Annotated in this window: 56 protein-coding genes; 27 read left to right on the plus strand and 29 right to left on the minus strand. The window is 70.5% G+C overall.

The genetic code is table 11. The features are described 5' to 3' along the window. The first annotated feature begins 256 nt into the window (after positions 1–256). Positions 257–532, plus strand: a complete 276-nt coding sequence (locus PKE44_RS00405) for a hypothetical protein (RefSeq protein WP_324547636.1) — start codon at positions 257–259, stop codon at positions 530–532. A gap of 41 nt (positions 533–573) precedes the next feature. Here PKE44_RS00405 and phoU read toward each other — a convergent pair whose 3' ends face one another. Next, positions 574–1263: a phosphate signaling complex protein PhoU gene (gene phoU / locus PKE44_RS00400; protein WP_324547637.1), complete on the minus strand. Its 690-nt coding sequence runs from the start codon at positions 1261–1263 to the stop codon at positions 574–576. Between the two features lie 194 nt (positions 1264–1457). Between phoU and PKE44_RS00395 the strand changes: the two genes are divergently transcribed. After that, entirely contained in the window at positions 1458–2780 is a 1323-nt protein-coding gene (locus tag PKE44_RS00395) for a DUF3422 domain-containing protein (protein ID WP_324547638.1), read from the plus strand. A gap of 29 nt (positions 2781–2809) precedes the next feature. On the opposite strand, the gene PKE44_RS00390 is transcribed toward PKE44_RS00395, so the two are convergent. The 4 genes from PKE44_RS00390 to PKE44_RS00375 all read right to left on the minus strand — a co-directional run bounded on the left by PKE44_RS00390 (position 2810) and on the right by PKE44_RS00375 (position 6260). Then, positions 2810–3049: a thioredoxin family protein gene (locus PKE44_RS00390; protein WP_324547639.1), complete on the minus strand. Its 240-nt coding sequence runs from the start codon at positions 3047–3049 to the stop codon at positions 2810–2812. Between the two features lie 35 nt (positions 3050–3084). Continuing rightward, positions 3085–4116 (minus strand): permease, encoded by a 1032-nt coding sequence (locus tag PKE44_RS00385; protein ID WP_324547675.1) that lies wholly within the window; start codon positions 4114–4116, stop codon positions 3085–3087. 129 nt (positions 4117–4245) lie between these two features. Next, on the minus strand, positions 4246–5088 hold the full coding sequence (gene fghA / locus PKE44_RS00380) for an S-formylglutathione hydrolase (protein ID WP_324547640.1): 843 nt from the start codon (positions 5086–5088) through the stop codon (positions 4246–4248). 62 nt (positions 5089–5150) lie between these two features. Further along, positions 5151–6260, minus strand: coding sequence for an S-(hydroxymethyl)glutathione dehydrogenase/class III alcohol dehydrogenase (locus PKE44_RS00375; RefSeq protein ID WP_324547641.1), 1110 nt, complete (start codon positions 6258–6260; stop codon positions 5151–5153). Positions 6261–6478: 218 nt separating this feature from the next. On the opposite strand from PKE44_RS00375, the gene PKE44_RS00370 reads away from it, so the two are divergent. From PKE44_RS00370 to PKE44_RS00350, 5 genes are all read left to right on the plus strand, one after another. Beyond that, positions 6479–8194, plus strand: a complete 1716-nt coding sequence (locus PKE44_RS00370) for a SulP family inorganic anion transporter (protein WP_324547642.1) — start codon at positions 6479–6481, stop codon at positions 8192–8194. A 37-nt stretch (positions 8195–8231) separates the two neighbouring features. Then, positions 8232–9089 (plus strand): transglutaminase family protein, encoded by an 858-nt coding sequence (locus PKE44_RS00365; protein WP_324547643.1) that lies wholly within the window; start codon positions 8232–8234, stop codon positions 9087–9089. A 56-nt stretch (positions 9090–9145) separates the two neighbouring features. Next, positions 9146–9721, plus strand: coding sequence for a hypothetical protein (locus PKE44_RS00360; RefSeq protein ID WP_324547644.1), 576 nt, complete (start codon positions 9146–9148; stop codon positions 9719–9721). A gap of 149 nt (positions 9722–9870) precedes the next feature. Beyond that, entirely contained in the window at positions 9871–14394 is a 4524-nt protein-coding gene (locus tag PKE44_RS00355) for a hypothetical protein (protein ID WP_324547645.1), read from the plus strand. A gap of 19 nt (positions 14395–14413) precedes the next feature. Further along, a complete protein-coding gene (locus tag PKE44_RS00350; protein WP_324547646.1) occupies positions 14414–15067 on the plus strand; it encodes a M50 family metallopeptidase in 654 nt (217 codons plus the stop codon). Positions 15068–15148: 81 nt separating this feature from the next. On the opposite strand, the gene PKE44_RS00345 is transcribed toward PKE44_RS00350, so the two are convergent. The 4 genes from PKE44_RS00345 to prsT (PKE44_RS00330) form a co-directional block, all read right to left on the minus strand. Next, positions 15149–15463, minus strand: coding sequence for a phasin family protein (locus PKE44_RS00345; RefSeq protein WP_324547647.1), 315 nt, complete (start codon positions 15461–15463; stop codon positions 15149–15151). A gap of 131 nt (positions 15464–15594) precedes the next feature. Further along, entirely contained in the window at positions 15595–18393 is a 2799-nt protein-coding gene (gene prsT / locus PKE44_RS00340; protein ID WP_324547648.1) for an XrtA/PEP-CTERM system TPR-repeat protein PrsT, read from the minus strand. A 75-nt stretch (positions 18394–18468) separates the two neighbouring features. After that, positions 18469–21258 (minus strand): XrtA/PEP-CTERM system TPR-repeat protein PrsT, encoded by a 2790-nt coding sequence (gene prsT, locus PKE44_RS00335; RefSeq protein WP_324547649.1) that lies wholly within the window; start codon positions 21256–21258, stop codon positions 18469–18471. Between the two features lie 92 nt (positions 21259–21350). Beyond that, a complete protein-coding gene (gene prsT, locus PKE44_RS00330) occupies positions 21351–24149 on the minus strand; it encodes an XrtA/PEP-CTERM system TPR-repeat protein PrsT (protein WP_324547650.1) in 2799 nt (932 codons plus the stop codon). A gap of 122 nt (positions 24150–24271) precedes the next feature. On the opposite strand from prsT (PKE44_RS00330), the gene PKE44_RS00325 reads away from it, so the two are divergent. Then, on the plus strand, positions 24272–24994 hold the full coding sequence (locus PKE44_RS00325; RefSeq protein ID WP_324547651.1) for a DNA-3-methyladenine glycosylase 2 family protein: 723 nt from the start codon (positions 24272–24274) through the stop codon (positions 24992–24994). A gap of 187 nt (positions 24995–25181) precedes the next feature. On the opposite strand, the gene PKE44_RS00320 is transcribed toward PKE44_RS00325, so the two are convergent. Continuing rightward, complete coding sequence (locus PKE44_RS00320) at positions 25182–25568, minus strand: hypothetical protein (RefSeq protein WP_324547652.1); 387 nt, start codon at positions 25566–25568, stop codon at positions 25182–25184. Between the two features lie 243 nt (positions 25569–25811). Here PKE44_RS00320 and PKE44_RS00315 point away from each other — a divergent pair, with 243 nt between their 5' ends. Together PKE44_RS00315 and PKE44_RS00310 are read left to right on the plus strand one after the other, a co-directional pair. Beyond that, positions 25812–26231 (plus strand): helix-turn-helix transcriptional regulator, encoded by a 420-nt coding sequence (locus PKE44_RS00315; RefSeq protein WP_324547653.1) that lies wholly within the window; start codon positions 25812–25814, stop codon positions 26229–26231. Between the two features lie 96 nt (positions 26232–26327). Next, positions 26328–27113, plus strand: coding sequence for a tRNA threonylcarbamoyladenosine dehydratase (locus PKE44_RS00310; RefSeq protein WP_324547654.1), 786 nt, complete (start codon positions 26328–26330; stop codon positions 27111–27113). Between the two features lie 35 nt (positions 27114–27148). Here PKE44_RS00310 and PKE44_RS00305 read toward each other — a convergent pair whose 3' ends face one another. Then, on the minus strand, positions 27149–27961 hold the full coding sequence (locus tag PKE44_RS00305; RefSeq protein WP_324547655.1) for an EAL domain-containing protein: 813 nt from the start codon (positions 27959–27961) through the stop codon (positions 27149–27151). 266 nt (positions 27962–28227) lie between these two features. Here PKE44_RS00305 and PKE44_RS00300 point away from each other — a divergent pair, with 266 nt between their 5' ends. Further along, a complete protein-coding gene (locus tag PKE44_RS00300) occupies positions 28228–28461 on the plus strand; it encodes a WGR domain-containing protein (RefSeq protein WP_324547656.1) in 234 nt (77 codons plus the stop codon). Between the two features lie 11 nt (positions 28462–28472). On the opposite strand, the gene PKE44_RS00295 is transcribed toward PKE44_RS00300, so the two are convergent. Beyond that, on the minus strand, positions 28473–28991 hold the full coding sequence (locus PKE44_RS00295; protein ID WP_324547657.1) for a nucleoside 2-deoxyribosyltransferase: 519 nt from the start codon (positions 28989–28991) through the stop codon (positions 28473–28475). Between the two features lie 332 nt (positions 28992–29323). Here PKE44_RS00295 and PKE44_RS00290 point away from each other — a divergent pair, with 332 nt between their 5' ends. After that, positions 29324–30430: a calcium:proton antiporter gene (locus tag PKE44_RS00290; RefSeq protein WP_324547676.1), complete on the plus strand. Its 1107-nt coding sequence runs from the start codon at positions 29324–29326 to the stop codon at positions 30428–30430. Positions 30431–30445: 15 nt separating this feature from the next. Here PKE44_RS00290 and PKE44_RS00285 read toward each other — a convergent pair whose 3' ends face one another. Next, entirely contained in the window at positions 30446–31225 is a 780-nt protein-coding gene (locus tag PKE44_RS00285) for a haloacid dehalogenase type II (protein WP_324547658.1), read from the minus strand. 295 nt (positions 31226–31520) lie between these two features. Here PKE44_RS00285 and PKE44_RS00280 point away from each other — a divergent pair, with 295 nt between their 5' ends. Continuing rightward, a complete protein-coding gene (locus PKE44_RS00280; protein WP_324547659.1) occupies positions 31521–31706 on the plus strand; it encodes a hypothetical protein in 186 nt (61 codons plus the stop codon). A gap of 111 nt (positions 31707–31817) precedes the next feature. On the opposite strand, the gene PKE44_RS00275 is transcribed toward PKE44_RS00280, so the two are convergent. Genes PKE44_RS00275 through PKE44_RS00265 form a run of 3 tightly spaced genes read right to left on the minus strand, consistent with a single transcriptional unit; the run spans position 31818 to position 34432 of the window. Beyond that, positions 31818–33281: a nickel-dependent hydrogenase large subunit gene (locus PKE44_RS00275; protein WP_324547660.1), complete on the minus strand. Its 1464-nt coding sequence runs from the start codon at positions 33279–33281 to the stop codon at positions 31818–31820. Continuing rightward, on the minus strand, positions 33278–34282 hold the full coding sequence (locus tag PKE44_RS00270) for a HupU protein (RefSeq protein ID WP_324547661.1): 1005 nt from the start codon (positions 34280–34282) through the stop codon (positions 33278–33280). Before PKE44_RS00270 ends, PKE44_RS00275 begins: the two co-directional genes overlap by 4 nt. 18 nt (positions 34283–34300) lie before the next feature. Next, positions 34301–34432 (minus strand): hypothetical protein, encoded by a 132-nt coding sequence (locus tag PKE44_RS00265; protein ID WP_324547662.1) that lies wholly within the window; start codon positions 34430–34432, stop codon positions 34301–34303. 66 nt (positions 34433–34498) lie between these two features. Here PKE44_RS00265 and PKE44_RS00260 point away from each other — a divergent pair, with 66 nt between their 5' ends. From PKE44_RS00260 to cybH (PKE44_RS00245), 4 genes are all read left to right on the plus strand, one after another. After that, on the plus strand, positions 34499–35596 hold the full coding sequence (locus tag PKE44_RS00260) for a hydrogenase small subunit (RefSeq protein ID WP_324547663.1): 1098 nt from the start codon (positions 34499–34501) through the stop codon (positions 35594–35596). 2 nt (positions 35597–35598) lie between these two features. After that, positions 35599–37395, plus strand: coding sequence for a nickel-dependent hydrogenase large subunit (locus PKE44_RS00255; protein ID WP_324547664.1), 1797 nt, complete (start codon positions 35599–35601; stop codon positions 37393–37395). Positions 37396–37449: 54 nt separating this feature from the next. Next, positions 37450–38037 (plus strand): HupE/UreJ family protein, encoded by a 588-nt coding sequence (locus tag PKE44_RS00250; RefSeq protein WP_324547665.1) that lies wholly within the window; start codon positions 37450–37452, stop codon positions 38035–38037. Between the two features lie 64 nt (positions 38038–38101). After that, the gene (gene cybH, locus PKE44_RS00245; protein ID WP_324547666.1) at positions 38102–38800 is read left to right on the plus strand and encodes a Ni/Fe-hydrogenase, b-type cytochrome subunit; all 699 of its coding nucleotides are present in this window, start codon (positions 38102–38104) and stop codon (positions 38798–38800) included. A 205-nt stretch (positions 38801–39005) separates the two neighbouring features. Here the strand turns inward: cybH (PKE44_RS00245) and PKE44_RS00240 are convergent, their stop codons facing one another. Continuing rightward, positions 39006–39260 (minus strand): hypothetical protein, encoded by a 255-nt coding sequence (locus PKE44_RS00240; protein ID WP_324547667.1) that lies wholly within the window; start codon positions 39258–39260, stop codon positions 39006–39008. Between the two features lie 284 nt (positions 39261–39544). Between PKE44_RS00240 and PKE44_RS00235 the strand changes: the two genes are divergently transcribed. The 6 genes from PKE44_RS00235 to hybE (PKE44_RS00210) are packed head-to-tail and all read left to right on the plus strand — an operon-like array spanning position 39545 to position 42513. Beyond that, a complete protein-coding gene (locus PKE44_RS00235) occupies positions 39545–40189 on the plus strand; it encodes a HyaD/HybD family hydrogenase maturation endopeptidase (protein WP_324547668.1) in 645 nt (214 codons plus the stop codon). Between the two features lie 2 nt (positions 40190–40191). After that, on the plus strand, positions 40192–40506 hold the full coding sequence (locus PKE44_RS00230; protein ID WP_324547669.1) for a HypC/HybG/HupF family hydrogenase formation chaperone: 315 nt from the start codon (positions 40192–40194) through the stop codon (positions 40504–40506). After that, positions 40503–40940, plus strand: coding sequence for a hydrogenase (locus tag PKE44_RS00225; protein ID WP_324547670.1), 438 nt, complete (start codon positions 40503–40505; stop codon positions 40938–40940). The genes PKE44_RS00230 and PKE44_RS00225 overlap by 4 nt, the downstream gene beginning before the upstream one ends. A gap of 15 nt (positions 40941–40955) precedes the next feature. Continuing rightward, complete coding sequence (locus tag PKE44_RS00220; protein WP_324547671.1) at positions 40956–41807, plus strand: hydrogenase expression/formation protein; 852 nt, start codon at positions 40956–40958, stop codon at positions 41805–41807. Beyond that, a complete protein-coding gene (locus tag PKE44_RS00215) occupies positions 41804–42043 on the plus strand; it encodes a rubredoxin (protein WP_324547672.1) in 240 nt (79 codons plus the stop codon). The genes PKE44_RS00220 and PKE44_RS00215 overlap by 4 nt, the downstream gene beginning before the upstream one ends. Beyond that, a complete protein-coding gene (hybE, locus tag PKE44_RS00210) occupies positions 42040–42513 on the plus strand; it encodes a [NiFe]-hydrogenase assembly chaperone HybE (RefSeq protein ID WP_324547673.1) in 474 nt (157 codons plus the stop codon). The genes PKE44_RS00215 and hybE (PKE44_RS00210) overlap by 4 nt, the downstream gene beginning before the upstream one ends. 48 nt (positions 42514–42561) lie before the next feature. Here hybE (PKE44_RS00210) and PKE44_RS19435 read toward each other — a convergent pair whose 3' ends face one another. From PKE44_RS19435 to PKE44_RS00175, 7 genes are read right to left on the minus strand one after another with little or no spacing between them, the layout of a single operon-like run. After that, positions 42562–42879, minus strand: coding sequence for a hypothetical protein (locus PKE44_RS19435; RefSeq protein ID WP_324547674.1), 318 nt, complete (start codon positions 42877–42879; stop codon positions 42562–42564). Beyond that, positions 42872–43345, minus strand: a complete 474-nt coding sequence (hybE, locus tag PKE44_RS00200; RefSeq protein WP_324547673.1) for a [NiFe]-hydrogenase assembly chaperone HybE — start codon at positions 43343–43345, stop codon at positions 42872–42874. The genes PKE44_RS19435 and hybE (PKE44_RS00200) overlap by 8 nt, the downstream gene beginning before the upstream one ends. Continuing rightward, positions 43342–43581: a rubredoxin gene (locus PKE44_RS00195; RefSeq protein ID WP_324547672.1), complete on the minus strand. Its 240-nt coding sequence runs from the start codon at positions 43579–43581 to the stop codon at positions 43342–43344. Before PKE44_RS00195 ends, hybE (PKE44_RS00200) begins: the two co-directional genes overlap by 4 nt. Then, positions 43578–44429 carry a hydrogenase expression/formation protein gene (locus PKE44_RS00190; protein WP_324547671.1) on the minus strand — a complete coding sequence of 284 codons (852 nt, stop codon included), beginning with the start codon at positions 44427–44429 and terminating at the stop codon, positions 43578–43580. Before PKE44_RS00190 ends, PKE44_RS00195 begins: the two co-directional genes overlap by 4 nt. Positions 44430–44444: 15 nt before the next feature. After that, positions 44445–44882 carry a hydrogenase gene (locus tag PKE44_RS00185; RefSeq protein WP_324547670.1) on the minus strand — a complete coding sequence of 146 codons (438 nt, stop codon included), beginning with the start codon at positions 44880–44882 and terminating at the stop codon, positions 44445–44447. Next, positions 44879–45193, minus strand: a complete 315-nt coding sequence (locus PKE44_RS00180) for a HypC/HybG/HupF family hydrogenase formation chaperone (RefSeq protein WP_324547669.1) — start codon at positions 45191–45193, stop codon at positions 44879–44881. The genes PKE44_RS00185 and PKE44_RS00180 overlap by 4 nt, the downstream gene beginning before the upstream one ends. Before the next feature lie 2 nt (positions 45194–45195). Further along, the gene (locus PKE44_RS00175) at positions 45196–45840 is read right to left on the minus strand and encodes a HyaD/HybD family hydrogenase maturation endopeptidase (protein WP_324547668.1); all 645 of its coding nucleotides are present in this window, start codon (positions 45838–45840) and stop codon (positions 45196–45198) included. Positions 45841–46124: 284 nt separating this feature from the next. Here PKE44_RS00175 and PKE44_RS00170 point away from each other — a divergent pair, with 284 nt between their 5' ends. After that, positions 46125–46379 carry a hypothetical protein gene (locus PKE44_RS00170; protein ID WP_324547667.1) on the plus strand — a complete coding sequence of 85 codons (255 nt, stop codon included), beginning with the start codon at positions 46125–46127 and terminating at the stop codon, positions 46377–46379. Between the two features lie 205 nt (positions 46380–46584). Here PKE44_RS00170 and cybH (PKE44_RS00165) read toward each other — a convergent pair whose 3' ends face one another. From cybH (PKE44_RS00165) to PKE44_RS00150, 4 genes are all read right to left on the minus strand, one after another. Beyond that, positions 46585–47283 carry a Ni/Fe-hydrogenase, b-type cytochrome subunit gene (cybH, locus tag PKE44_RS00165; protein WP_324547666.1) on the minus strand — a complete coding sequence of 233 codons (699 nt, stop codon included), beginning with the start codon at positions 47281–47283 and terminating at the stop codon, positions 46585–46587. A gap of 64 nt (positions 47284–47347) precedes the next feature. Next, on the minus strand, positions 47348–47935 hold the full coding sequence (locus tag PKE44_RS00160) for a HupE/UreJ family protein (RefSeq protein ID WP_324547665.1): 588 nt from the start codon (positions 47933–47935) through the stop codon (positions 47348–47350). Positions 47936–47989: 54 nt separating this feature from the next. Further along, a complete protein-coding gene (locus tag PKE44_RS00155) occupies positions 47990–49786 on the minus strand; it encodes a nickel-dependent hydrogenase large subunit (RefSeq protein ID WP_324547664.1) in 1797 nt (598 codons plus the stop codon). Positions 49787–49788: 2 nt separating this feature from the next. Beyond that, on the minus strand, positions 49789–50886 hold the full coding sequence (locus PKE44_RS00150) for a hydrogenase small subunit (protein WP_324547663.1): 1098 nt from the start codon (positions 50884–50886) through the stop codon (positions 49789–49791). Positions 50887–50952: 66 nt separating this feature from the next. Here PKE44_RS00150 and PKE44_RS00145 point away from each other — a divergent pair, with 66 nt between their 5' ends. From PKE44_RS00145 to PKE44_RS00135, 3 genes are read left to right on the plus strand one after another with little or no spacing between them, the layout of a single operon-like run. Beyond that, the gene (locus tag PKE44_RS00145; protein ID WP_324547662.1) at positions 50953–51084 is read left to right on the plus strand and encodes a hypothetical protein; all 132 of its coding nucleotides are present in this window, start codon (positions 50953–50955) and stop codon (positions 51082–51084) included. An 18-nt stretch (positions 51085–51102) separates the two neighbouring features. After that, positions 51103–52107 (plus strand): HupU protein, encoded by a 1005-nt coding sequence (locus PKE44_RS00140; protein ID WP_324547661.1) that lies wholly within the window; start codon positions 51103–51105, stop codon positions 52105–52107. Beyond that, positions 52104–53567 (plus strand): nickel-dependent hydrogenase large subunit, encoded by a 1464-nt coding sequence (locus PKE44_RS00135; RefSeq protein WP_324547660.1) that lies wholly within the window; start codon positions 52104–52106, stop codon positions 53565–53567. Before PKE44_RS00140 ends, PKE44_RS00135 begins: the two co-directional genes overlap by 4 nt. 111 nt (positions 53568–53678) lie before the next feature. On the opposite strand, the gene PKE44_RS00130 is transcribed toward PKE44_RS00135, so the two are convergent. After that, positions 53679–53864 carry a hypothetical protein gene (locus PKE44_RS00130; RefSeq protein ID WP_324547659.1) on the minus strand — a complete coding sequence of 62 codons (186 nt, stop codon included), beginning with the start codon at positions 53862–53864 and terminating at the stop codon, positions 53679–53681. Positions 53865–54010: the final 146 nt, after the last annotated feature.

Genomic DNA, 54010 nt, shown 5'->3' on the forward strand with positions numbered 1-54010 from the left:
TGCGCGGCGCGTTCACGCTGCGCAAGCCGCTCTGAGGCCGGCCTTGCCGCAGCGGGGAGCGAAGGTTTCCGGCAGCGGCTGCATGGCCTGACGCTCCTGCGGCGCGCGCAGGGCCGGGCGTGCGCTGCGATCGCAGCAGGATGATCTGCAGCGCGCCGCCTGATGCGACCGGGCTTAAGCCGGCTTCAAGCCGTCGGGGACGCGGCGGGCGTAGCATGGCTGCATCCTTTCCCTGCGCCCGTCCGAGGTCGTCCCGATGTCATTGCGCCCGCGTGCCTCGCTGCTGCCGCGCCTCGCCGTGCCGCTGTTCGCCGGCCTGCTGTCCGTGTCCTTCGTCGCGAGTGCCGCGCCGCCTCCGCCGGCCGAGCCGGCGAAGCTGCACGCGGCGATGGAGGCGCTGAAGCTCGCGCAGCGCGATCTGGAGGCGGCGCCGTCCGATCACGGCGGGCATCGCAACAAGGCGCTGCAGCTGATCGAGCGCGCGCTCGAACAGTGCGAGCGCAGCGCCGAATCGCTGCGTCAGGCGCACTGAGCGCCGATTTCCGGGCCTGCGGGCCGGCGGCGTTCGTGCGCTCAGCCGGTCGCGGCCGCTTCGCCGGCCGTGCCGCGCACGCAGGCGGCGATGCGCAGGCCGATGTCGCGGGCATGATCGCCGATGCGCTCCATGGCCTTCAGCGCGCTGGCGAGCTGCATGCCGGCGCCGATGCCGCGCGGATGCTCGGCCATCCACGCGACCAGCGTCGCCAGCCGCGCGTGATATTCGGCATCCAGCCGCCGGTCGTCCTCGACCAGTCGCGCCGCAGCCGTGGCATCGACCGCATCGAGGGCCGAACGCGCCTGCGCGAGCATGTCGCCGACCTGTGCCAGCAGCGGGCGCACCGCCGCATCGAGCAGGCTGCGCGGGCAGGGCGTGCCGGCGAGCGCGACGGTGGCGGCAGCGAGCTTGCCGGTCTCGTCGCCGATGCGCTCCAGATGGCGCGCGGCATCGGCGAGCGCCAGCACCAGGCGCAGGTCCGAGGCCACCGGCGCGCGCAGCGCCAGCAGCAGCAGCAGCGCGCGTTCGATCTCGGCATCGAGCTCGTCGATGCAGCGCTCGCCGTGCGGCCAGCGGGCGGCGATGCCGGCATCGAGCGCGAGCAGTGCGGCGGCGGCGGCCTCGAACTGCGTCGCGGCCAGGCTGCCCATGCGCGTCAGCAGGTCGCGCAGGCTGGCCAGGCGCTCGTCGTAACTGCGCACGAGGTGGGGTTCGGTCGTGAAGCTCATGGTGGCAATCCGCAAGGCAGGGACTGGAACGGCCGGGTCGGCCGCCGCATTATTGCGCTGCAACATGACAAGCCCGTGACCAGCGCAGGACGCCGGGGTGGCAGGTGTATTTTCATCTGACGCAATGCTTTTCACGATGGCATGTGCCCCGTAGACTCGCCGCTCCCGCTTCCAGACCCTTCCGGAGTCCCACCATGTCCAGCGTCCCCGGCGCGGCACCACCGCCGGCGTTCCTGTTCGGCGGCCTGCGCGAACACGCCACCCGCCGCGTGCTCGACCACGAAATCCATGCCCGGCCGTCCGAGGAACTGCGCGCCCCGGCGCGCGCCTCGCATCTGGCCGTGCTGTCCGGCCCGGACGGCGCGGCGGCCGATCGCGCCCACGTCGCCGAGCTGTGCTGGCGCTACGGCGTCGAGCCGCCGGCCTCGAACGAGGTGTTCCACGCCATCGACCTCGGGCCGCTGCGCCTGCGCTGGGAGCGGCACACCGAGTTCTCGTCCTACACCTTCCTGCGCGCCGAGCCGGATCAGGACGACCCGTTCGCGGCGCCGCCGATCGCCTCGGTGCCCTCGGACTGGCTCGCCGGCCTGCCCGGCGAGGTGCTGGTCGCCACGCACGTGATCCTCGAATCCGGCGGCAGCGCCGGGCGCGATCTCGCCAACATGCAGGCGGTGTTCGGCACGACCAACATCGCCGGCAGCCGCGTGCTCGGCGGCGCGGCCGTGGCCTGGAGCGACTTCCGCATCCATCCGGACGGCTTCGACCGGCTGCTGGTCGCCGATCACGGCCTGTCGCCGCGTCAGGCCGGGCGGCTGGTGCAGCGCCTGCTGGAGATCGAGACCTACCGGATGCTGGCGATGCTCGGCTTCCCGAATGCCCGGCGCAGTTCGCAGGAGCTCAACGGCGTCGAACGCCGGCTGGCCGAGATCACCGGACGCATGACCGGCAACGAGGCCCCGGACGCCGAGGCGAAGCTGCTGACCGAGCTCTCCGACCTCGCCGCCGAGGTCGAGCGCGGGGCGGCGACTTCGACCTACCGCTTCGCGGCCAGCCGTGCCTACCGCACGCTGGTCGAGCGGCGCATCGAGGAACTGCGCGAGGAGCGCATCGAGGGTCTGCAGACGCTGGAGGAGTTCATGGAGCGGCGGCTGGCGCCGGCGATGCGCACGGTCGAGGCCGTGCGCGAGCGCCAGAGCCAGCTGTCCGAGCGCGTCGCGCGGGCGACCGGGCTGCTGCGCACGCGCGTCGACGTGACGCTGCAGCAGCAGAACCAGGCGCTGCTCGCGTCGATGAACCGCCGCGCCGACCTGCAGCTGCGGCTGCAGGAGACGGTCGAGGGCTTGTCGGTGGTCGTGCTCAGCTACTACCTGGTCAGCCTGCTCGGCTATCTGGTCAAGGCGCTGTCGAAGGCCGGACTGCCGCTGAGCCCGGAGATCGTCTCCGGGGCCGCGGTGCCGGTCGCGCTGGCGGCGCTGACCTGGAAGATCGGCCGCATGCGCAAGGCGCTCGCGCACTGATGCCCCCTCCGGCCCTTCGTCGCGGATCCTCAGCCGAGCAGGCGCTTCAGCTCGGCGACACCGGCGAGGTGGCCGGCGAGCTTCACGACGCCGTCGACGGCGAGGGCCGGGGTCTGCATCACGCCGAAACCGGCGATGCGCGCCGGATCGGTGATCTTCTCCAGCTCCCAGTCGAGGCCCAGCTCGTCGGCGGCCTGCGTCGCGTATTCGGCGAGCTTGCGGCATTTCTGGCAGCCGCTGCCGAGGATCTGGATCTTGCGTCGGTTCATGGCAGGCCTCCGCAGCCGGTCGGTGACCGGCCTCGTCACAGCACGAGATTGAACACGTAGCCGACCAGCAGGATGCCGGTTGCGACCACACCGGTGAACACCGCGATCAGTCGCGGTTTCAGCACCTTGCGCAGGATCACCAGCTCGGGCAGCGACAGCGCGACGACCGACATCATGAACGCCAGTGCCGTGCCGAGGGCCGCGCCCTTGGCGAGCAGCGCCTCGACCACCGGCACGATGCCGGCGGCATTCGAGTACATCGGCACGCCGAGCGCGACGGCGAGCGGCACGCTCCACCACGCCTCGCGGCCCATCAGCGCCGCCATGAAGTCGGTCGGCACGTAGCCGTGGATGCCGGCGCCGACCGCGATGCCGGCGAGGAGGTAAGGCCAGACCCGCCCGACGATGTCGCGCACGGCGGCGCTGCCGGCGCCGAGATGTGCATTCCAGCCGACCGGGCCGGAAAGACCGGCCGCGGCGGTCGTGGCCGGGCAAGTGCGCACCCAGTCCTCGACGCTGCCCTCCATGCCGATGCGACCGATGATCCAGCCTGCCCCGAGCGCGACCGTCAGGCCGAGCGCCAGATACAGCGCCGCGATCCGCCAGCCGAACAGCGCGAACAGCAGGCCGAGCGCGATCTCGTTGACCATCGGTGCGGCGATCAGGAACGACAGGGTCACGCCGAGCGGCACGCCGGCCCCGAGGAAGCCGATGAACAGCGGCACGGCCGAGCACGAGCAGAACGGCGTGACCACGCCGAGTGCGGCGGCGAGGGCATTGCCGAGGCCGCCGCGTCGCCCGGCGAGCAGCGCCCGCGTGCGCTCGGGCGAGCAGTACGAGCGCACGATGCCCATCACGAACACGACGGCGCACAGCAGCAGCAGGACCTTCGGCACTTCGTACAGGAAGAAGCCGATGGCCGCCCCGGCCCGGCTGTCGGGCGCAAACGGCAGCCAGGCAGCCAGGGCCGCGGCGAGTGCCGGCAGCCGCTCGTACACGAACAGCCCCAGCACGGCGCCGGCCACGGCGATCAGGCTCGGGCCGCTGGCGCGCAGTCGCGCCTGCATCGACGACGGAACGGACGGAACGGTCTGCATCGCGGCGCTCCTGCATTTGTTTCGATATCCATAGAACAATGCAGGCAAGCGCGCGATGACCGGTGTCAATCGCTCCGGAGGTTGTCGTGCAGCCCGGCTTCAGCCCTGCAGATGCCCGGCGTGCCAGGCGAGGTGCTCGCCGATGAAGCTGGCGATGAAGTGGTAGCTGTGGTCGTAGCCGGGACGCAGGCGCAGATCGAGCGGGATGCCGCGCGCCGCGCAGGCGGCGGCGAGGTCGTCCGGGTGCAGCTGCTCGCCGAGGAACTCATCGGCCGTGCCCTGCTCGATGCGCATCGGCAGCGGCGCGGCGCCGTCCTCGATCAGGCTGGTCGCATCCCAGGGCCGCCACATGCGCCGGTCGGCACCGAGATAGGCCGTGAACGCCTTCTCGCCCCAGGGGCTCGCCGACGGATGGCAGATCGGTGCGAAGGCCGAGACGCTGCTGTAGCGCCCCGGATGGCGCAGGGCCAGCACCAGCGCGCCGTGCCCGCCCATCGAGTGGCCGCAGATCGCCCGCCGGCCCGGCTGCAGCGGGAACAAGGTCTCGGCGAGCAGCGGCAGTTCGAAGGCGACGTAGTCGTGCATGTGGTAGTGCGTGGCCCACGGTGCGCGGATCGCCTCGACGTAGAAGCCGGCGGCCTGGCCGAGGTCGTAGCCGGGATCATCCGGCACCTCGTCGCCGCGCGGGCTGGTGTCCGGAATCAGCAGCGCCAGGCCGAGTTCGGCGGCGTAGCGCTGTGCGCCGGCCTTGACGCGGAAGTTGTCGTCGGAGCAGGTCAGGCCCGACAGCCAGTACACGGCCGGCACCGGGCCGGCCTCGGCCTGCGGCGGCAGGTAGATCGAAAACGTCATCGGACAGGCGCAGCTTTGCGAGTCATGCCGCCAGCGTTCGAGCCAGCCTTCATGCTCGCGGATGCGTTCGAGGCGTTCGGGGGTCGACATCGGGGCGGGGCCTCGCGGCAGGTAAGGACGGGGAAAGCCGGGCGAAGCGGCGGCCGGTTCATTCAGAACACGATCACCGAGCGGATGCTCTTGCCTTCATGCATCAGCTCGAAGGCATGGTTGATGTCTTCCAGACCCATCGTGTGCGTGACCATCGGGTCGATGCGGATCGTGCCGTTCAGGTACTGATCGACGAAGCCCGGCAGCTGCGAGCGGCCCTTGACGCCGCCGAAGGCCGTGCCCTTCCAGGTGCGGCCGGTCACGAGCTGGAACGGCCGGGTGCGGATCTCGCGGCCGGCACCGGCGACACCGATGATCGTCGACACGCCCCAGCCCATGTGCGTGCATTCCAGGGCCTCGCGCATGACCTCGACGTTGCCGATGCATTCGAAGCTGTAGTCGACGCCGCCGTGCGTCATCTCGACGATGGCCTCGCGCGTGCTGACCGTGAGCGCCTCCGGGTTCACGCAGTCGGTGGCGCCGAGCGCGCGCGCCATGTCGAACTTGGCCGGGTTGGTGTCGATGGCGATGATGCGGCCGGCCTTCGCCATCACCGCGCCCTGGATCACGCTCAGGCCGATGCCGCCGAGCCCGAACACCGCGACCGTGCTGCCGGGCTCGACCTTCGCGGTGTTCAGCACCGCGCCGATGCCGGTGGTGATGCCGCAGCCGAGCAGGCAGACCTTGTCGAGCGGGGCGGCCGGGTTGATCTTCGCGAGCGCGATCTCGGGCACGACCGTGTATTCGCTGAAGGTCGAGCAGCCCATGTAATGGAAGATCGGCTTGCCGTCCTTCGCGAAGCGGCGCGTGCCGTCGGGCATGTAGCCGGTCCAGACCGTCGCGGCGATCGACTGGCAGAGGTTGGTCTTCGTCGAGGCGCAGTACTCGCAGTGACCGCATTCGGGGATGTACAGCGGGATCACGTGATCGCCGGGCTTCAGGCCCTTCACGTCCGGCCCGCACTCCTCGACGATGCAGCCGCCCTCGTGGCCGAGCACGCACGGGAAGACGCCCTCGGGGTCGTCGCCGGACAGCGTGAAGGCATCGGTGTGGCAGACCCCGGTGGCGACCGTGCGCAGCAGCACTTCGCCGGCACGCGGCCCCTCGACTTCGATCTCGGTGACCGAGAGCGGCTTCTGCGCTTCCCAGGCAACGGCGGCACGGGCTTTCATCGGCAGGCTCCTCGTGTGGGGCGATGCCCGCAGGCATCGGGCGGCCGCGGACGGCTCGAACCGCTACAGGCTAGACGGCAGCATCGGGGATGCGCAGGCGACCGCCGGCCCCGGCACGCCGGGGAATGGCCGGTCTCTGCAGGACTGCGGGCGGCGGGCGCCGGTTCCTGTCAGGCTGGATACCCGTCCGCCACCGCCGCCGGAGGCCTTCGCCGATCATGTCCCCTGCCCTGCGCCGCTGGCTGCCCTTCCTCGCCTGGCCGCGTCCGACGCGCGCGACACTCGCTGCCGACCTGCGCGCCGGGCTCGCGGTCGGGCTGGTGCTGATCCCGCAGGCGCTCGCCTACGCGACGCTCGCCGGCATGCCGGCGCAGACCGGGCTGTACGCGGCGCTGCTGCCGGCGGTGGTCGGCTGCCTGTGGGGCTCGTCGCCGCTGCTCGCCGCCGGGCCGGTGGCGCTGACCAGCCTGCTGAGCTTCGGCGCGCTGCAGCCGTTCGCGGCGCCGGGCAGCAGCGGCTGGGTGGCGGCCGCGGTGTGGCTCGCGCTGTACGCGGGCCTGATGCAGTGCGCACTCGGGGCGCTGCGCCTCGGGGTGATCGCGAACCTGGTCTCGGGGCCGACGCTCGCCGGCTTCATCCATGCGGCGGCGCTGATCATCATCGCCACGCAGCTGCCGGCGCTGCTCGGCCTGCCGCCCTGGGGGGCGTCGCTGTCCGGCTGGCCGGCGCAGGTGGCGGCGCGCCTGCAGCAGGCGCCCGGCGCGGTGGCCGTGTCCGCGGCCTTCGGGCTCGGGGCCCTGCTGCTGCTGCTGTGGCTGCGCCGGCACCGGCCGCACTGGCCGGGCGTACTGCTCGTCTGCGGGCTCGGCATCGTGCTCAGCCACTTCAGCGCTTACGCAGGCCATGGCGGGGCCGTGATCGGCAGCGTGCCCGAGGCGCTGCCGCAGCTGTCGCTGCCACCGGCGCTCGATTTCGGGACGCACCGGGCGCTGCTCGCGCCGGCGCTGGTCGTGGCGCTGGTCAGCTTCACCGAGGCGATGTCGAGTGCGCGCACGCTGGCGCGCCGGCGCGGCGAGCGCTGGAACGAGAATCAGGAGCTGATCGGTCAGGGGCTCGCCAAGATCGCGAGCGCCGCCAGCGGGGCGTTTCCGGTCAGCGGCTCGTTCTCGCGCTCGGCCCTCAATGAATACGCCGGCGCCCGCACGGCCTGGTCGACGCTGTTCGCCGCCGCCTGCGTGTTCGCGTTCCTGCTCGCCGGCACCGCCGTGCTCGCGCCGCTGCCGCAGGCGGTGCTGGCGGCCGTCGTCATCGTGCCGGTGACCGGGCTGATCAACGTGGCCGGCCTGCGGCGCATCGGGCGGCTGGCGCGCGACGACGGCCTGGTGGCGCTGATCACCTTCGCGGCGACGCTGTTCGCGGTGCCGCAGCTGCACTGGGGCGTGCTCGCCGGCCTGATCGCCGGCCTCGCGGCCTCGATGCTGCGCCGCAGCCAGCCGCGCATCGTCGAACTCGGCGTGCTGCCCGATGGCCGGCTGCGCGCGCGCGAGCGCTACGGCCTGCCGCGGCCGGCGCCGGACCTGATCGTGCTGCGCCCGGACACGGCGCTGGTCTACGCCAGTGCGGCGGCGGTCGAGCGCGCGGTGCTCGATCACGTCGATGCCGGCGTGCAGCGCGTGCTGCTGGTCGGCACGGCGATCAATGATCTCGATGTCACCGGCCTCGATACCTTGCGCGAGCTGCGCCGCACGCTGGCGGCACGCGGCACGACGCTCTATCTCTGCCGCATGAAGCTGCCGGTCTGGCGGCTGCTGGAGCGCGCCGGCGTGCCGGCGGAGTTCGGCGAAAACCGCTGTTTCCGCACCGAGCGTCAGGCGATCGCGGCGCTGACCGGCGAAAACCCTGCGCCGGCTGCGGCCGATCGCCCGCATCCGTAGTACGGTGCAGGTCCGCATCGCCGCCGGAGAGCCGCCGATGAAGCGCATCCTGATCGCGCACCGCACCGAATACCGCTATCCCGAGCCGGTCCGGCTCGGCCCGCACCGGCTGCTGCTGCGCCCGCGCGAGGGCCACGAGGTGCGCGTCGAACGCTCGCGCCTCGACATCACCCCGGCCGCGCAGCTGCGCTGGTGCCGCGATGCCGATGACAACTCGGTCGCGATCGCGCACTTCCCGCAGCCGGCCGGACGGCTCTGCATCGACAGCGAAGTGGTCATCGAACACCACGACGATGCGCCGCTCGACTTTCTGGTCGAGGACTACGCGCTGCACTACCCGTTCGAGTACGCAGCGGCCGAACGCACCGACCTGCAGCTGGCGAGCACGCCGGTCTATCCGTCCGATCGCGCCGTGGTGGCGGCCTGGGTCACCGGACTCGGCATCGGGGCGGGGACGCTGGAAACCTACGTGCTGCTCGACCGGCTGAACCGCGCCATCTGCGGGCAGCTGGAATACGGCATGCGCGAGGAGCCCGGCGTGCAGTCGCCGGCCGAAACGCTGCGCCTCGGCACCGGCTCCTGCCGCGACTACGCGACGCTGTTCATCGAGGCCTGCCGCGGCCTCGGGCTGGCGAGCCGCTTCGTCAGCGGTTACCTGCACACCTCCGAGACCGCCGCCGGCCATGCCTCGACCCACGCCTGGGCCGAGGTCTACCTGCCGGGGCCGGGCTGGAAGGGCTTCGACCCGACCGGCGGCGTGCTGACCGGCAGCGACCACATCCCGGTTGCGGTCGCCCGCCACCCGGAGGCGATCCCGCCGGTGTCAGGCAGTTTCTACGGACCACCGGATCTGCAGGCGGACATGCAGGTCGACGTGCGCGTGGCGGCGCTCTGAGGCTGTGCCGGCAGCCCCACCGCATCCTGTCCGCAGCCACCGCGAGGGAACCGCCGATGAACACCGCCGCCCGCCTCGCCGAACGCCTGCTGCCGCTGCTCGCCGCCACCCGCCAGCCGCGGGCCGCGAACAGCGAGACCCCCGCGCTGCCGGCCGACGAAGCCTTCCTCGCCGTGCGCGGGCCGGAGCGCTGGCTGGCGCTGAACGGCGCCAGCCGTGCCGCGGCGCAATCCCTCGGCGAGGCGCTCGCCGGCGACGATGCCGCGGCGCTCGAAGCCGCACTCGATGCGCTGGTCGCCAGCACCGGCGACTGGCTGGCGCTGCACGCCGAGCTGATGCAGTCCGAAGCCACCGATGCACAGCTCGCCGAAGGCCGGCGCCTGGCGCTCGCCGTCGTGGCGCGGGCGCTGTCGGATCTGGCGCTCTGGCTCGCCCGCGTGCTCGCCGGCCTCGAACGCCAGCCGCCGGCACCACTGCCGCCGCTGCGCCTGCACGCGCAGGCCGAGGTGCTGCGCTGGGCGGCGTGGGACGGACGGCGGACGCTGACGCAACCGCTGCCGGCGCCCGGCGATGGATCAGCCGGATCGGGCTGGATCCATCAACTGCGACGCTGGCTGTCGTCGCACTTCTAACCGGCGTTTCCGCCTGACCGGCCGTTACAGCCGCATCCGGCTATGCCGACTGTGGCGGGCATCGGGTTACCATCGTGGCATACCCCACGTCCGCGCCGCTGCATCGGTGGTGACCGGCATGACCGCCCGCAGAGACGGAGTCCCCAGCGATGAACATTGTCAATCCGCTACCCGGGCTGTCGTCAGCGTGCAAGCGCTTCCCCACCGGCCGCACGTTGCTGTCGCTGGCGCTCGGGCTGGCCATGCAGCAGGCACCTGCGCAGACGGCACCCTCAACCGTCACTTGGGGAGGTAATGATGGCGAAACTTGGACTACCGGTTTCTGGGATGACATTTCCGGCAGTCCGCAAGCCGGGGACATCGTGCAGCTGCTGGCCCCGGCCGGCAGCAATCTGGGATCGCAGACCGTCACCTACGATGAGACTGGCGCTCCGGCTTATGCCTCGCTGACGATCGATGCCACTGCACCGGACTCGATGACGCTGCAAAGTGACAATGCCAATGCGTTGAATGTTACTGGCAACTTCGCCATCGGCAAGAACGGCAACGGTATCTTCCAGCAGTCCGCCGGCGCCGTGAGCGCCGCGCAGGTCTTGCTTGGCGGCGAGGTGTTCGGTACCGATACCAGCAACGGCAACGGCCAGTACACGATGAGCGGCGGCAGCCTGACGACGAGCACGCTGACGGTCGGCAATCTGGGCAGCGGCAGCTTCACGCAGAGCGGCGGCGACGTTTCGACCTCGCAGCTGACGCTGGGCAGCGCCGGCGGAACGCCCGCCAACAGCTTCGGCCAGTATTTTTTGTCCGGCAGCGGCACGCTCACCACCACGCAGTCGACGATCGGGGACATCGGCCGTGGCGAGTTCACGCAAAGCGGCGGCACGCATACGGTCGCCAGCGATCTGGTGCTTGGCAACGCGCCGGCGCTGACCGGCGGCACGCCGGCCCGCGGGGGCTTCTACACGCTCGGCGGCGGCCAGCTGATCGTCGCCGGCAGCACCATCATCGGCAACGGCAACAACGGCTTTGCCGGCGAACCCGGCGGCAGCGGCAGCTTCACGCAGAGCGGCGGCTCGCAGTTCGTCGGCGGCGAACTGCGGGTCGGTAATACCGGCAGCGATGCCGGCGGCACCGGCAGTTATGTGCTCTCCGGCACCGGCAGCCTGACGGTTGCCGGCACGCTGCGTCTCGGCGCGGCTGGCAACGGTTTCGGCGGCACCGGCAGCTTCACGCAGACGGGCGGCAGCGTGAGCGCCTCGAACCTGAGTATCGGTGAATCCGATACGACCAGCGGCGGCACGAGCAGCTACACGCTGTCCGGCGGCACGCTGGCAATCACCAGCAACGTGCTGGTCGGTGCCGGCGCCGATGGCACGTTCACGCAGTCCGGCGGGGTGTTCACGGTCGGCAATGACCTGAGCATCAATACCGGCAGCTACGCACTGTCGGGCGGCAGCGTGGGTATCGGCACCTCGCTGCATCTGGGCTCGGATCACGCGGCCACGCTGCTGCAGAGCGGCGGTTCGCTCGATGTCGGTGACCAGGCCTTCATCGGCGCCGGTGCCGGCGGCAACGGCAGCTATACGCTCAGTGCCGGCACGCTGAGCGCCGATTACCTTGATGTGGCGATCGTGGCGGGCAGTACCGGCACCCTGACCATCCGCGGCGGCAGCGCGACCGCACGCGTGAACCTCGTCATCGGCAGCGACGCGACGACGACGGCGAGCCTCGTGCAGACCGGCGGCAGCGTGTCCGTGCAGTCGGCGAGCTTCGGCCTGTACGTCAACGGCAGCTACCGCCTGAACGACACCGACGGTCCGGCGTCGCTCGATGTCACGCACGATGCCGTGATCGGCGACACCCTCAGCGGCAGCTTCACGCAGGTGCAGGGTGCCGTGACGGTCGGCCATGACCTGATCCTCGGCAGCGGCACGAGCGCCGGGGCCAACGGCAGCTACGCGATCTCGGGCGGCAGCCTCGATGTTGACGGGCGGGTCATCATCGGCCAGACGACCGGCGTCAGCGGTCAGTACACGCAGTCGGGCGGCACGGTCACGGTCGGCGGGGATTTCGTCGTCGCCAACCTGAGCGGCAGCCACGGGACGGCCACCCTCAGTGCCGGCAGCCTGAGCGTGCATGGCACGGCCACCGACAGCCGCATCGTCGTCGGCGGCCTCGGCAGCGGTTCGTTCACGCTCTCCGGCGGCAGCGTGACTGCCGACGGCCTGTCGGTCGGCAACAATGCCGGCGGCAGCGGCACGTTCACGCAGACCGGCGGCACGCTGACGGTCACGAGCGGCGGCGGCCTCGGACGCTCGGTGATCGGCGCGCTCGGGGACGGCACGTATTCGCAGAGCGGCGGCACGCACGTGACCACCGATCTCGTGCTCGGCAACAACCCGGGCGGCGGCAGCGGCACGTATGCCCTCGGCAACGCCGTGCTGAGCGTCAGCGGCACGACCTGGGTCGGGGCCGTGACCACCGGCGCGTTCACGCAGACCGATGGCTCGCACGCCACCAACCGCCTGCGCATCGGCAGCGACAGCGGCGCGAGCGGCAGTTACACGCTCGGCGGCGGCACGCTGAGCGTCGGCACGCTCGCCGTGGTCGGTGATGCCGGAACCGGCTTGCTGATCCAGACCAACGGCACCGCCACGATCGGTGACGACCTGATGATCGGGCGCGACGGCAGCGGTGTCGGCAGTGTCGCGGTTTCCGGCGGCACGCTGACGGTCGGCGGTGATCTGCTGATCGGCAACTTCGGCCAGGGCAGCTTCTCGCAGACCAGCGGAGCGGTCGCGGTCGCCGGCGAGCTGCTGCTCGGCGGCTGGCAGGACACCACTGCGCTGACCGGCAGCTGGGCCGACGGCAACGGCGTCTACGTGCTCGACGGCGGCACGCTCGACGTGGCGACCGACGCCGTGGTCGGCAACCGCGGCAACGGCCGCTTCGAGCAGACCGGCGGCACGTTCACCGTCGCCAATGCCCTGATCATCGGCAATCGGGACGCCACGCACGGCGAGTACGAACAGTCCGGCGGCACGACGCAGGTCGACGGCGAGCTGATCGTCGGCCGCCCCGCGGGCTCGACCGGCAGCTACACCCTGTCCGCCGGCAGGCTCAACGTCAGCGCGGATGCCTGGATCGGCCGGGCCGGCAGCGGCACCTTCACGCAGACCGGCGGGCTCGCCATCATCGGCGGCGACCTGCTGATCGGTGCCGAAGCCGGCGGCACCGGCCGGTACCGGCTCGACAGCGGCACGCTGGCCGTCGGCGGCAGCATCGTGCTCGGCGGCACGACCACGGCCGATGGCGGCAGCGGCGAACTGACGCTCTCGGGCAGCGCAAACCTGTACGCGCACGGCCTCGACCTGCGTCCGGGCGGCACGCTGGGCGGGCTGGGCGGCGGCATCACGCTCGGCGACTCTGAACAGGGCAACGCCGCCGCCGGCACGATCATGGTCAATCGCGGCGGCACGCTCGCCGGTAACGGCACGATTGCGGGCAGTATCACCGTCAACGATGGCGGCACCCTCAGCCCCGGCAACTCGATCGGCACGCTGAGCGTCGGCGACGTTGCCTTCGCCAGCGGCTCGACGCTGCGCATCGAGGTCGACGGGGCCGGCAACGCCGATCTGCTGCACTCGACCGGCAACATCACGATCAGCGGTGCCACGCTGCGCATCGACTCGGCCGACGGCACGTACTCGGCCGACGCGAACTACACGCTGCTGACCGCCGACGGCCGTATCAACGGCACCTTCACGAATGTCGTGACCTCGCTGCCACTGCTCGCACAGACCGCCACCTATACCGGCAACGCCGTGACGCTGGTCGTGCCGACCCCGGACGAAAACGCCTCGCGCTCGCCGCTCGACCTGATCGGCGGCAGCCCCGTGAGCCTGCTCGGACGCATGACGCTCGCCGATGTCGAGGCCGGCTTCCTGCTCGACCCGCTGGTCACCGGCATCGACGAGGGTCAGGCCGGCATCGGTGCGCGCATCGGGCGCTACCACGCCGACGGCTACCGCCAGACCTACGAGGAAATGCCGCTGCGCTATGCGTGGAAGCTCGACAGCGGCCTGACCGTGCTCGCCGAGCTGCCGGTCGCGAACATCACGACCAGCGGCCGGGGCGTCGATCGCCGTGACCGCAGCTACGGCTTCGGCGGTGGCCTGCGCGTACCGGTCGCCGCCGGCTGGGACCTGAAACCGATGTTCCGTTACGGCACCGTCGTCGACGAGGACTGGGACCACGTCGGCTCGCTGGCCTCGGCCTCGCTGACCAGCCACTTCCGGACGTCCTTCGGCAATGGTTACGAGTTCGGCGCCGACAACCTGATCGGCTACTTCCAGTCGGTCGGCGGTCGTGTCGAAGGACTGAACGCCGGCTACCGCCTGCACGAAGTCGCGCTGCACAACGCCGTGCGCGTCGGCGGGCCGCTGGAGGGCACCTTCCTCGGCAGCGGCGCGCGCTGGACGGCGTGGATCTCGGACACGCGCTTCCTCGGTTCGGAGCTCGCGGCCGACAACTTCCAGCGCATCGGCATCGCCGCGAGCACGCGCGTGCGCGTCGGTGAACGCTTCTCCGAGAACCTGAACCTCGGCCTGCACTACACGCAGTCGGCCGGCGGCGATCACGGTGTCGAGCTGAACTTCGGCTACCGCTTCTGAGACCCGGGAGGCTGTGCCGATGAGCGCACTGCGGTTCTGGCTGCTGCTGCTCGTGGCGGCCGTGCTGTCGGCGCTGCCGCTGATCGGGCTGCCGCTGCGCTGGGCCGGCACCTTCTTCCATGAGCTCAGCCACGGGCTGATGGCCGCGGCGACCGGTGGCGACATCGTGCGCATCGTGCTGCGCACCGACGGCTCCGGACTGTGCGTGTTCACCGGCGGCTGGGGCGTGCCGGTGGCTTTCGCAGGCTACGCAGGGGCGCCGCTGTGGGGGCTCGGCATCTTCGCGCTGGCGAGCGGGGATTCGCAGCGCGACGACGCGCCGATCCTCGCCGGCCTGCTCGGCGGCACGGTCGCGATCACGGCGCTGCTGTATGCGCGCGATGCGGTGACGATCGTGATCTCGGCGCTGCTGGTCGCGCTGTTGCTGCTGCCGCTGCGCCGGCGCTGGCGCAACGGGCGGGCGCTGCAGGCCGGGCTCGAAGTCCTGGGGCTGGCCGTGATGCTCGATGCCGTGCAGGCGCCGCTCGCGCTGTTCGGGCTGTCCGGCCGGCATGACGGTGCCGATCTGGCCGCGCACACCTGGCTGCCGGCGCCGCTGTGGGCCGGGCTCTGGTGCGTACTGGCGGGGGCCTGCCTGTGGCTCGCCTGGCGGCGGGTGCGTGCGCTGCGCTGAGCGATGGCCGGGCCGGCGGACCGGAAAACAAAAACCGCCCGACGGTGCGGGCGGTTTTCAGGAAGGTCGGGGCGCCGGCGATCAGGCGGCCTTGACCAGATCCTTGTACTCGGCGCCGACGCCGGCGAGCAGGTCGGCATAGGCCTTGGCATCGGCCTGCAGCTTGGCACCCAGCTCCTTCGCGACTTCGACCGAGGACTCGCCGTAGGCCTTCAGGCTGGCCAGATCGGTCACGTCGGTGGCGGCCTTCAGGCGCGCCAGGCTCAGGTCGCTGTAGCTCTGCAGCAGGCTGAAGTTGAAGGCGGTCAGCTTTTCGAGGCTGGCGACGTTCAGCTTGCCGGCCTTGACGACGGGGGCGGACAGGGACTCGAGCGACGGAACGGAGAACTGGGTCATGGCTGCATCCTCGTTTGGGTGGCGGGGCGGTCGGGTTCCGGTGAACCCATGGGTGCCATTATATCCATGCGATGCTGCAGTGCAACATCCTTTTGAGCCTTCTGTCCCGACCCTGTTCCTTTCCCCGTGATTCAGCCGCCGGCCCTGCCGAGCAGCGCGAGCGCGGCATCGCGTCCTTCGAAGGACTGCGCACCGGCGAGCAGCGCGCGCAGCGTCGTGCGGGCCGCCTCGACGCGGCCGCTGGCGAGCTGCGCCCGGGCGAGGTTCAGCCGGATCGAGCTGGCCGACGGCTCGCCGCGGCTCGCCGTGTCCAGTACGCCGATCGCCGCTTCCGGCTGGCCCGCGGCGATCAGCACTTCGCCGAGTGTCTCCAGCACCTCCGGCCGCGGGGCCAGCAGCGCGGCCCTGCGGGCGTGGACGAGCGCCTGCTGCGGGTCGCGATCCCGCAGCAGCCAGGCGAGGTCGTTGAGGGCCACGACCTCGTCGGGTCGCTGGCTCAGCACGAGCACGAGGGCGACGCGCGCGTCCTCCAGCCGGTCGAGCCGTTCGTACAGGGTCGCGAGCTGCAGGCGCAGCCCGACGGCCTGCGGATGCCGGGCGAGCCAGGTCTCCAGCATGCGGGCCGCGGCCGCCCCCTCCCCGGCCGCCTCGCGCCAGGCTGCCTCGCGCTGCGGCCAGCGGGCCTCGTCGGGCTGCCGGCCGCGCAGCAGCGCGTAATAGGCCGCCGCCTTCGCAGCTCCCTGCTCGCGGCCGAGCCGTTCGCCGGCGTGATCGAGCAGGGCCGGATGATCGGGCACGGCCTGCTGCAGCTGCGCGAGCCAGGCCCGGGCCCGGGCCGGATCGGCCGCGAGCGCGTCGAGCCGTGTGAGCAGGGCTGGCGCCGGCGCGGCCTCGCGATCGGCCCGCAGGGCCGGAATCAGGGCCTGGAGCAGCGCTTCGGCGTCGCTGCGGGCCGCCGCGCCCGCGGCCAGTCCGTACAGTGCCGCCACCGAGTCCGGCCGGCGCGCGAGCCAGTCGCGATGCAGTCGTTCAGTCTCGGCGATGTCGCCGGCCTGCAGGCGCGCCGCCGCCAGATGCGCCAGCACGGCTTCGTCGTCGGGATGGGCGAAGTGCAGGCTGTCGAGGCGGGTGACGGCGTCGGCGAGCCGGCCGTGCTGCGCCTGCAGGCGGGCGAGCAGCAGCTGCGGCGCCACGGCTTCGGGGGCGATTCCGGCCACGGTCTCCAGCGCCGCGATCGCGGCTTCGGGCCGGCCGTGCAGCCATTCGAGCCGGGCGAGCGCCATCAGCGTCGGCACATGCCGGGGGCTGCGGGCGAGCACGGCCTGATAGCGTGCACGGGCTGAATCGGGCCGGCCGTCGAGCAGATCGAGCCGCGCCAGCGCGGCAGCGGCCTGCGCCTGGCCGGGCACGAGGGCGAGTACACGTTCGTAGTCGGCACGGGCCGCCGGCAGGTCCTGCAGCCCCTCATGCGCCGCGCCGGCGTAGAGCAGCGGCTCGACCGCCTCCGGATGCGCGGCCGACAGCGCCTGCGCCTGCGCCAGGGCTTCGGCGTGACGACCGCTGGCGAGCCGGGCGAGCAGCAGCGCCCGGGCCTGCTCCTGCGCACCCGGCGCGCGCCCGGCGGCGGCACCGAGTGACTGCAGCGCTGCGTCGTGCTCGCCGAGGGCGAGCTGCGCCAGGCCGTGGCGCATCTGCGCATCGGCCGATTCGGGCCTGAGTTCGACCAGCCGGCGCAGCTGCGCCTCGCCCTCCTGATAACGCCCCTGCAGCAGCGCGGCCATGCCGAGGATTTCCAGCGCTTCGGCGTCGTCGGGATGGCGTGCCAGCAGCGGCTGGATCGCCGCCTCGGCGCCCGGGCCGTCACCGGCGGACAGGCGCAGCCGGCCGAGCAGCCGGGCAACGCCGTCGGCTTCGGGATGGCGGGCGGCGAAGCCGGACAGATCGGCCAGCGCCGGTTCGCGCTGTCCGAGCGCGAGCCGGGCGCGGGCGAGCTGTTCATGGGTTCCGGCGTCTTCGGGCGCGCGCTGCAGGGCGCGTTCGAAGGCCGTGACCGCTTCGGCCGGCTGCTGGCGGCGCAGCGCCAGCAGGCCGAGGCCGTAGTGCATCAGCGGCTGATCGGGCAGGCGCTCGGCGACCGCCTCGAAGTCGGCGCGGGCACCGGCATCGTCGCCGAGCTGCACGCGCACGAGGCCGCGGCGCAGCCGCAGTTGCGGCACCGAAGCCGCATCGGCGAGCGGCAGGGCTGCGTCATAGGCCTGCAGGGCGGCCGTGTACTGCGCGTCCGCCAGCTCCCCGTCGCCGAGCAGCGTCCAGGCCAGCCGGGCGATGTGTGCGGCGGGCGCCGGCTGGCGCGCGAGCAGGGTCTGGAGGCGGGTGCGCGCGGCCGGCCAGCGACCGGCCTGCAGATCGAACTGCGCGAGCCCGAGCTGCGCGCGTGCCGAAGCGGCATCCGTCGCCACCGCGGCCTCGAACTGCAGCCTGGCCTGCCCGGTCTGGCCGAGGGCCTGATGGGCGGTGGCGCGCAACGCCCGCAGCTCGGCGAGCTCCGGCGTGCGCATGTTCGGCTGCACGATCGCCCGATCGAGCAGCGCCTGCCATTGCTGCTGCACGGCCAGCGCTTCGGCCAGCGGCACGGCCAGCTCGCCGGCCGGCACGCCGAGCTGCGCGGCACGCGTCAGTTCCTGTTCGGCGTTCGCACCGTCGCCAAGCCGCACGTAGGCGATGCCGAGCAGGCGGCGGGCAGCCCCGTCACCGGGGCGCTGCTGCAGGCGGTTCTTGATGTCGATGACGGCGGCGCTGACCTGACCGGCTTCGAGCTTGCGGCCGGCAGCGGTCAGGACATCATCGTCCGCCTGCGCGCCGGTCCCGGACAGGATCAGCACGCAGGCGCAGACGGCGGCGCGCGTGCGGTACAGGGCGGTTCGGGGCATGGATCACCATCCTGATGAACGGAGGGCCGCAGCATATCCGCAGCCGGCAGCCCCGGTCCCGGGATAACGCCTGCGTCAGCCGCCGAGCTTCTTCAGCAGCGCCGCGGCGTCGCTGCGCTCGGCGAAGCGGGTGTCGCCGGCGAGCAGTTCCTTCAGCAGCCGGCGGGCGTCCTCCTTGCGCTGCTGCCCGGCCAGCGCCACGGCGAGCTGGTAGCGGATCGAGGGCTGCTGCGGTGCGCGCAGGGCGGCGTACTGCAGGACCTCGGTCGCGCGCACGTATTCGCCGCCGGCAATCAGCACCTCGCCGAGGGTTTCGAGGATGCGCGGCTCCGGGCGCAGGCGCACGGCGCGCTCGGCCAGACGCAGGGCACGGCGCGGGTCGTCCTTGCGCAGCAGCCAGGCGAGGTTGTTCAGCGCCGAGACGCGCGTCGGGTTGTCGGCGACGATGCGCTCCAGCTCGGCCTTGGCATCGGCGTTCTGGCCGGCGGCGAGCATCATCGCCGCCAGCTGGGCGCGCACCGTGTCGTCGTCCGGATGCCAGCGCAGCCAGTCGACCAGCACCGAGCGCGCCTGGGCCGGCTCCTTCGCCTGCTGCCAGAGTTCGACCTCGCGCAGCGCCCAGAGCTGTTCGTGCGGCTGCCGGCGGCGCAGGCCGCCGTAATAGATCGCCGCCGGCTGCCTGCCCTGCTGGCGTTCGATGCGCCGGCCCTCGAATTCGAGCAGCGCGAGGTTGTCGGGCAGCGCCTGGTTCAGTTCCTCGAACCAGGCGCGGGCGGCGGCCTCGCCCGGGGCCAGTTCCTGCAGCCGTGCCAGCAGCGCTTGCGCGAGGGCATTGCCGGGGTCGGCGGCGAGCGCCGGACGCAGCGCTGCGCGCAGGCCGGCGTCGTCGCTGCCGGCGGCGCAGGCCGAGGCGTAGCCGTACAGGCCGGTGGCGGACTTCGGATCGAGATCGAGCAGACGGCGGTAGGCGGCGCGGCCGCCGCCGGCATCCCCGAGTGCGGTCTTCGCGGCTCCGAGCAGCGCGATCAGCTGCACATCGTCCGCATGGCGGGCATGCACGGCTTCGAGCAGTTCGAGCGCCGCCGCATGCCGGCCCTCGCGCCCGAGCAGGCGCGCGAGGCGCAGGCGCGGCTCCAGCGCCTCCGGATCGGCCGCGACCGCCTGCTCCAGCGCGCGCCGGGCGGCCTCGGGGTTGTCGAGCCGCAGTTCGAGCGCTGCCAGCTCCAGCAGCGTGGCCCCATGGCCCGGATGCTGTTCGAGCACGGCCCGATAGCGCGAGCGGGCCTTGTCGGGCCGGCCCTGCTGCAGGTCGAGCGTCGCCAGTCCGCCCGATGCGGCCGGGTCGCCGGGGCTGCGCGCGAGCACGCGCTCGAAGGCGGCACTGGCGCCCTCGGTGTCGAGGGCGCTCGCGCGGGCGATGCCTTCGAGCAGCAGCGGTTCGTTGCGATCCGGCCACAGCGCCTGCAGGCGCTGGGCGGCAGCGACGGCTTCGGCATGCTGGCCGCTGCGCAGCAGCCCGAGCGCCAGTGCGTATTCGTAGCGTTCCTGACCGGGCTGCAGCTGGGTGGCCTGCGCGAGTTCGCGCAGGCCGTTCTCGCGATCGCCGAGTGCCAGCAGGCCGAGGCCGAGCCGGTAGCGCGCCGCGGCCGAATCCGGATCGCGTTCGACCGAGCGGCGCAGCAGCGGCTCGCCCTCGCGCGCTTCGCCGCGGGCGAGCGCGATCGCGCCGAGCATGTCGAGCACGGCGTTGTCGTCGGGATGCAGTTCGAGCACGTGGCGCAGCAGTTTCTGCGCGCCGGCGGTATCGCCCTGCTGCAGGCGAATCGTCGCGAGCAGGCGCAGGATCGGATCGCTGTCCGGATGTTCCTGCAGGAATTTTTCCAGATCGGTGACCGCCTGCTCGCGCTGGCCGAGCGCGATGCGCGTGGCGGCGATCTTGGCGTGGATGTCGGGATTCTCGTGATCGCGCTGCAGCGCGCGTTCGAAGGAATCCAGCGCATCGGCATAGCGCCCCTGCCGGTACGCGAGCAGCCCGAAGCCGAAATGCGGCAGCGGCAGATCCGGCAGCCGGGCGTTGACCGCACCCAGATCGGCACGGGCACCGTCGGGATCACCGAGATCGATGCGCAGCAGCCCGCGCTTGAGCTGGATCGCCAGCGCCTGGTGCGGCCGGCCGGTGGCGATGGCGCGGTCGTAAGCCTTCGCGGCCTCCGGCAGGCGCCGGGCCATGATCTCGACATCGCCGAGCAGCGCCTGCGCGATGTGCTCGACCGGCTGCGGCAGCGGGGCCGACAGCACGGTCTGCAGGCGCTGGCGGGCGGTGTCGGGGTGGCGGGCCGCGAGTGCGAGACGCGCCTCGGCGATCTGCGCACGCGGCGCGGCCGGGTCGGTGGCGAGCGCGGACTTCACGGCCGCCTCGGCGTCGCCCTGGCGGCCGAGCGCGAGCAGTGCCTCGCCGCGCAGCGCGCGCAGGTCGGCGACATCGCGCATCGACATGCCCGAGACCGGCTGCACGCTTTCGAGCAGGCGCTGGTATTCGCGCTGCAGCAGCAGGGCTTCGGCGAGCGGCAGTGCGATGCCGGTCTCGCGGACCTTCAGCCGCCGGGCGCGCAGCAGTTCCTTTTCCGCCTCCGCACCGTTGCCGAGCTCGACGTACAGCACGCCGAGCAGCCGCCGGCCCGGCCCGTAATCGGGCTCGTCCTGCAGCGCGTTCTTCAGTTCGATGATCGCGGCGCCGAGCTGGCCCTGCGCGCGCAGCTGTTCGGCCTTGTCCAGTTCCCTGGCCAGGTCGGCTGCGGCGGTTGCGCTGCCGGCGAGCAGCAGCAGCGCAGCCGCAAGCGGCCGCATCCGGGTGTTCCACATCATGCAAGTCCCTCGATCGATGAAGCCGATGAAACCCGGCGGGCCGCCGGCCGGCCCCCTGGCCCTTGCCGGCGACCCGGTGAACCGGAGCGGATTCAGCTGCCGATCTGCGCGAGCAGGCTCTGCGCCTCGGCGCGCTCGGAGAAGGGCTGATCATTCCCGAGCAGGGATTTCAGCAGCTCCCGGGCCTCGTCCCTGCGTCCGTCGAGCGACAGCGCAAGTGCCAGGTGATAGCGGGCCGAGCCCAGCTGCGGGGCGCGCGCGACGGCCTTCGCCAGCACCTCGGCGGCCCGGGCGTACTGGTGCTGCGCGATCAGCACCTCGCCGAGCGTGTCCATCAGCCGCGGATCGGCCGGGCGCAGCTGCAGGCAGCGGTTCGCGTAGTCCAGCGCCCGCTGCGGATCGTCCTCGCGCAGCAGCCAGGCCAGGTTGTTCAGGGCCGCGAGCTGGTCGGGCCGGCGTTCGAGCACCGCCTCGAAGGCGGCGCGGGCCGGGGCCCGGCGATCGGCGTCGAGGTGGATCAGGCCGAGCGCGAAGCGCGCCTGCACGTCATCCGGGTGTGCCTGCAGCCAGCGTTCGAGCAGGGCCTGGGCCTGCGCGGCCTCGCGGTTGCCGCTGCGGAGCTCGGCCTCGCGCAGCACCCACAGCGCGGCCTGCGGCTGGCGGCGCTGCAGCTGGGCGTAGTAGGTCAGCGCGGTCGGGGCGCCGTATTGCCGGTAGCGGCGCTGGCCGATGAAGTCGAGCACGATCTCGTCGTCCGGGCGATCGCGCAGCAGCGCTTCGAGCCAGTCCTCGGCCTCGCTGGCGCTGCCGGCGAGACCGACCAGGCGTTCGAGCAGGGGCAGGGCTTCGGGGCGGCGGTTGTCGACGGCCAGGGCTTGCGCGAGCGTGCCGCGCAGGCCCGCGGCATCGCCGGCCTGCGCGTGCGCGGTCACGAGCGCGTAGCGGGCCTCGGCCGACTGCGGCTGCAGTTCGATCAGCCGGCGCAGCGTGCCGATCGCATCGGCGCTTTCGCCGTTTGCGCCCTGTGCCAGGCCGAGCGTCAGCAGCAGCGGCGGATACTCCGGAAACTCGGCGCGTACCGCGACCAGGGTGCCGACGGCGAGCAGGGGCTGGCCCTGACGCAGCTGCCAGCGGGCGAGCAGCACGTAGGGCTGCGGCACATGCGGATCGGCGGCGATGGCTTCGCGCAGGGTTTCGGCATAGGCCTCGCCCTGGCCCTGCCGGGCTTCGAGCCGGGCGAGCTGCATCAGCGTCGGGGCATGCCCGGGGTGATGGGCGAGGATCTGCCGGTACCAGCCGCGCGCGCCATCGATGTCTCCGCTGCCGAGGTCCAGGGCGGCGAGGGCGCCGGCGGCCCGCGGATGTCCGGGCTCCAGTGCCAGCGCCCGGCGGAAGGCGGCACGGGCTTCGGCATCCTGCTGGCGGGCGGCCTGGGCAATGCCTTCGAGCACCAGCGGCTCGGCCTGGTCCGGCAGGCTCTGCTGCAGGCGGCGCGCGACGGCGATGGCCTCGTCGAAGTGCCCGGCGCGCAGCAGGCTGACGCTCAGGCCGAACTCCAGGCCGTGCTCGTGCGGATCGAGCTCGACGGCTTTCTGCAGCTCCTCCAGCCCGCGGTTCTGGTCGCCGGCGGCGAGCAGGCTCATGCCGTAGGCATAGCGGCCGAAGGCGGAAGCCGGTGCCAGTTCGGTGGCACGCGCCAGCAGTTCGCGGCTGCGCGCGGCATCGCCCTGGGCGAGCGTGATGCGGCCGAGCAGATCGAGCAGCGCGGCATCATCGGGCTGGCGTTCGAGCAGCGGCTGGATGAGCGCGGCAGCGGCGTTGGCATCCCCGCGGCGCAGATAGGCATTCCCGAGCAGGCGGGCGGTCACCTCGGATTCGGGATGCTCGGCCAGGAAGCGCGACAGGCCGTCGATCGCCGGGTCGAGCTGTCCGAGCGCCAGCTGCGAGGCGGCCAGGTAGTAGCTGGCATCGGCGTTGTCCGGCGCCCGCTGCAGCGCACGGCTGAAGGAAGCGGCCGCCTCGGCGTAGCGCCCCTGCCGGTAGGCCATCAGCCCGAAGCCGTAATGGACCAGCGTATGGTCGGGCGCCCGGCCGGCGACGCGGTTCAGATCGGCGGCGGCACCGTCATAGTCCTGCAGCTCCACCCGCACCAGTCCGCGGCGCAGCACGACGCCGAGATGACTCTGCCCGGTGTCGATGGCTCTGGTGTAGGCCGCATCGGCTGCAGGCAGATGCCGGGTGGCAACCTCGAGATCGCCGAACTGCGACCAGGCATCGTTGGCAAGCTGCGGACTCAATGACTGGTCGACGGCCCGCTGCAGCCAGACGCGGGCCTGATCGTGGCGCTGTTCGGAGAGGGCCAGCCGGGCACTGCCGAGCAGCGCCCGCACGGCGGCCGGATCGGTGCGCAGTGCGCTTTCCAGCGAGGTGCGGGCTTCGTCGTTGCGCCGCAGCGCGAACTGCGCCTCGCCGCGCAGCGCGCGCACGTCGGCCACCTCGCGGGCGCTCATGCCGGTCAGCGGCTGCACGTCATCGACCAGTCGCTGCCAGGCCCGCTGCAGATAGATGGCTTCGGCCAGCCCTGCCATCAGCCGCGGCAGCGGCACGCCGAGCCTGCGCGCCAGCCGCAGTTCCTTCTCGGCGGCAGCTCCGTCGCCCTGTTCCAGATACAGGCTGCCGAGCAGCAGCCGCACGCGGGCATCCCCGGGCGCCTCGGCCAGAGCGTTCTTCAGCTCGATGATGGCGGCCGGCAGGTCATGCGCCTTGCGATGGTCCTCGGCACGCTGCAGATATTCCGGATCGGCGCTCGTGCCGGCGACACCGGTGCCGGTGCCCGCCAGGGTGATGGCGACGGCAGCGGCAGACAGGCCGCGGCGAAATCGGTGCAACATCTGTATCCTCCAGCACGGCCGGGGTCGGGTCGGTCTTTCCGAGCCGCTGACCGGCGCTGCACCTTAAACGAGTCTGGCGGCCGATCGCGAGCCTGCGGGCGGCCTGAAACATGCCCTGACGCTTGCCGATCCTGCTCCTGGCCGCGGTGCAGGGCGGCGCGATCTCGAATTCCTGCCGGCCCGTACCTCTTGCCATGCCCGAGCTGCTGACGATTGCAGGCGTTCAACAGGCAGAACGGCAGCTGTCCCGCCATCCGGGGCTGGCGGAGCTGATCAGCCGTCACGGCCCCTGCCCGATCACCCCGCTGCCCGGCGTGCAGCCCTGGCTGGCCCTCTGCTCGGCCGTCATTCATCAGCAGCTCGCCGGGCGCGCCGCGGCCGCGATCGAGGCGCGTTTCCGCAACCGGCTCGGCACGGCACCGGTTCCGGCCGGGGTACTGGCCCTGAGCGACGACGATCTGCGCGGCACCGGCCTGTCGCGCCAGAAGGCGGCTGCGATCCGGGACATCGCCGCACGTGCCGCGAGCGGCTTTCTGCCCGATCGGACCGAAGCAGACAGGCTGACGGACGATGAACTCGTCAGCCGGCTCACGGCCGCGCGCGGCGTCGGGCGCTGGACCGTCGAGATGTTCCTGATCTTCACGCTCGGACGGCCCGACGTCTGGCCGGTCGACGATTACGGGGTGCGCCGGGGCTGGTGCGTGATCGAGGCCAATCCCGGATTGCCGCGGGCCCGGGAACTGCTGCACTGGGGGGAAGCCTGGCGGCCGTGGCGCAGCGTGCTCGCCTGGTATCTGTGGCGGGCTGCCGAAGACGGATCGACCGGCGCACCGGCAGCGCAATGAGCGCCGGGCAGGCAGCGGTCGGTCGTGACCATGGCCGGATTGTGGATTGCACGCAGCCGAATGAGCCGGTGCCACGGAAAACGCCAGCCCGGTCAGCAGTGAGGAATGCTGTCCCGCGTGATATTCGGAATAACAGAACCGCCGGCCAATCAGCGTCGGCTATGGCCGTCGAATGCGGGGGTGTCCGTCAGCGCCGGCGCAGTCCGGAATCCCGTCCGCTGCGCTCGCGACCGGTCCTGCGCACGTCGCGGTTACCGCCGCGACCCACGGGCGGAGCCGCCGCAGGGGTCGGGGCATGCGCGGAAAACACGGCCAGAGCGCGCTGGGCGCCTCGCTCGAAGAGCTTGATTTCTATGGCTTTTTCAATTTTATCCACGAGTCGGTGCAAATCCGGCAGTGACATCGCGGCAAGATCGATATGGGAAAGGTCGGCTCTGATCGGCATGGCGCCGTGTACTCCCTCCGGAGTGGGGTGCAGTAATACCGTTTGGACAACGGCAGAAAACCGCCCGTTCACCGGGCAGATCGGAATGATGATCTTCGATTCGACGACGCGTGCGCGTCGAGGCGTCATGACGCCCTGAACTGGTGCAGCTGACCGGAATCCGGACGAGTGATGCCTCGAACGATGCCGCAGCGTCAGGTGCAGGCATTTCGATCGATCGGTCCTGATCGGGTAATGGGCCGAGTGTATCGCAGCTTTCAGCGAATGCAGTGCTTCCGGACGAGGTCGTATGCAAATTTCCACGACTTGCCGCCTGCGCGGCAGGCAGGGATTGCCGCAGCTGAACCGCCGCCCGGTAACGGGGTCACACGCATGTCCCGGACGACGGCAGGAACGGAAATCCTGCAAAACGCTGTGTCAGTCCCCGTGCAGCGAGTCGTTTCCGGCGCCGCAGCGCTCATGATGCGCGGCATGTCCGCAGCCCTGAATCCGGAGCAGACCGCCATGTCCATGCACGCGTTGTACGCCATGCCCGGCCCGCAGGGGCATGGCTATGACAGCGTCCATGTGCCCCATGCGGTGATCACGCAGGTCGTCGTGTACGGAGATACTCCGCTGCGGGCCTGGCGCGAATATCTCGGCATCAGCCGCGAGACCGTCGCCGAGCGCATGGGCGTATCGGCGCGCGTGATCCGGGCCTGGGAGGAAAACCCGCTGACGCCGCCGCGGCGCTCGGCACTCGTACCGCTGGCCCGCGCGCTCGGCATCGATGTGAGCCGCTTCGACCTCTGAGCCGGCACCCGGCATTGCAGCCGCCCACGGCCGCCGCTCGACGCATCTCCCTGCCTCGCCTATCGTGCCAGCCCCTGCCGCCCGGTCTGCACGTTCGTGTCCGCTTCCCCGCTGCCGCTGATCCCGTCGATCCCGTCCTCTGATCCTGAACGCCGTTTCGGCGGCATCGCCCGGCTGTATGGCAGCGACGCTCTCGCCCGCCTGCAGGCGGCGCGCGTCGTGGTCGTCGGCGTCGGCGGGGTCGGCAGCTGGGCCGTCGAGGCACTGGCGCGCAGTGCGATCGGCACGCTGCGGATCATCGATCTCGACATCGTCCATGAGTCCAACGTCAACCGGCAGCTGCCGGCACTCGACGGGGAATTCGGACGGGCGAAGGTCGAGGTGCTCGCCGAACGCATCGGCCGGATCAATCCGGCCTGCACGGTGGAAGCCGTCGAGGATTTCCTGACCCCCGAGAACGCCGCCGGCCTGCTCGCCGGTGCCGATGCCGTCCTCGATGCGATCGACAACGTCCGCGCCAAGGCCGCGCTGATCGCCTGCTGCCGGAGCGCGCATCTGCCGCTGGTCGTATCCGGCGGGGCCGGCGGCAAGCAGGACCCGGGGCGGATCCGGCTGTCGGACCTCGCGCAGACCGAGCAGGACCCGATGCTGGCGAAGCTGCGCCAGCGCCTGCGCAAGGAGTACGGCTTTCCACGCGATCCGGCGCGGCGCTTCGGCATCGACTGCGTCTGGTCGCCGGAGCCGGTGCTGCGACCGCGCTCCTGTGCCGGCGATGCCGGACTCAACTGCGCCGGTTATGGCGCATCGATGTGCATGACGGCGAGTTTCGGGCTCAGGGCCGCGGCCCGCCTCATCGAGCGCCTGAGCGCGAGCGGTCGCTGAAAGCGCGCGGCCCGCTCACGAAGCAGGGTGTTCGTTCAGCCGCCGTGGCCGCCGAGCATGCGGGCGTCGAGCAGACCGCTCTGCCAGCCGTCGGCATCGAGCGCGCGGGCCAGTCGCGTCGAGGGCAGATCGTCGACACCGCGCAGCCAGGCATGCGCACCGGCCGCCCGGATCGCTGCGATCCGCCGTGCCAGGCGCTCGCGTCCGAGCAGCGACGCGCGGGCCGCATACAGGTGGCTGCGGCAGAGCTTGACGGCGTCCGGATGCAGGGACAGCACCTGCTCGAACGCGCCCGGATCATCGCCGCGCAGCACGCAGGCCGTGCCGAAACCGTGGGTCCGGAAGCCGGACAAGGCCTGCATCAGCCGCGAGCGCGGCATGCGATCGGCGTCGGCGATCTCCAGCACGATCTGCGAGGGATGCACGCGCATGCGTGCCAGCAGATTCGCGAACACGGCCCCGAACTCGCCGCTGATCGCCCCGAGATGCAGCGGATGCACGGCCAGCCACAGCCGCCCGAGCGACAGCACCGCACGGGCGTTGAACACATGCAGCGTACGCACCAGCCGATCCAGCCAGCCGATCGCCTGTGCATCCAGCGCCAGCGCATACGGCACCCACGCCGACAGCGGCCGGCCATGCGGGCCGCGCACGACGGTCACGGCCTGATGGCCGCTGATGCCGCCATCGGCCGCGAACAGGGTTTCAACGCCGGTCGACAGGCGCAGTCCCTGGAAGCTGCCAACTGCGCCGTCGCTGCTGCGCTGCAGGGCCGCCGGCGCCCGCCGGCCATAGTCATCGTCGGCGAACCGGCGGTTCAGGTCATCGATCAGATCGGTGGCTTTCATGTCGGAACTCCCGCAAATGACGGCCGGCCACACCGGCCTGGCTGCTCGGCCGGATCGACCGGCCTGCCGGGAACTTTGACAATATTCGTGCCATCCAAAGCTTTTCTGTATGGATCATATACTTGCCGATATTTAATGCTGCAATGCACGCAGGCTTCTGTCCAAAACTGTCGCTCCATGGCGACATGAATGCCTGCATTCTTCCATGCTGATGATTTCTATGGACAATCCATGTCTTTCCTCGGCGACAGCCCCCGGAGCCGGCCATGCAATCCTGCTACAGACGCTGGGAAAGTCGGGATCGCTGGTATGAAGCCAGCATCGGAACGGATCTGTTCGGCCAGCTGACGCTGACCTGCCGCTGGGGGGCGCTGCGCAGTGCCCGGGGCGGCATGCAATGCCGGCCGCTCACCGGTGCAGCCGAAGCCGGACGCCTGCTGCAGGCCCTGGCCCGGCGGCGCGAGCGACACGGTTACCGGATCGTCGCAGTCCTCGCCTGAGCCCGGTGGCTTCAGCGGGCACGCAGGTGCGCCAGCAGTTGCGCCAGCGCGCCGGCCGGATCATCCGCCATCGCCACGAGGCTCGCGCTGATCATCAGGTTGTCGGGCAGTCCGAAATCCTCGATCACCCATCCCCCGGCATCCCGCCAGCCCGATGCGCAGTGGACCGCCTGCGCCACGCGCAGCCGGTAGGCCCCGGGCGTTTCCGACCAGCCGGCCACCGGCTTGCCGCGCGCGACGGCATAGCCGATCTCGAACGCCGTGCCCGGGTCCAGCGACGGGCCGCGAAACGGGGTGCAGTCGGCCAGCACGGCATCGGCCCGTTCGAGCAGTGCGAGGTTGGCTTGCAGGATGGCTGCTGCCTGCGCGGGACCGCACCCGGCGTCGCCGGGCACTTCGGCGTCGAGCGGAAACAGTCCCTTGCAACCGGCGGCCGTGCACAGTGCCTGCAGACGCCGGCCGATGCCGGCGGCGTCCGGATGGAACACGGCGGGTCCGGCGAGATAGATCACGGGACACTCTGGCTTCATGGGGATCGGCTCCTCAAGCGCGCACGGACCCGCCCGGGTGTAGCCGGCAGCGCGAGCGTTGTCAGGGGCCCGGCGGGCAGGGAGGCGGGCATAAAAAAAGGGCCGGAAGAGGACCGGCCCAAAAGGAGGAGGAGAGGTAACACCCGACGCAGCGGATGTTGCATTGCAATATGGACGCGATGTTGCAGCGCGTCAAGGGTTGTCCGGGTTGACGGGCAAAATTTCCGGAAGCGGCTCCCGCCAGCGGGCCGGCCGGGGCCGCTCCTATACTCGCGCGCAGTCACTTCCCTCCCCTGCCCGACCGAAAGGCGCTGCGCATGTCGCCCGTATCCCTGTCCGCTCTCCTGCGCGGCGAAAAGCCGCTGCTCAGCGCGATCGCCGTCATCCTGATCGCCTATCCGCTCGAACACACGCTGATCGACAGCGGCCGCAGCATGGCGCTGATCGCCTCGGGCGTGCTGATCGCCGTGATCCTCAGCGTCGCCCTGCGGGTCGCACATCACGCCGAGATCCTGGCCGATCGCTACGGCGAACCCTACGGCACGATGATCCTGACCATCAGCGCCGTGCTGGTCGAGGTCGTGATCCTCGCCATCCTGCTGTCGCACAATCCCTCGCCGACGCTGGTGCGCGACACCATCTATTCGGCGCTGATGCTCGACATCAACGGCATCCTCGGCCTTGCCGCCCTGCTCGGCGGACTGCGCCATGGCGTGCAGGCCTACAACGTCGATTCCGGCAACACCTATCTGACCATGATCCTGTGCGCGGTCGGCGTGTCGATGATCGTGCCCGAGTTCATTCCGCACATGACCTGGAAGGCTTATTCGATCTTCAACATCCTGGTCATGCTGCTGCTGTATGCGCTGTTCCTGCGCCTGCAGACCGGTCAGTACGCCGGTTTCTTCAGCTACCGCTACGCCCACCGCGCCGGTCAGTCACCGCAGGAACTGCACGCCGAATCCGAAGCCGCACACGATCCGTCCGCCGTGCGCAACTCGGCGGCGCTGCTGGTCACCGGCCTGGTGCTGATCGGGGCGCTGTCGGAAGTGATGGCCAAGACCATCGACGTGAGCCTCGCCGGCAGCGGCATGCCGGTGATCGTGCCCGGCATGCTGGTCGCGCTGATCTCGGCGAGCCCGGAGATCATGACTGCATTGCGCGCCGCTCTCGAAGACCGCATGCAGCCGGTCGTCAACATCGCGCTCGGTGCCTCGCTGTCGACGGTGATCCTGACCGTGCCGGTGATCGAGGCCATCGCGCTGCTGAGCGGCCAGCCGATCGAGATGGCACTGACCGCCCCGCAGACGGTGATGATGGTGCTGACGCTGCTCGCCGCGACCATCAACCTGCACGACGGCGAGACCAACGCCATCGAGGGCACGGCACACTTCGTGCTGTTCCTGACCTTCCTGATGCTGGCGGCGCTCGGGGTCTGATGCCGGCTGCCGGTATCAGCCGCGCGTCGTCCGCACCCAGGCCGCCAGCTCGGTCAGCGTTGCACCGCTGGCATCGGCGAGCGTGTCGAGCCGTTCGGCCGGTACGCCGGCGCGGTTGACCCAGAAGGTCGGATAGCCGTACGCACGCGCCCCGGCTGCGTCCCAGCCTCCGAAGGCCGCGAATGCGATGGCCTCGCGCGGCAGCTTCCAGAAACCCTCAGCCATCGCGTACGCGCGCGGATCGGGCTTGAAGGCGCGCACGCGATCGGTGCTCAGGTGCTCGTCGAACAGGCCGTCGAGGCCGCTGCCGGCGACGGCCCGATCGAGCATCGCCGGCGTGAAGTTCGACAGGAACGCGAGCCGCAGGCCCTCTGCCTTCAGCGCCCGCAGCGCCTCAGCCGCATCCGGCCAGGCGCGCAGCTCCAGCCAGCCCTGCATCAGCCGATCCCGCTGTTCGCCGCCGAGCTTCAGGCCCGTCTGCGCTGCAGCGAAGTCCAGCGCTTCCCCGGTGACCTGCCAGAAATCCGCGTAGCGGTTCATCAGCGTGCGCAGCCAGGTGTATTCGAACTGGCGCGTGCGCCACGCAAGCGTCAGGGCCTTGCCCGCTCCATCCGGAAACATCTGCTCGGCCAGGGCGGCCAACGGGCGCGGATCGAAGGTCGTGAAGCCGTCGAGGGCGATGGCAGCGACCGGCATCGCAAGCGGGGTGGCGGAAGCCGTCGGCAGGCGGGCGAGTGCCGCTGCGCTGGCGCTGGCGGCGGCGTACTTCAGGAAGCGGCGACGGGTGAGGGACATGGCGGATTCCGGCTGGATGAGGGGTGTCGCTGGCTACGCAGCCACGCGGAGCCCGGATGCCGGATGTAACGAAACGTCAATGGAAAATTGCCGGAATATCCGCGTCGCCGATGGAAATGCCTTGCGGATTCGGTGCTTGCCGTATGGACAAAGCAGAATGGGCAGAAAGTGACGCAAAGTTAATGTCAATAAGGATTTCAAGCACTTGCTGCTTCCCGAACGGGCTTCTAGCTTCATCGGCGCTTGACCGATTCCGCCCATGGACGTGCGGTCCAGGATGTAGCGGAGACACAGCATGGCAAACTTCCTCAAGCGGCTTCATGCCAGCTTCAAGCGCCTGATCTGCCCGGTTCTGGCGCATGACTGGCAATTCGAAAACATCCACCGCGATGGTCACTGCACCGCCGTCTGCCGCCGCTGCGGACGACGTGAACCCGCCCTGGTGCTGACGCACGAGCCTCATCCAGGCGTCCACGCCTGATCCCTCGCTCCCCGCCCTGCCCGAAACCTGACAGCGCCTGTCCACTGACGTCCGGATGGCCGTGCAAGCCACCGGGCGTCGTCGTGTCAGCAGTTCGTGTCAGTGGCCGTATCAGTGGACCGTGCAGCTCATGCACGGATCGAACGAGCGCACGACGTGCTGCACCGCAAGCGGCACGGTTTCGCCGGGCTCGACCGCTGTGCCGATCAAGGCCTGTTCGAGCGGTCCCGGCACGCCGTCGGCCGAACGCGGCGAGAAGTTCCACGTGGTCGGCGCGATGATCTGGTAGTGGCGGATGCGCCCGCCGTCGATGCCGAGCCAGTGGCCGAGACTGCCGCGCGCAGCCTCGATCAGTCCGATGCCCGAACCCCCGGCCGGCAGCGGTGCCGGCACGCAGCAGGGGGCGCCGGCTTCGAGCAGGCTGCTCCAGCGTTCCATCGCCGGCACCACGCGTGCGAGTTCGACGGCACGCGCGAGCACGCGCGCGACGACATTTGTCCCGCCATTGCGGCCGTTGCCGCCGTGCAGCGCGCGCAGCAGCGGCTGGCCGTCGACGAGCTGGCGTGCCAGCGCCCCGACCTCGACCGGCCGGCCGGACAGGCGCGGTGCCTTGCACCAGGTGTAGGCCCCGGGCACGTCGATATCGGGCTCGGTGCGACCGGCGGCCGGCGGCAGAGGCGCCGCTGAGCGCAGCCATGCATGACTGGTGTCCTCGCGGATGTCGCCGGGGTCGAGGGCGTGCAGCGCGCCATCGGCGATCAGTCCGGCCCGGAACAGCCGGCCGTCGGCCTCACTGACGTAGGCCCCGAAACTCATCAGCGGCAGGTCGAGGCGCCCGAGGCCGGCGAGGCCGAGCTCGTCGGCGGCGTGCAGGAACAGGCGCAGATCGCAGCTTTCCGGCGCGGCCGCGTGCTGCCAGCCGGCGAGCTGCGCCGGGGTGGCGAGCCCGGCGAAGGCTTCGAGCGCACAGCCGAACAGCCGCGTCTCCAGAAACTGCCGGAAGCCGGCGAGCACCAGCCGCAGCCGGATCTTCTCGCCCGTGCCCGGGGCGCGCGTCGTGCCGCCGGGTGCGAGCGCCAGCGTGTGCGGCCATTTGCCGGCGAGCAGGCCGGCGATGTGGAAAAAGGCCGTGCGCGCGGCCATCGCTTCCGGGCCGGCCGTGCCGCCGCCGGCGGCGAAGCGGGCGTGCACGGCCGGGAACCACGGCCGCTGCGCGTAGGCCGGGCGCGCGAAGTCGGGCATGAAGAACAGATAGAAATGCGCGAGGTGATCGGCGAGGTTCTCGCAGGCCAGCACGAGGTTGGCGGCGAGCTGGCCGTTCGGCGGGGCGCTGATGCCGGCGGCATCGGCGAGCGCGAAGGCCGCGGCCGCGGACTGCGACACCGAGCAGATGCCGCAGAGCCGCGGCACGATCGCCAGCGCGTCCTCGGGCACGCGCCCGATCAGCATCGCTTCGAAGCCGCGATACAGCGGTGCCGAAACCTCGGCCGAGCGCACGCGGCCGTCGGCAAGGTCGAGGCGCACTTCGAGATCGCCCTCGACGCGGTTGAACGGGCCGACGACCAGCCGGCTCACGGCTTGCGCACGTGCATCTTCGGCGGCACGACCGGATGGTCGGCGACAGCGTTCTCGCGCACGCGCGCCGGGGTCGCGGCCTTGGCGAGCGAGGCGAGCGCGACGAACCAGGCCTTCGGCATGTCGGTCGGCAGGCCGACCGGGATGCCGCCGAGCTTGGGCGTGCGCTGAAAGGCGTGACCGGGGTTCTGGAAGCCCGGTGCGACGCAGTCGATGCAGGCGAAGCCGGCGCGCGTGCACGAACCGCCGCCGTTCCAGACGCGCTCGTTGCAGTCGGCGTGCGCCTGCGTGCCGCGGCAGCCGAGGTGTTCCATCAGGCAGCCGAGATCGGACGGCTTCTCGGCGCTCGCCTTGTATTCGTAGTACTCGTTGCGCGGGCAGCCGTGATGCACGAGCCGCTCGTAGATCGCGCGCGGCCGGCCGAAGGCATCGAGGCCGCCGGCGTCGAGCTCGCCGAGCGCGAGCGCGGCCAGGGTTTCCAGCACCCAGTCCGGATGCACGGCACAGCCGCCGAGTGCGATGACCGGCAAGCCGGATGGCGAGCGCCAGTCGGCGCCGAGCGCACCGCCGCGGCGGGCATCCTCGAACTGCAGGCCGCAGGCTTCGGTCGGGTTCGGCGCGCAGGCGCTGAAGCCGCCCGAGACCGCGCAGCTGCCGACCGCGACCGTGCAGCGGGCGCGCGCCGCGAGCCTGCGCACCCAGTCGATGGTCGGCACGCCGGTGCCGCCGAGCACGTGGAAGCGCCCGCTGCCGTGCGGTCCGCGCAGCAGCGCGCCTTCGATGCAGAGACAATCGAGCGGGTGTTCGCCGGCGGCGATGGCTTCGAGCAGCGCGATGACCTCGGCACCGCTTGCCTCCGACAGCGACGGATGCCACAGCAGCTCGATGCCGAAGGCCGCGAGCCGCGCGTACAGGCCGGGCGGCTCGGCGCAGCTCAGCGCCATCGAACAGCCGCCGCAGCCGCCGGACTGCAGCCACAGCACGCTCCAGGGTTTCGGCATCGGTGCGGCCTCCGGCGGTCACTCGGATGGAAAGCAGGTTTCCGCAGCGGTTGCGTGGTTTACGCCGGCCACGGACGCCCGGTTGCGGCAGGCATTCAGCAGGTCATTGAAACGAAAGGGCAAGCCAGGCTTCTGCTGGCGCAGGATCATCTGGCACGATCCTTGAGCATGGTCTTTCCCCGATACAACGACAGGCCGACCACGGGGGGAAGATACATGGCCGAGATCGAAACCTTCTATGAGGTCATGCGGCGCCAGGGCATCACCCGGCGCAGCTTCCTCAAGTTCTGCAGCCTGACCGCCGCCGCGCTCGGCCTGAGTCCGGCCCGGGCGGCCGAGATCGCTGCGGCGATGGAGCAGAAGCCGCGCACGCCGGTGTTATGGCTGCACGGACTCGAATGCACCTGCTGCTCGGAAAGCTTCATCCGCGCCGGCCATCCGCTCGCCAAGGATGTCGTGCTGTCGATGCTGTCGCTCGATTACGACGACACGCTGATGGCCTCCGCCGGTCATCACGCCGAGGCGATCCTCGAAGAGGTGATGACGAAGTACAAGGGCAACTACATCCTCGCCGTCGAAGGCAATCCGTCGCTGAACATGGACGGCATGAGCTGCATCGTCGGCGGCAAGCCCTTCGTCGAGCAGCTGAAGCACGTCGCGAAGGACTGCAAGGCCATCATCGCCTGGGGCGCGTGCGCGTCCTGGGGCTGCGTGCAGGCGGCGCGGCCGAACCCGACGCAGGCCGTGCCGGTGCACAAGGTCATCACCGACAAGCCGATCATCAAGGTGCCGGGCTGCCCGCCGATCGCCGAGGTCATGACCGGCGTCATCACCTACATGCTGACCTTCGATCGCCTGCCCGAACTCGACCGCCAGGGCCGGCCGAAGATGTTTTACGGCCAGCGCATCCACGACAAGTGCTACCGCCGCCCGCACTTCGATGCCGGCCAGTTCGCCGAAGCCTTCGATGACGACGGCGCGCGCAAGGGCTACTGCCTCTACAAGCTCGGCTGCAAGGGCCCGACCACGTACAACGCCTGCTCGACCGTGCGCTGGAACGAAGGCACCTCGTTCCCGATCCAGTCCGGCCACGGCTGCATCGGCTGCTCCGAGGACGGCTTCTGGGACAAGGGCTCGTTCTATGACCGCCTGACCAACATCCAGCAGTTCGGCGTCGAACAGAACGCCGATCGTGTCGGTGCCACCGCCGCCGGCGTCGTCGGGGCCGCGGTCGCCGCGCACGCGGCGGTCAGCGCCGTGACCCGGGCGCGCGTCAAGCACGTGCAGACCGACGAGCGCAGGGAGGACCGCTGATCATGGCCGTCATCAATACCCCGAACGGTTTCCGGCTCGATGCCGCCGGCACGCGCGTCGTCGTCGATCCGGTGACGCGCATCGAAGGCCACATGCGCTGCGAGGTCAACCTCGACGCGAACAACGTCATCACCAATGCCGTGTCGACCGGCACGATGTGGCGCGGTCTGGAGGTCATCCTCAAGGGCCGCGATCCGCGCGATGCCTGGGCCTTCGTCGAGCGCATCTGCGGCGTCTGCACCGGCACGCACGCGCTGACCTCGGTGCGCGCGGTCGAGGATGCGCTCGGCATCCAGATCCCCGAGAACGCCAACTCGATCCGCAACCTCATGCAGCTGACGCTGCAGGCGCACGATCACCTCGTGCACTTCTATCACCTGCACGCGCTCGACTGGGTCAACCCGGTCAACGCGCTGAAGGCCGATCCGAAGGCGACCAGCGAGATCGCGCAGAAGATCTCCGCGTGGCCGCTGTCGAGTCCGGGCTACTTCCGCGACATCCAGACCCGGCTGAAGAAGTTCGTCGAGAGCGGCCAGCTCGGCCTGTTCAGGAACGGCTACTGGAGCAACCCGGCCTACCGGCTGCCGGCCGAGGTCGATCTGCTCGCGGTCGCCCATTACCTCGAAGCCCTCGATTTCCAGCGCGAGATCGTCAAGATCCACACGATCTACGGCGGCAAGAACCCGCATCCGAACTGGCTGGTCGGCGGCATGCCGTGCGCGATCAACGTGCACACGACCGGCGCGGTCGGCGCGATCAACATGGAGCGGCTGAACCACGTCAGCAGCATCATCGACCGCACGCGCGAGTTCATCGATCAGGTCTATCTGCCCGACCTGATGGCCATCGCCTCGTTCTACAAGGACTGGACGTACGGCGGCGGCCTGTCCTCGAAGGCCGTGATGTCCTACGGCGACATTCCGGAGCGGGCCAACGACTACGGGGCCGCGAACCTCAAGCTCCCGCACGGCGCGATCATCGGCGGCGACCTCAGGAACATCCAGAACGTCGACGTGCGCGACCCGGCCGAGGTGCAGGAGTTCGTCGATCACAGCTGGTATCGCTATCCCGAAGGCGCCGGCAAGGGCAGGCACCCCTGGGAGGGCGTCACCGAGCCGGACTTCACGCTCGGGCCGAACACCAAAGGCACGAAGACCCGCATCGAGGCCCTCGACGAAAGCGCCAAGTACTCGTGGATCAAGGCGCCGCGCTGGAAGGGCCACGCGGTCGAGGTCGGGCCGCTGGCGCGCTACATCATCGGCTACGCGCAGAACCGCCCCGAGTTCAGGGAGCCGGTCGACAAGGCACTCCGCGATCTCGGCCTGCCGCTCGAAGCCCTGTTCTCGACCGTCGGCCGCACGCTCGCCCGCGGCCTCGAAGCCTCGTGGGCGGCCGCCGAGATGCGCCACTTCCAGGACAAGCTGGTCGCGACCATCAAGGCCGGTGACGAATCGACCGCCAACGTCGAGAAGTGGGACCCGTCGACCTGGCCGAAGTCGGCGAAGGGCGTCGGTTTCACCGAAGCCCCGCGCGGCGCGCTCGGCCACTGGGTGCGCATCGAGGACGGGCGCATCGAAAGCTATCAGGCCGTCGTGCCGACCACCTGGAACGCCAGCCCGCGCGACGTGCAGGGCAACATCGGCGCCTACGAGGCCGCACTGCTGAACACGCCGGTGGCGCGTGCCGACGAGCCGGTCGAGATCCTGCGCACGCTGCACAGCTTCGATCCCTGTCTCGCCTGCTCGACGCACGTGATGGGACCGGACGGCGAGGAACTGAGCACGGTCCGGGTTCGCTAAAGTGAACCTGCCCCCGTTCCTTCCCGCCCGAATCCGGAGTCCCGAGGAGTCCCGATGAGTTCCGAAATGATGCGCAAGCTGTTCGTGCTGTGCCTGCTCGCGGCCGTGATCCCGGCCGCTCACGCCCATCCCTTCCACGCCGAGGCTTCCGGCTTCCCCGCCGGCCTCGCGCACCCGCTCGGCGGCCTCGATCACCTGCTGGCGATGCTCGCCGTCGGCCTGTGGTCGGCCTGGGCCGTGCCGCAGCAGAAGTTCGTGCTGCCGCTGGCGTTCCTGACGGCCATGGCCGGTGGGGCAACGCTGGCACTGAGCGGCCTGACGCTGCCCTTCGTCGAACCCGGCATCGGGGTTTCGGTGCTGGTGCTCGGCCTGCTGCTCGCCGGTCTCGTGCGTCTGCCGCTCGCCGCAGGTGCAGGGCTGGTTAGCGTGTTCGCGCTGTTCCACGGCGTTGCGCACGGTGCCGGACTGCCGGAGGCCGCCTCGCCGTATGGCTATGCCGCGGGCTTCCTGCTCGCCACCGGCCTGCTGCATCTGGCCGGCATCGCCATCGGCACGCGGCTCGCGCAGCAGCGCACCTGGTGGCTGCGCGCGATCGGCACGGCGATGGGCCTGAGCGGGCTCTGGCTGCTGGCCGGCGCCTGAGTGCAAGGCGTGCGCAGCCGCAACGGCGGGCTGCGCACGCGATCTTCCGGGGGGCAAACCGAAGATGAGCGAATCGATTGAAGTCATCCGTGCACCACAGGTGGTGTACGTCTACGAGGCCCCGGTGCGGCTCTGGCACTGGGTCAACGCGCTGGCGATCCTCGTGCTCGGCGTGACCGGCTACTTCATCGGCAGTCCGCTGCCGTCGCTGCCGGGCGAGGCCAGCCACAGCTTCCTGATGGGTTACCTCCGCTTTGCGCATTTCGCCGCCGGCTACGTGCTGGCGATCGGCTTTCTCGGGCGCATCTACTGGGCGATCGTCGGCAACCACCACGCGCATCAGCTGTTCGTGCTGCCGTTCTGGAACCTGCAGTGGTGGAAGGAAGTGATATGGGAGGCGCGCTGGTACGGCTTCCTGGAAAAAATCCCGAAGAAGTACGTCGGCCACAACCCGCTCGCGCAGCTCGCGATGTTCACGCTGTTCACGCTCGGCATCACGTTCATGATCTGCACCGGCTTTGCGCTCTATGCCGAAGGTGCGCAGCAGGGTTCGTGGGCCGATCACGTGTTCGGCTGGGTCATCCCGCTGTTCGGCCAGAGTCAGGACGTGCACACCTGGCATCACTTCGGCATGTGGGTGATCGTGATCTTCGTGATCCTGCACGTCTACGCGGCGATCCGCGAAGACATCATGTCGCGCCAGAGCATGGTCTCGACCATGGTCAGCGGCTACCGGATGTTCAAGGACGACCGTCCGGACTGAAAGCCCTCGATGAGACCCTGAGGTAACCACGACTCCCCCTCGGCTCCGGGTCCGCTTCGGACACGGACCGGAGCAGCCCTCGGCGCATCCGGATTTCCCGGATGCGCCGTTTTTTATGCGTGCAGGCCGCGGCAGCGCCAGTGGTGATGACGGTCGGACGAACGCACACGCAAACCGGACGATCTGCCCGACGCTGCCGTTGCGCTCAGGGCGTGACCGTGCGGGACACGCTCGTGGAAGCACGGTTCACGTCGATGGAAGCCGGGGTCAGGCTCTTACACCTGCGGGTCAGGCTCTTAAACTCGTGGGTCAGGCTCTTAAACCTGCGGGTCAGGCTCTTAAACTCGTGGGTCAAGCTCTTAAACTTGCGGGTCAAGCTCTTAAACCCGCGGGTCAGGCTCTTAAACTCGCGGGTCAAGCTCTTAAACTCGCGGGTCAGGCTCTTAAACCCGCGGGTCAAGCTCTTACACCTGCGGGTCAGGCTCTTTGATGTGCTGTTTGGTCTGATGAACCCGCGGGTCAGCGCTGCGTAGCCGGATGCAGGCTTTGCGCCCTGCCGGACAGTTCGCTTGCAGCGCATCCAGTCATCCGGAAGATGACTTTCCGGTGCGAACAGCGTCTGACCGCTGCTGCCGCACAGCAAGCCGCGTCCTGTCTGGCCGCCGCCGCCGCATGCAAGCTGGCACGACTCTTGGATAAGTGTCTGGTCAATCCCCCTCGTGATCGACGCGGAAACCAGCACTTATGGACACCTGTGACTCCGAAGCCCGCCGCGTGCTGATCCTCGGCATCGGCAACCTGCTGTGGGCCGATGAAGGCTTCGGCGTGCGCATGGTCGAGCGCCTCGCTGCCGGCTGGCGCTTCGGGCCGCAGGTCGAACTGCTCGATGGCGGCACACAGGGCTTGTATCTGGTGCATCACATCGCCGATGCCACGCATCTGCTGGTGTTCGATGCGATCGACTACGGCCTCGCGCCGGGCACGCTGAAGCTCGTGCGCAACAGCGACGTGCCGGCCTTCATGGGCGCGAAGAAGATGAGCCTGCACCAGACCGGCTTCCAGGACGTGCTCGCCGCCGCGCAGATGCTCGGTCACTACCCGCAGCGCCTGACGCTGATCGGCGTGCAGCCGGCCTGCCTCGAAGACTTCGGCGGCAGCCTGAGCCCGGTGGTCGAGGCGCGCGCGGCCGAGGCCCTGCAGCTCGGGCTGGCCGAACTCGCGCACTGGGGCGTGCACGCCGAGGCGCGTGCCACCGGCGAAGCGGCGCCGGCGCTGGTCGATGCCGCGCTGGCGCAGCACGCCTACGAGGCCGGCCGGCCGTCGGCGCAGCGCGCGTGCCGGCTTGGCGACGAGCGCTTCCTGCCGCAGACGCTCGCGGAAATCGAATAAGCATGTGCATCGGCATCCCCGCCCGCGTGCTCGCCGTCGACGGCCTGCGCGCCGAATGCCGCGCCTTCGACGGCGCGCTGCGCAGCGTCGATCTGTCGCTGCTCGGTGCGCAGCCGCCCGGCACCTGGCTGCTCGTGCACCTCGACACCGCCCGCGAAATCCTCGACCCCGAGCGCGCCGCAGCCATCGCCGCGGCGCTGCAGGCGCTCGCCGCCGTGCTCGCCGGCGACGCAGCGGCCGGCGGCTTCGGCGATCTCGAAACCCGCCCCCCGCAACTGCCGCCGCATCTGCGCGCGGCCGGAGAACCCTCCGCATGAACCATCCGCTGCTCGATCGCCTGCAGACGCAGCACGGTGTGCCGCTGCTCGAACTCGATGCCATCGCCGCCCACATCCAGGCCGCGGCCCCGAAGATCAGCGTGCTGTTCTGCACCGAGGATCCGCGCCGCTTCGACGAGACGCTCGACCTCGCCGTCGTGCTGCCGCAGCTGCTGAAATCCTTTCCGCAGCGCCTGAGTGCGGCCGTGATCGCGCGTTCGGCCGAAAAGGCCGTGCAGGCACGCTACGGCTTCCGCACCTGGCCGGCGCTGGTGTTCGTGTCGGCCGCGGGCTGGCACGGCACGATCGAAGGCATGCGCAACTGGGCGGATTTCGTGCGCGAGACCGCCGACATCCTCGATGCCGCGCCGCGCCGCGCCCCCGGCATCGGCGTGCCGGTCGCCGCCGCCGATGCTTCCGCCGCCTGCCACTGATCCCGGACCTCGCCCATGGACCCGCGTACCTACCTGCCGCTGCCGGTGACCGGCCCCGGTTCGCAGAGCGATCCGGATGGTTCGCCGGCGCTCGACTACCTGCCGATCCCGACGACGATGGACGGCTATCGCCGGCCCGATCTGCCGGAGCCGGAGACCGCCGCCGGCTGCGCGGCAGCACTCGCGCTGATGGATGCCGCGCTCGCGGCGCTCACCGGCCCGCTGCCGGTGGTGCTCGGCCTCGATCACCTCGATGCCACCGCGCGCAGCTTCCTCGGTCGCGCGCTCGGCGACGGCGAGGTCTCGCTGCGGCGCGAGGCGGACGGCGGGCGGTGTGCGGCGCGCGCGCAGGAGACCGCGCTCGCCGGCGTCTGGATCGTGCAGAGCCTGCCCGCCGACGGCGGCAGCGGCAGCGAGGCGCTGGAGATCGCCGCGGCGCCGTCGATCGCCTTCGGGGTCTGGAGCGGGGCCGGCGCGCAGCCGGCGCGGGTGGCGCCCGGTGCGGATGTCATGAACGCGCCGGCGGTGCTGACCGAACTCGAACACCGCCGGCAGCACTTCGATCCCGCCGCACCGGCGCACGTCACCAATCTGAGCCTGCTGCCGTTCACGCCGGCCGATCACGACTGGCTCGGTGCGAACCTCGGGCGCGGGCCGCTGACGGTGCTGTCGCGCGGCTACGGCAACTGCCGGCTCGCGGCCTGCGCGCTGCCGAATCTCTGGCGCGTGCAGTACTTCAACTCGATGGACACGCTGATCCTCGACACCGTCGAGCTGACCGCGCTGCCCGAGATCGTGTGCGCCGCGCCCGAGGATCTCGCCGACAGCCGCGAGCGCCTGGCCGAAATCCGGGCGCTGTACGCATGAGCCTGAACCCGGGTCCGGCCCCGCGCTTCGAGGGTTCCTACCTCGGCGACGACGCGCGTCTGCCCGATGATGCGCGGCTCGAATGCAAGATCTGCTGGTACGTGTACTCGCCGGCCGAAGGCGATGCCGTCTGGCAGATCGCGCCGGGCACGCCGTTTCGCGAGCTGCCGGCGCACTGGCGCTGTCCGGTCTGCGACGGCGCGCGCGAGCAGTTCATGATCGTCGACGCCCCGTGAATCCGGCCGTGCCGCCTTGTCCGCCCGATCCGTCGGCCGCCCTCGAAGCGGCGCTGACGGCCATCCTCGACGGCCCGATGCGCGATGTGCCGATCCTGAACCCGCAGCTGCCGGTCGCGGCGATCGGCCTGCGCCGGCTCGGTCCGGCCTGGTTCGGGGCGCTGCTGACGCCGTGGTTCGTGAACCTGGTGCTGGTGCCGGACGCCGCGCCGGCGGCCGCGCCGGGAACTGCGGCCGAGTTCGACCTGCCCTGCGGCACGCTCGGCTTCCTGCACGCGCGCTACGGCGAACTGCACGTGCTCTGCTGCTCGCTGCTGTCGCCGGTGCCGGCGGTCTATGACGAGGCCGGCGCCCGGCAGTTTGCCGCGGCAGCCCTCGACGCCGTGCTCACCCCGCCCGCGCCGCCGCCGCGGGCGGCGCTCAGCCGGCGCGAACTGCTGTGCGGCCGCGGGGCGCGTCCGCATGAGTGATCTCGAAGGCGGCATCGAGCTGATCCTCGCCGGTGACGACGACGGCCGTCATCGCCTGCTCGAACTGCACAACCGCCGGCCGCTGTCGGTGACGCGCCTGCTCACCGGCCTGGCCGCGGATGCCGCGCTCGCGCGCGTGCCGCTGCTGTGGTCGGTGTGCGCGAAGGCGCAGTCGGCCGCGGCCGACTGCGCCTTCGCGCACACCGACCACAGCAGCGGCACGCGCGCGAGCGCGGCATCCGCGGCCAGGCCGGTGAGCAGGCGCGTCACCGACAGCGGCCGGCGGTTGTGCAGTTCGAGCAGGCGATGACGGCCGTCGTCGTCACCGGCGAGGATCAGCTCGATGCCGCCTTCGAGATCACTCATGCGGACGCGCCCCGCGGCCGCACAGCAGTTCGCGCCGGCTGAGCGCCGCCCGCGGCGGCGGCGCGGGCGGGGTGAGCACGGCGTCGAGGGCTGCCGCGGCAAACTGCCGGGCGCCGGCCTCGTCATAGACCGCCGGCACCGGCGACAGCAGCGAGCAGCAGAGCACGTGCAGTTCGCCGTAGCGCGCGTGCAGGAAGCCGAGCGTGCCGCAGGGCAGGTCGAACTCGGCCGCAGTTCCCGGCGCGGCCGCCGGCGCGGCGTCCGGCACCAGCACCAGGTTCACGAACCACGGCGTCAGCAGCGCCCCGAACCAGGCCGGACCGAGCCGGCGCAGGCCGATCGCCGCGACCGGCAGCTGCGGGTTCAGGATCGGCACATCGCGCATCGGGCCGTCGAGGATGGCCGTCAGCGCCGCTTCGAGGGCGGCCGACGGATCGGGCGGACAAGGCGGCACGGCCGGATTCACGGGGCGTCGACGATCATGAACTGCTCGCGCGCGCCGTCGCAGACCGGACAGCGCCAGTGCGCCGGCAGCTCGCGAAACGGCGTGCCCGGCGCGATCTGCCAGACGGCATCGCCTTCGGCCGGCGAGTACACGTACCAGCAGATCTTGCATTCGAGCCGCGCATCATCGGGCAGACGCGCGTCGTCGCCGAGGTAGGAACCCTCGAAGCGCGGGGCCGGACCCGGGTTCAGGCTCATGCGTACAGCGCCCGGATTTCGGCCAGGCGCTCGCGGCTGTCGGCGAGATCCTCGGGCGCGGCGCACACGATCTCGGGCAGCGCGGTCAGCTCGACGGTGTCGAGGATCAGCGTGTCCATCGAGTTGAAGTACTGCACGCGCCAGAGATTCGGCAGCGCGCAGGCCGCGAGCCGGCAGTTGCCGTAGCCGCGCGACAGCACCGTCAGCGGCCCGCGCCCGAGGTTCGCACCGAGCCAGTCGTGATCGGCCGGCGTGAACGGCAGCAGGCTCAGATTGGTGACGTGCGCCGGTGCGGCGGGATCGAAGTGCTGCCGGCGGTGTTCGAGTTCGGTCAGCACCGCCGGCGCGTTCATGACATCCGCACCGGGCGCCACCCGCGCCGGCTGCGCGCCGGCCCCGCTCCAGACCCCGAAGGCGATCGACGGCGCCGCGGCGATCTCCAGCGCCTCGCTGCCGCTGCCGCCGTCGGCGGGCAGGCTCTGCACGATCCAGACGCCGGCGAGCGCGGTCTCCTGCGCGCGCGCCGCACACCGCCCGCCGTCCGCCTCGCGCCGCAGCGAGACCTCGCCGTCGCCGAGCGCGCGACCGAGGAAGCTGCGCGCGGTGGCATCGAGGTGATCGAGGCCGAGCACCACCGGCAGCGGGCCGGTGAGCGCCGCGAGCGCGGCATCCATCAGCGCGAGTGCTGCCGCGCAGCCGGCGGCGGTCTCCGGCTCCGGCAGATCGGGCCGGCGATAGCCGTCCATCGTCGTCGGGATCGGCAGGTAGTCGAGCGCCGGCGAACCATCCGGATCGCTCTGCGAACCGGGGCCGGTCACCGGCAGCGGCAGGTAGGTACGCGGGTCCATGGGCGAGGTCCGGGATCAGTGGCAGGCGGCGGAAGCATCGGCGGCGGCGACCGGCACGCCGATGCCGGGGGCGCGGCGCGGCGCGGCATCGAGGATGTCGGCGGTCTCGCGCACGAAATCCGCCCAGTTGCGCATGCCTTCGATCGTGCCGTGCCAGCCCGCGGCCGACACGAACACCAGCGCCGGCCAGGTGCGGAAGCCGTAGCGTGCCTGCACGGCCTTTTCGGCCGAACGCGCGATCACGGCCGCACTCAGGCGCTGCGGAAAGGATTTCAGCAGCTGCGGCAGCACGACGGCGAGGTCGAGCGTCTCGTCGAAGCGGCGCGGATCCTCGGTGCAGAACAGCACGCTGATCTTCGGGGCCGCGGCCTGGATGTGGGCGGCGATGGCATCGAGTTCGAGCAGCGGCACACCGTGCTGCGTCTGCAGGCGATCGAGCAGCGGATGGTTCATGCGGAGGGTTCTCCGGCCGCGCGCAGATGCGGCGGCAGTTGCGGGGGGCGGGTTTCGAGATCGCCGAAGCCGCCGGCCGCTGCGTCGCCGGCGAGCACGGCGGCGAGCGCCTGCAGCGCCGCGGCGATGGCTGCGGCGCGCTCGGGGTCGAGGATTTCGCGGGCGGTGTCGAGGTGCACGAGCAGCCAGGTGCCGGGCGGCTGCGCACCGAGCAGCGACAGATCGACGCTGCGCAGCGCGCCGTCGAAGGCGCGGCATTCGGCGCGCAGGCCGTCGACGGCGAGCACGCGGGCGGGGATGCCGATGCACATGCTTATTCGATTTCCGCGAGCGTCTGCGGCAGGAAGCGCTCGTCGCCAAGCCGGCACGCGCGCTGCGCCGACGGCCGGCCGGCCTCGTAGGCGTGCTGCGCCAGCGCGGCATCGACCAGCGCCGGCGCCGCTTCGCCGGTGGCACGCGCCTCGGCGTGCACGCCCCAGTGCGCGAGTTCGGCCAGCCCGAGCTGCAGGGCCTCGGCCGCGCGCGCCTCGACCACCGGGCTCAGGCTGCCGCCGAAGTCTTCGAGGCAGGCCGGCTGCACGCCGATCAGCGTCAGGCGCTGCGGGTAGTGACCGAGCATCTGCGCGGCGGCGAGCACGTCCTGGAAGCCGGTCTGGTGCAGGCTCATCTTCTTCGCGCCCATGAAGGCCGGCACGTCGCTGTTGCGCACGAGCTTCAGCGTGCCCGGCGCGAGGCCGTAGTCGATCGCATCGAACACCAGCAGATGCGTGGCATCGGCGATGTGATGCACCAGATACAAGCCCTGTGTGCCGCCATCGAGCAGTTCGACCTGCGGCCCGAAGCGCCAGCCGGCAGCGAGGCGCTCGACCATGCGCACGCCGAAGCCTTCATCGGCCCACAGCAGGTTGCCGATGCCGAGGATCAGCACGCGGCGGGCTTCGGAGTCACAGGTGTCCATAAGTGCTGGTTTCCGCGTCGATCACGAGGGGGATTGACCAGACACTTATCCAAGAGTCGTGCCAGCTTGCATGCGGCGGCGGCGGCCAGACAGGACGCGGCTTGCTGTGCGGCAGCAGCGGTCAGACGCTGTTCGCACCGGAAAGTCATCTTCCGGATGACTGGATGCGCTGCAAGCGAACTGTCCGGCAGGGCGCAAAGCCTGCATCCGGCTACGCAGCGCTGACCCGCGGGTTCATCAGACCAAACAGCACATCAAAGAGCCTGACCCGCAGGTGTAAGAGCTTGACCCGCGGGTTTAAGAGCCTGACCCGCGAGTTTAAGAGCTTGACCCGCGAGTTTAAGAGCCTGACCCGCGGGTTTAAGAGCTTGACCCGCAAGTTTAAGAGCTTGACCCACGAGTTTAAGAGCCTGACCCGCAGGTTTAAGAGCCTGACCCACGAGTTTAAGAGCCTGACCCGCAGGTGTAAGAGCCTGACCCCGGCTTCCATCGACGTGAACCGTGCTTCCACGAGCGTGTCCCGCACGGTCACGCCCTGAGCGCAACGGCAGCGTCGGGCAGATCGTCCGGTTTGCGTGTGCGTTCGTCCGACCGTCATCACCACTGGCGCTGCCGCGGCCTGCACGCATAAAAAACGGCGCATCCGGGAAATCCGGATGCGCCGAGGGCTGCTCCGGTCCGTGTCCGAAGCGGACCCGGAGCCGAGGGGGAGTCGTGGTTACCTCAGGGTCTCATCGAGGGCTTTCAGTCCGGACGGTCGTCCTTGAACATCCGGTAGCCGCTGACCATGGTCGAGACCATGCTCTGGCGCGACATGATGTCTTCGCGGATCGCCGCGTAGACGTGCAGGATCACGAAGATCACGATCACCCACATGCCGAAGTGATGCCAGGTGTGCACGTCCTGACTCTGGCCGAACAGCGGGATGACCCAGCCGAACACGTGATCGGCCCACGAACCCTGCTGCGCACCTTCGGCATAGAGCGCAAAGCCGGTGCAGATCATGAACGTGATGCCGAGCGTGAACAGCGTGAACATCGCGAGCTGCGCGAGCGGGTTGTGGCCGACGTACTTCTTCGGGATTTTTTCCAGGAAGCCGTACCAGCGCGCCTCCCATATCACTTCCTTCCACCACTGCAGGTTCCAGAACGGCAGCACGAACAGCTGATGCGCGTGGTGGTTGCCGACGATCGCCCAGTAGATGCGCCCGAGAAAGCCGATCGCCAGCACGTAGCCGGCGGCGAAATGCGCAAAGCGGAGGTAACCCATCAGGAAGCTGTGGCTGGCCTCGCCCGGCAGCGACGGCAGCGGACTGCCGATGAAGTAGCCGGTCACGCCGAGCACGAGGATCGCCAGCGCGTTGACCCAGTGCCAGAGCCGCACCGGGGCCTCGTAGACGTACACCACCTGTGGTGCACGGATGACTTCAATCGATTCGCTCATCTTCGGTTTGCCCCCCGGAAGATCGCGTGCGCAGCCCGCCGTTGCGGCTGCGCACGCCTTGCACTCAGGCGCCGGCCAGCAGCCAGAGCCCGCTCAGGCCCATCGCCGTGCCGATCGCGCGCAGCCACCAGGTGCGCTGCTGCGCGAGCCGCGTGCCGATGGCGATGCCGGCCAGATGCAGCAGGCCGGTGGCGAGCAGGAAGCCCGCGGCATAGCCATACGGCGAGGCGGCCTCCGGCAGTCCGGCACCGTGCGCAACGCCGTGGAACAGCGCGAACACGCTAACCAGCCCTGCACCTGCGGCGAGCGGCAGACGCACGAGACCGGCGAGCAGCAGGCCGAGCACCAGCACCGAAACCCCGATGCCGGGTTCGACGAAGGGCAGCGTCAGGCCGCTCAGTGCCAGCGTTGCCCCACCGGCCATGGCCGTCAGGAACGCCAGCGGCAGCACGAACTTCTGCTGCGGCACGGCCCAGGCCGACCACAGGCCGACGGCGAGCATCGCCAGCAGGTGATCGAGGCCGCCGAGCGGGTGCGCGAGGCCGGCGGGGAAGCCGGAAGCCTCGGCGTGGAAGGGATGGGCGTGAGCGGCCGGGATCACGGCCGCGAGCAGGCACAGCACGAACAGCTTGCGCATCATTTCGGAACTCATCGGGACTCCTCGGGACTCCGGATTCGGGCGGGAAGGAACGGGGGCAGGTTCACTTTAGCGAACCCGGACCGTGCTCAGTTCCTCGCCGTCCGGTCCCATCACGTGCGTCGAGCAGGCGAGACAGGGATCGAAGCTGTGCAGCGTGCGCAGGATCTCGACCGGCTCGTCGGCACGCGCCACCGGCGTGTTCAGCAGTGCGGCCTCGTAGGCGCCGATGTTGCCCTGCACGTCGCGCGGGCTGGCGTTCCAGGTGGTCGGCACGACGGCCTGATAGCTTTCGATGCGCCCGTCCTCGATGCGCACCCAGTGGCCGAGCGCGCCGCGCGGGGCTTCGGTGAAACCGACGCCCTTCGCCGACTTCGGCCAGGTCGACGGGTCCCACTTCTCGACGTTGGCGGTCGATTCGTCACCGGCCTTGATGGTCGCGACCAGCTTGTCCTGGAAGTGGCGCATCTCGGCGGCCGCCCACGAGGCTTCGAGGCCGCGGGCGAGCGTGCGGCCGACGGTCGAGAACAGGGCTTCGAGCGGCAGGCCGAGATCGCGGAGTGCCTTGTCGACCGGCTCCCTGAACTCGGGGCGGTTCTGCGCGTAGCCGATGATGTAGCGCGCCAGCGGCCCGACCTCGACCGCGTGGCCCTTCCAGCGCGGCGCCTTGATCCACGAGTACTTGGCGCTTTCGTCGAGGGCCTCGATGCGGGTCTTCGTGCCTTTGGTGTTCGGCCCGAGCGTGAAGTCCGGCTCGGTGACGCCCTCCCAGGGGTGCCTGCCCTTGCCGGCGCCTTCGGGATAGCGATACCAGCTGTGATCGACGAACTCCTGCACCTCGGCCGGGTCGCGCACGTCGACGTTCTGGATGTTCCTGAGGTCGCCGCCGATGATCGCGCCGTGCGGGAGCTTGAGGTTCGCGGCCCCGTAGTCGTTGGCCCGCTCCGGAATGTCGCCGTAGGACATCACGGCCTTCGAGGACAGGCCGCCGCCGTACGTCCAGTCCTTGTAGAACGAGGCGATGGCCATCAGGTCGGGCAGATAGACCTGATCGATGAACTCGCGCGTGCGGTCGATGATGCTGCTGACGTGGTTCAGCCGCTCCATGTTGATCGCGCCGACCGCGCCGGTCGTGTGCACGTTGATCGCGCACGGCATGCCGCCGACCAGCCAGTTCGGATGCGGGTTCTTGCCGCCGTAGATCGTGTGGATCTTGACGATCTCGCGCTGGAAATCGAGGGCTTCGAGGTAATGGGCGACCGCGAGCAGATCGACCTCGGCCGGCAGCCGGTAGGCCGGGTTGCTCCAGTAGCCGTTCCTGAACAGGCCGAGCTGGCCGCTCTCGACGAACTTCTTCAGCCGGGTCTGGATGTCGCGGAAGTAGCCCGGACTCGACAGCGGCCACGCGGAGATCTTCTGCGCGATCTCGCTGGTCGCCTTCGGATCGGCCTTCAGCGCGTTGACCGGGTTGACCCAGTCGAGCGCGTGCAGGTGATAGAAGTGCACGAGGTGATCGTGCGCCTGCAGCGTCAGCTGCATGAGGTTGCGGATCGAGTTGGCGTTCTCGGGGATCTGGATGCCGAGCGCATCCTCGACCGCGCGCACCGAGGTCAGCGCGTGCGTGCCGGTGCAGACGCCGCAGATGCGCTCGACGAAGGCCCAGGCATCGCGCGGATCGCGGCCCTTGAGGATGACCTCCAGACCGCGCCACATCGTGCCGGTCGACACGGCATTGGTGATGACGTTGTTCGCGTCGAGGTTGACCTCGCAGCGCATGTGGCCTTCGATGCGCGTCACCGGATCGACGACGACGCGCGTGCCGGCGGCATCGAGCCGGAAACCGTTCGGGGTATTGATGACGGCCATGATCAGCGGTCCTCCCTGCGCTCGTCGGTCTGCACGTGCTTGACGCGCGCCCGGGTCACGGCGCTGACCGCCGCGTGCGCGGCGACCGCGGCCCCGACGACGCCGGCGGCGGTGGCACCGACACGATCGGCGTTCTGTTCGACGCCGAACTGCTGGATGTTGGTCAGGCGGTCATAGAACGAGCCCTTGTCCCAGAAGCCGTCCTCGGAGCAGCCGATGCAGCCGTGGCCGGACTGGATCGGGAACGAGGTGCCTTCGTTCCAGCGCACGGTCGAGCAGGCGTTGTACGTGGTCGGGCCCTTGCAGCCGAGCTTGTAGAGGCAGTAGCCCTTGCGCGCGCCGTCGTCATCGAAGGCTTCGGCGAACTGGCCGGCATCGAAGTGCGGGCGGCGGTAGCACTTGTCGTGGATGCGCTGGCCGTAAAACATCTTCGGCCGGCCCTGGCGGTCGAGTTCGGGCAGGCGATCGAAGGTCAGCATGTAGGTGATGACGCCGGTCATGACCTCGGCGATCGGCGGGCAGCCCGGCACCTTGATGATCGGCTTGTCGGTGATGACCTTGTGCACCGGCACGGCCTGCGTCGGGTTCGGCCGCGCCGCCTGCACGCAGCCCCAGGACGCGCACGCGCCCCAGGCGATGATGGCCTTGCAGTCCTTCGCGACGTGCTTCAGCTGCTCGACGAAGGGCTTGCCGCCGACGATGCAGCTCATGCCGTCCATGTTCAGCGACGGATTGCCTTCGACGGCGAGGATGTAGTTGCCCTTGTACTTCGTCATCACCTCTTCGAGGATCGCCTCGGCGTGATGACCGGCGGAGGCCATCAGCGTGTCGTCGTAATCGAGCGACAGCATCGACAGCACGACATCCTTGGCGAGCGGATGGCCGGCGCGGATGAAGCTTTCCGAGCAGCAGGTGCATTCGAGTCCGTGCAGCCATAACACCGGCGTGCGCGGCTTCTGCTCCATCGCCGCAGCGATCTCGGCCGCCCGGGCCGGACTCAGGCCGAGCGCGGCGGCGGTCAGGCTGCAGAACTTGAGGAAGCTGCGCCGGGTGATGCCCTGGCGCCGCATGACCTCATAGAAGGTTTCGATCTCGGCCATGTATCTTCCCCCCGTGGTCGGCCTGTCGTTGTATCGGGGAAAGACCATGCTCAAGGATCGTGCCAGATGATCCTGCGCCAGCAGAAGCCTGGCTTGCCCTTTCGTTTCAATGACCTGCTGAATGCCTGCCGCAACCGGGCGTCCGTGGCCGGCGTAAACCACGCAACCGCTGCGGAAACCTGCTTTCCATCCGAGTGACCGCCGGAGGCCGCACCGATGCCGAAACCCTGGAGCGTGCTGTGGCTGCAGTCCGGCGGCTGCGGCGGCTGTTCGATGGCGCTGAGCTGCGCCGAGCCGCCCGGCCTGTACGCGCGGCTCGCGGCCTTCGGCATCGAGCTGCTGTGGCATCCGTCGCTGTCGGAGGCAAGCGGTGCCGAGGTCATCGCGCTGCTCGAAGCCATCGCCGCCGGCGAACACCCGCTCGATTGTCTCTGCATCGAAGGCGCGCTGCTGCGCGGACCGCACGGCAGCGGGCGCTTCCACGTGCTCGGCGGCACCGGCGTGCCGACCATCGACTGGGTGCGCAGGCTCGCGGCGCGCGCCCGCTGCACGGTCGCGGTCGGCAGCTGCGCGGTCTCGGGCGGCTTCAGCGCCTGCGCGCCGAACCCGACCGAAGCCTGCGGCCTGCAGTTCGAGGATGCCCGCCGCGGCGGTGCGCTCGGCGCCGACTGGCGCTCGCCATCCGGCTTGCCGGTCATCGCACTCGGCGGCTGTGCCGTGCATCCGGACTGGGTGCTGGAAACCCTGGCCGCGCTCGCGCTCGGCGAGCTCGACGCCGGCGGCCTCGATGCCTTCGGCCGGCCGCGCGCGATCTACGAGCGGCTCGTGCATCACGGCTGCCCGCGCAACGAGTACTACGAATACAAGGCGAGCGCCGAGAAGCCGTCCGATCTCGGCTGCCTGATGGAACACCTCGGCTGCCGCGGCACGCAGGCGCACGCCGACTGCAACGAGCGCGTCTGGAACGGCGGCGGTTCGTGCACGCGCGCCGGCTTCGCCTGCATCGACTGCGTCGCACCGGGCTTCCAGAACCCCGGTCACGCCTTTCAGCGCACGCCCAAGCTCGGCGGCATCCCGGTCGGCCTGCCGACCGACATGCCGAAGGCCTGGTTCGTCGCGCTCGCCTCGCTCGCCAAGGCCGCGACCCCGGCGCGCGTGCGCGAGAACGCTGTCGCCGACCATCCGGTCGTGCCGCCGAAGATGCACGTGCGCAAGCCGTGAGCCGGCTGGTCGTCGGCCCGTTCAACCGCGTCGAGGGCGATCTCGAAGTGCGCCTCGACCTTGCCGACGGCCGCGTGCGCTCGGCCGAGGTTTCGGCACCGCTGTATCGCGGCTTCGAAGCGATGCTGATCGGGCGCGTGCCCGAGGACGCGCTGGCGATCGTGCCGCGGCTCTGCGGCATCTGCTCGGTGTCGCAGTCCGCGGCCGCGGCCTTCGCGCTCGCCGATGCCGCCGGCATCAGCGCCCCGCCGAACGGCCAGCTCGCCGCCAACCTCGTGCTGGCCTGCGAGAACCTCGCCGATCACCTCGCGCATTTCTATCTGTTCTTCATGCCCGACTTCGCGCGCCCGGCCTACGCGCAGCGGCCGTGGTTCCCGGCCGTGCACGCCCGCTTCGCCGCCGGCGGCGGCACGGCCGGCCCGGAAGCGATGGCCGCGCGCACGGCCTTTTTCCACATCGCCGGCCTGCTCGCCGGCAAATGGCCGCACACGCTGGCGCTCGCACCCGGCGGCACGACGCGCGCCCCGGGCACGGGCGAGAAGATCCGGCTGCGGCTGGTGCTCGCCGGCTTCCGGCAGTTTCTGGAGACGCGGCTGTTCGGCTGTGCGCTCGAAGCCTTCGCCGGGCTCGCCACCCCGGCGCAGCTCGCCGGCTGGCAGCACGCGGCCGCGCCGGAAAGCTGCGATCTGCGCCTGTTCCTGCACGCCGCCGACGAGCTCGGCCTCGCCGGCCTCGGGCGCCTCGACCTGCCGCTGATGAGTTTCGGGGCCTACGTCAGTGAGGCCGACGGCCGGCTGTTCCGGGCCGGACTGATCGCCGATGGCGCGCTGCACGCCCTCGACCCCGGCGACATCCGCGAGGACACCAGTCATGCATGGCTGCGCTCAGCGGCGCCTCTGCCGCCGGCCGCCGGTCGCACCGAGCCCGATATCGACGTGCCCGGGGCCTACACCTGGTGCAAGGCACCGCGCCTGTCCGGCCGGCCGGTCGAGGTCGGGGCGCTGGCACGCCAGCTCGTCGACGGCCAGCCGCTGCTGCGCGCGCTGCACGGCGGCAACGGCCGCAATGGCGGGACAAATGTCGTCGCGCGCGTGCTCGCGCGTGCCGTCGAACTCGCACGCGTGGTGCCGGCGATGGAACGCTGGAGCAGCCTGCTCGAAGCCGGCGCCCCCTGCTGCGTGCCGGCACCGCTGCCGGCCGGGGGTTCGGGCATCGGACTGATCGAGGCTGCGCGCGGCAGTCTCGGCCACTGGCTCGGCATCGACGGCGGGCGCATCCGCCACTACCAGATCATCGCGCCGACCACGTGGAACTTCTCGCCGCGTTCGGCCGACGGCGTGCCGGGACCGCTCGAACAGGCCTTGATCGGCACAGCGGTCGAGCCCGGCGAAACCGTGCCGCTTGCGGTGCAGCACGTCGTGCGCTCGTTCGATCCGTGCATGAGCTGCACGGTCCACTGATACGGCCACTGACACGAACTGCTGACACGACGACGCCCGGTGGCTTGCACGGCCATCCGGACGTCAGTGGACAGGCGCTGTCAGGTTTCGGGCAGGGCGGGGAGCGAGGGATCAGGCGTGGACGCCTGGATGAGGCTCGTGCGTCAGCACCAGGGCGGGTTCACGTCGTCCGCAGCGGCGGCAGACGGCGGTGCAGTGACCATCGCGGTGGATGTTTTCGAATTGCCAGTCATGCGCCAGAACCGGGCAGATCAGGCGCTTGAAGCTGGCATGAAGCCGCTTGAGGAAGTTTGCCATGCTGTGTCTCCGCTACATCCTGGACCGCACGTCCATGGGCGGAATCGGTCAAGCGCCGATGAAGCTAGAAGCCCGTTCGGGAAGCAGCAAGTGCTTGAAATCCTTATTGACATTAACTTTGCGTCACTTTCTGCCCATTCTGCTTT

This window comes from Plasticicumulans sp., from assembly GCF_035331805.1.
Taxonomy (GTDB): Bacteria; Pseudomonadota; Gammaproteobacteria; order Competibacterales; family Competibacteraceae; genus Plasticicumulans.

Excerpts from the sequence above, each read along its gene's own strand:
- PKE44_RS00390 (WP_324547639.1), bottom strand. The coding sequence starts at position 3,049 with ATGAACCGACGCAAGATCCAGATCCTCGGCAGCGGCTGCCAGAAATGC.
- PKE44_RS00260 (WP_324547663.1), top strand. The coding sequence starts at position 34,499 with ATGGCCGAGATCGAAACCTTCTATGAGGTCATGCGGCGCCAGGGCATC.
- prsT (WP_324547649.1), bottom strand. The coding sequence starts at position 21,258 with ATGATGTGGAACACCCGGATGCGGCCGCTTGCGGCTGCGCTGCTGCTG.
- PKE44_RS00230 (WP_324547669.1), top strand. The coding sequence starts at position 40,192 with ATGTGCATCGGCATCCCCGCCCGCGTGCTCGCCGTCGACGGCCTGCGC.
- PKE44_RS00150 (WP_324547663.1), bottom strand. The coding sequence starts at position 50,886 with ATGGCCGAGATCGAAACCTTCTATGAGGTCATGCGGCGCCAGGGCATC.
- PKE44_RS00225 (WP_324547670.1), top strand. The coding sequence starts at position 40,503 with ATGAACCATCCGCTGCTCGATCGCCTGCAGACGCAGCACGGTGTGCCG.
- PKE44_RS00160 (WP_324547665.1), bottom strand. The coding sequence starts at position 47,935 with ATGAGTTCCGAAATGATGCGCAAGCTGTTCGTGCTGTGCCTGCTCGCG.
- PKE44_RS19435 (WP_324547674.1), bottom strand. The coding sequence starts at position 42,879 with ATGAGTGATCTCGAAGGCGGCATCGAGCTGATCCTCGCCGGTGACGAC.
- PKE44_RS00190 (WP_324547671.1), bottom strand. The coding sequence starts at position 44,429 with ATGGACCCGCGTACCTACCTGCCGCTGCCGGTGACCGGCCCCGGTTCG.
- PKE44_RS00180 (WP_324547669.1), bottom strand. The coding sequence starts at position 45,193 with ATGTGCATCGGCATCCCCGCCCGCGTGCTCGCCGTCGACGGCCTGCGC.
- prsT (WP_324547650.1), bottom strand. The coding sequence starts at position 24,149 with ATGTTGCACCGATTTCGCCGCGGCCTGTCTGCCGCTGCCGTCGCCATC.
- PKE44_RS00300 (WP_324547656.1), top strand. The coding sequence starts at position 28,228 with ATGCAATCCTGCTACAGACGCTGGGAAAGTCGGGATCGCTGGTATGAA.
- PKE44_RS00250 (WP_324547665.1), top strand. The coding sequence starts at position 37,450 with ATGAGTTCCGAAATGATGCGCAAGCTGTTCGTGCTGTGCCTGCTCGCG.
- PKE44_RS00195 (WP_324547672.1), bottom strand. The coding sequence starts at position 43,581 with ATGAGCCTGAACCCGGGTCCGGCCCCGCGCTTCGAGGGTTCCTACCTC.
- PKE44_RS00285 (WP_324547658.1), bottom strand. The coding sequence starts at position 31,225 with ATGTCCCTCACCCGTCGCCGCTTCCTGAAGTACGCCGCCGCCAGCGCC.
- PKE44_RS00345 (WP_324547647.1), bottom strand. The coding sequence starts at position 15,463 with ATGACCCAGTTCTCCGTTCCGTCGCTCGAGTCCCTGTCCGCCCCCGTC.
- PKE44_RS00355 (WP_324547645.1), top strand. The coding sequence starts at position 9,871 with ATGAACATTGTCAATCCGCTACCCGGGCTGTCGTCAGCGTGCAAGCGC.
- cybH (WP_324547666.1), top strand. The coding sequence starts at position 38,102 with ATGAGCGAATCGATTGAAGTCATCCGTGCACCACAGGTGGTGTACGTC.
- PKE44_RS00255 (WP_324547664.1), top strand. The coding sequence starts at position 35,599 with ATGGCCGTCATCAATACCCCGAACGGTTTCCGGCTCGATGCCGCCGGC.
- prsT (WP_324547648.1), bottom strand. The coding sequence starts at position 18,393 with ATGCCCCGAACCGCCCTGTACCGCACGCGCGCCGCCGTCTGCGCCTGC.
- PKE44_RS00235 (WP_324547668.1), top strand. The coding sequence starts at position 39,545 with ATGGACACCTGTGACTCCGAAGCCCGCCGCGTGCTGATCCTCGGCATC.
- cybH (WP_324547666.1), bottom strand. The coding sequence starts at position 47,283 with ATGAGCGAATCGATTGAAGTCATCCGTGCACCACAGGTGGTGTACGTC.
- PKE44_RS00155 (WP_324547664.1), bottom strand. The coding sequence starts at position 49,786 with ATGGCCGTCATCAATACCCCGAACGGTTTCCGGCTCGATGCCGCCGGC.
- PKE44_RS00405 (WP_324547636.1), top strand. The coding sequence starts at position 257 with ATGTCATTGCGCCCGCGTGCCTCGCTGCTGCCGCGCCTCGCCGTGCCG.
- PKE44_RS00320 (WP_324547652.1), bottom strand. The coding sequence starts at position 25,568 with ATGACGCCTCGACGCGCACGCGTCGTCGAATCGAAGATCATCATTCCG.
- PKE44_RS00365 (WP_324547643.1), top strand. The coding sequence starts at position 8,232 with ATGAAGCGCATCCTGATCGCGCACCGCACCGAATACCGCTATCCCGAG.
- PKE44_RS00370 (WP_324547642.1), top strand. The coding sequence starts at position 6,479 with ATGTCCCCTGCCCTGCGCCGCTGGCTGCCCTTCCTCGCCTGGCCGCGT.
- PKE44_RS00395 (WP_324547638.1), top strand. The coding sequence starts at position 1,458 with ATGTCCAGCGTCCCCGGCGCGGCACCACCGCCGGCGTTCCTGTTCGGC.
- PKE44_RS00270 (WP_324547661.1), bottom strand. The coding sequence starts at position 34,282 with ATGCCGAAACCCTGGAGCGTGCTGTGGCTGCAGTCCGGCGGCTGCGGC.
- PKE44_RS00175 (WP_324547668.1), bottom strand. The coding sequence starts at position 45,840 with ATGGACACCTGTGACTCCGAAGCCCGCCGCGTGCTGATCCTCGGCATC.
- PKE44_RS00140 (WP_324547661.1), top strand. The coding sequence starts at position 51,103 with ATGCCGAAACCCTGGAGCGTGCTGTGGCTGCAGTCCGGCGGCTGCGGC.
- PKE44_RS00220 (WP_324547671.1), top strand. The coding sequence starts at position 40,956 with ATGGACCCGCGTACCTACCTGCCGCTGCCGGTGACCGGCCCCGGTTCG.
- PKE44_RS00375 (WP_324547641.1), bottom strand. The coding sequence starts at position 6,260 with ATGAAAGCCCGTGCCGCCGTTGCCTGGGAAGCGCAGAAGCCGCTCTCG.
- PKE44_RS00215 (WP_324547672.1), top strand. The coding sequence starts at position 41,804 with ATGAGCCTGAACCCGGGTCCGGCCCCGCGCTTCGAGGGTTCCTACCTC.
- PKE44_RS00350 (WP_324547646.1), top strand. The coding sequence starts at position 14,414 with ATGAGCGCACTGCGGTTCTGGCTGCTGCTGCTCGTGGCGGCCGTGCTG.
- PKE44_RS00385 (WP_324547675.1), bottom strand. The coding sequence starts at position 4,116 with ATGCAGGCGCGACTGCGCGCCAGCGGCCCGAGCCTGATCGCCGTGGCC.
- PKE44_RS00265 (WP_324547662.1), bottom strand. The coding sequence starts at position 34,432 with ATGATCCTGCGCCAGCAGAAGCCTGGCTTGCCCTTTCGTTTCAATGAC.
- fghA (WP_324547640.1), bottom strand. The coding sequence starts at position 5,088 with ATGTCGACCCCCGAACGCCTCGAACGCATCCGCGAGCATGAAGGCTGG.
- PKE44_RS00280 (WP_324547659.1), top strand. The coding sequence starts at position 31,521 with ATGGCAAACTTCCTCAAGCGGCTTCATGCCAGCTTCAAGCGCCTGATC.
- PKE44_RS00185 (WP_324547670.1), bottom strand. The coding sequence starts at position 44,882 with ATGAACCATCCGCTGCTCGATCGCCTGCAGACGCAGCACGGTGTGCCG.
- PKE44_RS00130 (WP_324547659.1), bottom strand. The coding sequence starts at position 53,864 with ATGGCAAACTTCCTCAAGCGGCTTCATGCCAGCTTCAAGCGCCTGATC.
- PKE44_RS00315 (WP_324547653.1), top strand. The coding sequence starts at position 25,812 with ATGTCCCGGACGACGGCAGGAACGGAAATCCTGCAAAACGCTGTGTCA.
- phoU (WP_324547637.1), bottom strand. The coding sequence starts at position 1,263 with ATGAGCTTCACGACCGAACCCCACCTCGTGCGCAGTTACGACGAGCGC.
- PKE44_RS00305 (WP_324547655.1), bottom strand. The coding sequence starts at position 27,961 with ATGAAAGCCACCGATCTGATCGATGACCTGAACCGCCGGTTCGCCGAC.
- PKE44_RS00360 (WP_324547644.1), top strand. The coding sequence starts at position 9,146 with ATGAACACCGCCGCCCGCCTCGCCGAACGCCTGCTGCCGCTGCTCGCC.
- PKE44_RS00145 (WP_324547662.1), top strand. The coding sequence starts at position 50,953 with ATGATCCTGCGCCAGCAGAAGCCTGGCTTGCCCTTTCGTTTCAATGAC.
- PKE44_RS00295 (WP_324547657.1), bottom strand. The coding sequence starts at position 28,991 with ATGAAGCCAGAGTGTCCCGTGATCTATCTCGCCGGACCCGCCGTGTTC.